Origin of the sequence: Winogradskyella bathintestinalis, assembly GCF_030407435.1 — a bacterium.
Lineage (GTDB): Bacteria > Bacteroidota > Bacteroidia > Flavobacteriales > Flavobacteriaceae > Winogradskyella > Winogradskyella bathintestinalis.
Genome location: NZ_JASDDK010000006.1, coordinates 57672 through 115342, shown reverse-complemented (window position 1 = coordinate 115342; position 57671 = coordinate 57672). Strand labels below are relative to the sequence as shown.

Sequence of the window (57671 nt, the reverse complement as noted above, 5' to 3'; positions counted from 1 at the left end):
TGCTTTTCCTACGGCGTTCATTGCTAAAGCAGAGAATACTACGGGTACCATACCACCAACAAAAAGCATAGCCAATACAGGTGCTTTAAAAATATTAATGCCATCGATACCGGTAAAGGTTACGTAAGCTGCAAATAAAGCTAATGAGGTTAACGCTGCAGAAGCAATTGCAAACCCCTTCCCAGTGGCAGCTGTGGTGTTACCAACAGAATCTAAAATGTCTGTACGTTCTCGTACAATAGGATCTTGTTCGCTCATTTCTGCAATACCACCTGCATTATCAGAGATTGGTCCAAAGGCATCAATCGCTAATTGCATCGCTGTTGTTGCCATCATAGCAGAAGCTGCTAATGCAACACCATAAAAACCAGCAAAGGCATAAGATGCCCAAATGGCACCAGCAAATAATAAAACGGATGGGAATGTAGATATCATTCCTGTTGCTAGACCTGCGATAATATTTGTGCCTGCACCAGTAGAGGATTGTTGTACAATTTTAAGAATAGGTGATTTACCTAATCCCGTATAATATTCAGTTACAGAAGAAATAACCGCTCCAACAAATAGACCAACTAAAGTAGCGTAGAACACGCGCATGGCAGAAATTTCAACTAATCCTTCGCCGAAGAAATTCATTTGCATAGTTTCTGGTAACATCCAAATGACTAACCCAAAACAAGAGGCCGCCACCAAAATAATTGAGGTCCAATTACCAATATTTAAAGCTCCCATGACTTGAGCTTCTTTAGCATCATTACTTTTTATTTTAACTAGCATTGTTCCGATGATAGAAATAATAATACCTGCACCAGCAATAGCCATTGGCAATAAGATAGGTCCAATACCTCCAAAGGCATCACCAATATTACCACCCATATCTTTAATTACATAGTTACCAAGCACCATGGCAGCTAAAACAGTGGCTACATAAGAACCAAAGAGATCTGCACCCATACCAGCTACATCACCTACATTATCACCAACGTTATCTGCTATAGTAGCAGGATTACGAGGATCGTCTTCTGGAATACCAGCTTCTACCTTACCAACTAAGTCAGCACCAACATCAGCAGCTTTGGTATAAATACCGCCACCAACTCTGGCAAATAATGCAATGGATTCAGCACCAAGAGAGAAACCCGCTAAAGTCTCCAATACTATGGTCATATCCATAGTGTTTGTCCAAACTCCATCCATAAATACATGAAAGAATACAATAAAAAATACCGTTAACCCTAGTACAGCTAAACCTGCGACACCGAGTCCCATTACAGTACCACCACCAAAAGAAATTTTAAGTGCATTTGGTAAACTTGTCCTAGCGGCCTGAGTTGTTCTAACATTAGTTTTGGTGGCGATTTTCATACCAATGTTACCAGCATAAGCAGAAAATACAGCTCCAAAAATAAATGCGATTACAATAAGCCAATGTGTTGTGGGTACTACGAAAGAAACCACTGCAAGCAGGATACTTACAATAACTACGAATATGGCGAGTAACTTATATTCAGCATTTAAAAAGGCTAGGGCGCCTTCGTAAATGTGATCTGAAATTTCTTTCATTTTGCCATCTCCAGCATCTTGTTTCATAACCCAAGATTTCTTTACAAGCATGTAAATTAATCCTAAAAGCGCCAAAACTATTGGCATGTAAATCATCATTGACTCCATATTATATTATTTATTTTAATTAGTTAATACCTGTTAAAAGTAGTGAAATGAATGTTAATAAAAAAGACCCTACTACAATCATTGTAATAGGGTCTTTTATCTAATATATTTTATAAACTATTTAAATCTTGAAATCACCATTAGATTTATGTGTACTGTTTTCGTATCGGTCGATACATTTATTGAGAATGTCGTAAGCTTCCTGAGCATCTCCCCATCCACCAACATCAACTTTCTTTTTTTCAAGGTCCTTATATACCTGAAAGAAATGTGTAATCTCTCTAATTCTATGCGGGTTCAGATCTTGAAGATCGTTGTAGCTGTTCCATATAGGATCACTTACTGGTACACATACTAGTTTTTCATCTGGACCTTTTTCATCGGCCATGTGAAATACTCCTATAGGCTTTACTTCCATCACACACATCGGAAATGTTGGTTCTGTACCCATAACTAATACATCCAAAGGGTCTCCATCTAAAGCTAGAGTTTCTGGAATAAAGCCGTAATCTCCAGGATACATCATAGATGAAAATAACATACGGTCGAAACGTATTTTATTTAATTCAAAATCATACTCATATTTATTGCGACTTCCTTTTGGGATTTCTATTAATACATCAAAGGTTAATTTTCCTGCTGCTGTCATATTCAATTGTTTGGGTGTTCTCTTATAATTTTTTAAGAACGCTTAATGGTTTTTTTGTTAAAAATTTGAGGGTTGCAAAAGTATTGAATCCTTTGATTTTGAGCAAGTAATTCTGTAAATGTTTATAGTGTACATTTAAACTTATTGCAGTATCATAGTAAAATACGGTTTTTGTCCTGGTTCTTTTTCTGATCTACTTTTAATTTTTAACAATCCTTCAAACGCATCGCTGACAGTTGAGGGATGGTTTTATCGACCATAGCAATAACTGCGGCTGCAGCTTGATCTGCGTGGAATTCTTTAGCCAAATTCAGACTTGTTAAAACCCTCACAAGATGACCAGGCAGGATTTCCTCAATAATCGCTGTCATTTATCAGAAGCTTTAGATTCGTCTAAACGTTCTTTGACGTTGGTTTCAGAATTTACCATTTTATCGCCGTAGTATTTTAGATAATACACTCCAATTTTAGTACTCGTTTGCACCAGTTTTGATCCGCGTTGAATTTTACCGATCCGAAAGTTTTTGAGTGTTTCATATTATGTTTGCCATAGCGAGTAACTATTCATTTAAACCTTTTAATGCTTTAACTATAATAATTGAAAAGACTTATTAGCTTACTTCACTTTCTCTATATATAAAAACTTTACTAGGTCTATACTAGGTCTATAATATAATGTAGATAATGCCTTTAATTGATTTTCAAAACCAGATATAACGTTATTCTTTAAAAATACAAAATGAAGTCCGGAATACGAGAATCTGAAAATGAAAAAAACCAAGCTACATGTTTAGTGTAAGTTGGCTTTTACTAACGGTCTTAATCTTAACAAAAAATTGAACTCATGCCATAAGCTTCGCCGATTATTGCCTTCTTTCCAAAGATATTTCATAAGATTTTATTTATGAAGCGCATGACGTTGCCGATTTGAAATTAAATATTCTAAAAGTTGAACGGTCTTGTCTCTTCCCCGTGTTTTCGAATCTACTTTCACAGTATAGCGTCATAAATTAAACGGTCCCAAATTTAAATACGATAATCGCATTTTCTCGAAATCGCTTTAATTCTTGCAGTTTGTTATTCAGGAGATACATTTAAGAGTAACTTCTTTTTAGCAGAAGTAGACGATTTTTTTACGGTTTTTGCTTAGATGTGCGACTCTTTTTTGCTGGCACATTAATGGTAATAATCTATACATGAAGTCGCGAATCTGGACTGACAATTAAGCGATGGAATCTTTTATAGCATTAAAACCTGAAGGTGAAGCATTTCTCCATTTGTAAATTTTTACCTTTTCTTTTAAGTCCTCACCAAAATCACTTATTTGATCTTGACGACACGCTAGCGATTTCCGTACATCTTTTATAGTTTCATAAACACTTTAGGCTCTTCTTCAGCCCTAGTTTTCCAAATCGAAAAACTTTTTTTTAATAATGAGTCTTGTTCTTTTTGGGGATTCATGTTTTGTGGCTTATAATGTTAGATCTGCTAATCATTTTTGAATAAATTTTGCAGCATCATTAAAGTCTGAAAAGTTTTTATCCTCTCCGCCTTATATATGCGATACTTCCCCTCTCCATGGTACTTTAGATTCCCCGTCTTCTTCAGAAATAATCTGGTTAAACCGAACCATAAAAGATGCGGATTGATCTGCTTTTTTTATAATATTAAAATTGACAGCGCTTACAAAGTACAATTCTTTAATGACGAATTCAATAAATGTTTAAGCGAAAGGTGATCAATATCAAAGACTTGCGTAAAAACTAAATGTCTAAAAAGTTGTTCAGATAAATTAAGCAAAAAAAATCGGGCTGTTAAAAATAAAACCCAAAACTACCAGTAACTCCAAAAGGTCTAGCATTTGGACGATCTAAGTAATTACCTCTAAAATTAAAATCGAGTCGTAACACCTTAAAAATATTGGCTATACCGAAGCTATATTCGTAATAAATGCGCGAATCTGGTGCAACCAATGGGATTTGTACAGGGTTGTTAGTAGTATTTAACGCAATATTTTCATCTGAAAGTTCTCCCCAAACACCGCGTATACCCGCAATAGCTCTTAGATTATACTTCTTTAGAAAAGGTATGCGGGAAAAAATACGGCCATTAAAGTTATGTTCAATATGTAGTGAACTGTAAGTATCTGTAACAAACTCGTAAAAATCTAATTGTGGAAACGTATTGTATATAGAAAAATAGGATTGGTTACCAGGAACAACGCTAAGTAAACCAAGCGGGACTTCTCCAAAAGTTTTTCCTAATTCTACAGAGGTTGTTAATCTACCGAAACCTCCAAGTTGCCAAGGTTGTATATAAGAAAACTGAACTTTAGTATAATCAAAATCACTATTGAATAAATTACGATAGCCCTGACTTACTTGTGCAAAAAGGGTAGCAAAATTATCATTTTTGTTTCTTCGCTCTACGCCGAAACCGGTCATTTGACGTTTTGGGTAATACGAAAGTGATAATCGGGATTCATATTGTTGAATTTCAGAAGAAATTCCTGTAGGAGAATTAGGATCGTTATAATCTAAACTGAATGTTGGTGATGCCGAGCTCAATTTACGTACACTTCCGTCCATGCGGATTTCAAAATTTCTTAAAGGCTCAACGGAAAATCCAAAACTGGTTAAATTAATATTAGATAATTTATCGTTTGTGCTTGTGCCAATAACAGCAGAAGACGCCAAACTACGGCCTAATACATCCGAGGAACTTGTTAGGCTCGCTCCAATCTGTTCTATATCTCTTCTATGGCCACCAAAAATTGTAAATCGAGACCGTTTATCCAATAACCATTTACCTGAAATTCCATGTTTAACTTTATCGTCTTTAAAACCGTAAGCTAAAAACCCTTCGAGTCTCCAAAGATCATTTTGGCCAAAATAGGTTCGGCCGCCGGTACGTATTCTAACGCCTTCAACCTCGTTGTATCCAAAGGTTGAAAAGATAGGACCATAATCGAATTTAATACTCGGAAACTCAATATATCCTGAAGCCAGGATGCTTCCTATATTGTATAACCGTTTAAATTTTTTAACTGTTTTCAGCGTGTCTAACATTTTATACACACCTTTTTCATCTTTATTTAGCGCTTCAAGACGATTGGTTTCCCAAAAATCATCTTCCCTGTTATAAACATCGGCGTCATAATGATAAACGTCTTTATCGTAAAAATCAGGATTCTTTGGTTGATCAAACTTGTAATTATCGTAAATCGTAGTTCGTTTTCCGTAAACTCCTCGAGACATTTCTTTTTTATTGAAAGCAAAATCTGAAAGAAAATAATCACGTTCAATAAGGAAGACGGAATCGTTAAGCACTTCAAATTCTTGTTCGATATAAATTTCCTTAACCCAGTTAATATTCGCACTTTTAGAAGCTTGAAGGTTAATTTCTTTGATGGCGTATGTAGAATCATTGACCCAAAAATCACCCTTAAAGGTTAATTCGTTTTTTCGTCTAGGATAATAGATAATGTTATAACACCACTTGTCACCAATATATGCGCTATCGGACAATACATAATTATAGGTTTGAATACCTGTTCTACTTAATGGACTTACAAAGCTTTTGTCAAAAAACTTTAAGTAATTATCATATACATTATATTCGGAATACAGATCGTCTATAAAATCTATAATGACTTGGTTATTGCTAAAACCAGAATTTTTATTACCTAATAAATCTTCGCGTTCTTTGTTGATGGTATTGTCACCAGAGATTTTCTTCACGGATTCATTCAAGAAAATTGGTAAATAAGTTTTGCCTGTAACGTTTGAGGTGTCTACTTCTTCAAATACAAACTCCATACCTTTAAATAATTTACTTTTAATTAAAGCACTATCTATGGTATTAAGGTCAAACTCTACTTTTTCGTATTGGTCGTATTCGTATTGTTTAAACTGGCTCAGCCCGTTATGGCGTTTACGTTCCCAAATCTTTTTTAGAATTCTTATGGCTGGGTTTTCTGAAGCTTTTTTAGATTGTTTTCCGGTAACAATCACCACTTCATCCAAAGAGGAAGCTTCTTCTTTAAGAATATATTTTAGATCGTAGTTTACGCGTTTAGTTAACGGTATTTCTAACATCTCAAATCCAACAAAAGAAATGATAAGGGTTTCCCAATTTTCGTCAGACTCTAAATAGAATTTTCCATCTTCATTGGTAATAGTACCTTGGGTTGAGCCTTTAAATAAAACATTAGCAAAGGGAATTGGGACATCATTCTCATCAAAGACGTGTCCGCTTACTTTGGTCTGAGCCATTGACGACCACAAACCTAGAATTAAAAAGGGGATAAATAATTTTAACTTCATAATAAAAAAATAAACTTCACCAACAACCGTGCTAAACTTTAGCGTAGAGGTTACTGATGAAGTCTATTAAACGCAGAAAACTGCAATTTATTTGTACATTACTTTTTTAACCGCTTTAATAACATCGTCACTGTTAGGCAACCATTCTGCTAATAAAACTGGTGAATAAGGCGCAGGAGTATCTGCTGTATTTATTTTAACTATTGGGGCATCTAAATAATCAAAGGCTTCAGACTGCACTAAATAAGTGATTTCTGTCGCGACATTCCCAAAAGGCCATGCTTCTTCTAATATTACTAAACGATTTGTTTTCTTAACAGAAGTTAGAATCGCTTCTCTATCCATAGGTCGAACGGTACGTAAATCTATAATTTCGCAAGAAATACCATCTTTTTCTAATTCGTCTGCAGCCTTGTAGGCCTCTTTTATGATTTTACCAAACGAAACAATTGTAACATCTGTACCTTCACGTTTAATTTCGGCAACCCCAATTGGTAGTACATATTCGCCATCTGGCACTTCTCCTTTGTCGCCATACATTTGCTCACTTTCCATAAAAATAACAGGATCGTCATCTCTAATGGCTGCTTTGAGTAACCCTTTGGCATCATAGGGATTAGAAGGTACAATTACCTTTAAGCCCGGAGTGTTAGCAAACCAGTTTTCAAAAGCTTGAGAATGCGTTGCACCTAATTGCCCCGCAGAAGCTGTTGGTCCTCTAAAAACAATAGGGCACTTAAACTGTCCGCCAGACATTTGTCTAATTTTTGCAGCATTATTTATAATCTGATCAATACCAACCAAAGAGAAGTTAAACGTCATATATTCTACAATGGGTCTGTTGCCCGTCATTGTAGATCCTATAGCGATACCCGCAAAACCAAGTTCTGCAATTGGAGTGTCTATAACTCGCTTTGCTCCAAACTCATCTAACATGCCTTTAGATGCTTTATATGCGCCATTATATTCTGCTACTTCCTCGCCCATAAGGTATACGCTTTCATCTCTACGCATCTCTTCGCTCATGGCTTCGCAAATCGCTTCTCTAAATTGAATTGTCTTCATTATCTATAATTTTTACGAGTAGCAAAAATAATAATTATTGATTATATAATGACATTAAATGCAAAGTGAAAAAAATAAAAAATTGTAACTCATAATTCTTATTGAACCACATAATGATTTTGAAATTAAAAAACTTCATTTTTATTGGGCTCATTGTGATAATTTCTAGTTACAGTTTTGCGCGGGTCTCCGTGCATAGTCCCATGTAAAATCATTCTATTAAAATTGAATTACCTGCAGATATACCTTGTGTAACACTTAAGTCCGATGGCACAGTTATACTTACACATCAAGATTAGAACATCACAAATATTTTTGCCGAATATATTATTTATGGTTTTTATCAAACGTTTCCAAATATTAATCCCGGAGGTGAATTAATTAAAGAATATACCGTTGTGCATGGCAACAGACCTTTTATTAATGAACTGTATGCGTACGAATTTCCGGAGACTTAATTTTGAAAATAAATTGTATTGGGTATTGGAAGTAATGAGGGTGGTAATTATGGAATATTCGGGTTAATCTAGATAATGGTGAAGCCGGGGAATTTGATGTTGGACGAGAAAATGCAATTTTCGCTACTTATTATTAACTTTTGAAGACGAGGCATTATCTCTCGAGAAACAAAGTTTTCAACGTATAAAAATTTAAAAAATTGAAGGTATGTCGTATTTAAATATTGCCACTTAAACAATGATTCGCTAATTGTAGAGGTGTATACGAGGTCTGGTAAACAACAAATACCTCCAACTAAATTTGATAAAGACATCATTAATATTTCAAATTTTCTACAGGGTTATACTTCATAAAACTTTCAGATTTAAATAATCGGCAAAAAATCTTTAAATTCCTGAAGAATTAATAGTGTAATAGATTAAAATTGAATTTTTCTAAAATTTGTTATGCACGCATAGTAAATTTCAAAATATTATTTTTATCTTCGTACTCAATAAAAAAGACGTTTAAAATAAATCATTTCTATATGAAAATATTAGTATGTATTAGTCATGTACCTGATACAACCTCAAAGATTAATTTTACCGATGGTGATACTAAATTCGACACTAATGGAGTACAATATGTTATCAATCCTAATGACGAATTTGGCCTTACCCGAGCTATGTGGTTTAAAGAAAAGCAAGGCGCAAGTGTAGATGTTGTTAATGTTGGAGGACCAGAAACGGAACCGACTTTAAGAAAGGCTCTAGCTATTGGTGCTGACACAGCAATAAGAGTTAACACTCCAGCAACCGATGGATATGCCGTGGCCAAACAATTAGCGAATGTAGCTAATGATGGAGGGTATGATTTGATCATAGCGGGAAGAGAATCTATTGATTATAATGGTGCTATGGTGCCAGGAATGTTGGCTAGTTTAATTGATGCTAATTTTGTTGCCAATTGTATTAGTTTAGAAGTTGATGGCACAAGCGCAAAAGCGGTTAGGGAAATTGATGGAGGAAAGGAAACTGTAAGTACGGCATTACCATTAGTCATTGGTGGGCAGAAAGGCTTGGTGGAAGAGAGTGACTTGCGTATTCCTAATATGAGAGGAATTATGATGGCGCGAAAAAAACCATTATCTGTGGTAGAACCTACGGATGCCAAAGCTGAAACTAAAGCTGTAAGTTTCGAAAAACCAGCTCCAAAAGGCGCGGTTAAATTGGTAGATGCTGATAATTTAGATGAGTTAGTAAACTTACTTCATAATGAGGCTAAAGTGATTTAATGCAGCTTTATTATTCCGAAGGTTAACACTGAGCGCAATCGAAGTGCTATTTCGGAATCTCATGATATTAAATAGGTAATAACAATAAGTTCTTGAATTAAGTTCAGGAAAAATCTCATAAATAAAATTTTATGTCAATTCTAGTATATACAGAATCCGAAAACGGAAAATTAAAAAAAGCGGCTTTAGAAGTCGTGTCTTACGCTAAGGCTGTTGCTGACCAAATGGGAACTTCAGTGACTGCCGTTGCTGTTAATGCAGATAATGCAGAATCGCTTGGTGCCTACGGGGCATCCAAAGTTCTATTGGTAAAGGATGACAGTTTAAAGGCATTCAATGCTAAGAAATATGCAGCCATTTTAGAGGCGGCAGCAAAAAATGAAGATGCAAAAGTAGTTGTGGTTAGTTCTAGCGCAAATAGCAAATATTTAGCGCCATTGTTAGCCGTTGGTTTAGAAGCTGGTTACGTGTCTAACGTAGTTGAGGCACCATCTAACGTGTCTCCATTTACGGTGAAACATTCGGCCTTTACCAATAAAGCATTTGCCAATACTGAAATTACAACGGATATTAAAATTGTTGGTTTATCTAACAATTCATTTGGGTTAGTAGAATCGGGTGGAAGTGCCACTGTTGAAGACTTTACTCCTTCTATTCCAGAATCTGGAGTTACTGTGGAGTCTGTTGATAAAGCAACGGATAAAGTGAGCATTGCCGATGCCGAAGTTGTTGTTTCTGGTGGAAGAGGCTTAAAGGGGCCTGAAAACTGGGGAATGATAGAAGAGCTAGCAGAAGTGTTAGGAGCAGCAACTGCTTGTTCGAAGCCAGTATCAGATTTAGGATGGAGACCACATAGTGAACACGTGGGGCAAACTGGGAAACCTGTAGCTTCCAACTTATATATTGCCATTGGTATTTCTGGAGCGATTCAGCATTTAGCAGGTATTAATTCTTCAAAAGTAAAAGTGGTAATTAATACAGATCCAGAAGCGCCATTCTTTAAGGCTGCTGATTATGGAGTAGTCGGTGATGCATTTGAAGTGGTTCCGAAATTAATTGAAAAATTAAAAGCTTTTAAAGCTGCAAACGCATAATTTTATTACCTTGTAGTTTTCAATTCAATTTGGTAATAAAATAGCGTTTTATATTAAGAACTGTTTAAATTTAGAAGATTTCTCAATACTTACATTTTATCGAAAGTATAGTGGAAATTAACCAAATCTGTAAAATGGAGTTGGTAAAGTCCAAATTTAAACAGTTCTTTGTGTTTTGCCTTAGCCCTAATTCTAAGTAAGAATTATGACTTTTCTAAAGGAAAGGTAAATAAGGATACTTCAACCAAAAAGTGTTGAGGAGTATAGTTTTAAAATATGAGTTTAGTTCGTTTAAATATCAAAGGCATTTCATACAGTCAAACCCAAAATGGTGCCTATGCTTTAATACTTAATGAGGTTGATGGTGACCGTAAATTACCTATAGTTATTGGTGCTTTTGAAGCGCAATCCATAGCTATTGCTTTAGAAAAGGAAATCCGTCCTCCGCGTCCGTTAACCCACGATTTATTTAAAAACTTTGCTGACAGATTTGATATTGTAGTAAAACAAGTTATCATTCATAAATTGGTTGATGGCGTATTTTATTCAAGTTTAATTTGCGAACGCGATAAAATTGAAGAAATTATTGATGCCAGAACTAGCGATGCCATTGCACTGGCTTTACGTTTTCAAGCACCGATTTTTACCTATAAAAATATTTTAGACAAAGCTGGTATTTATCTTAAGGTCAATCCGAAAAAGGAAGATGATGAAGAACAAGATAGTATTCTTGTTGATGATCTTATTGTTGAAGAAATTGAAGCAGCATCAGTAGAACAAGAAGGTTATAAAAATAAATCTCTAGAAGAACTCAATTCACTTCTCGAAGAAGCCGTTAATAATGAAGATTATGAAAAGGCAGCTCAGTTAAGAGACGAAATTTCCAAACGCTAACTAACACATCTTTTTATGAATCAGTTTTTCAAGGCTTTTCTGGCTATTTTTATTAGCCTTTCATCAATAACAGCGCAAGAACTTGAAAAAATATGGGAGTCAACAACTTCTGAAAATAACTATTCTACTTTAGAATTTAAAAAAGGAGAATTCAACTTTTCCTCGAGCACAGTAGATGATTTAAAAGGAGATTATATGTACCAAAATAATTTGTTGCTACTGTATCACAATGATTCATTAAACTCTATTAAGCGATATAAAATTACAGAACTTACAGATTCTACTTTGGTTTTCTCTGGAAATGAGATGCGTTTCAATTTAGTGTCAAAAAAAGATAAAACGATAGTTACACCCGTGGCCACTAAAGGAGAAATTATTCCAAATCAAGGATTTTCTTTTAACAGTTTGTGGCGAGGCATATTAGGAATGGTAACCTTAATTTTTATTGCCTTTTTATTTAGTAGTAATAGAAGAGCTATTAATTGGAAAACTGTTGGTATTGGGTTACTCTTTCAATTAATAATTGCAATTGGAGTTTTAAAAATAGATTTTGTAAAAACTGTTTTCGAATTTATAGGGCAAGGTTTTATTGCTATACTTGGATTTACGCAAGCAGGAAGTGAATTTTTATTAGGTGGCATGTTAGATGTAAACTCCTTCGGTTACATTTTTGCTTTTCAAGTATTACCAACAATTATATTCTTTTCGGCTTTAACTTCAGTTTTATTTTATTTAGGCTTAATTCAAAAAGTTGTAAAAGGGTTGGGCTGGTTATTATCGAAAGTTCTAGGTATTTCTGGTGCAGAAAGCTTAAGTGTTGCGGGTAATATTTTCCTAGGTCAAACAGAAGCTCCTTTATTGATAAAAGCCTATTTGGAGAAAATGAATAAGTCTGAAATTCTCCTAGTAATGATCGGTGGAATGGCTACTGTAGCCGGTGCAGTTTTGGCTGCCTATATTGGATTTTTAGGAGGAGAAGACGAAGCGTTACAATTGTTTTATGCTAAACACTTATTAGCAGCATCAGTAATGGCAGCACCAGGAGCTATTGTAATTTCTAAAATTTTATTTCCACAAACAGAAGATGTTAATACAGATGTTGCCGTTTCAAAAGAAAAAATAGGTTCTAATATTTTGGAAGCTATTGCAAATGGAACAACAGAAGGTTTAAAACTAGCTGTAAACGTTGGTGCTATGCTTTTGGTATTCGTGGCGTTTATTGCGATGATTAATGGAATTTTAGGTGGTCTTGCGGGATTTGATGGGATTATTATTGAAAGCTTGAATATACATTGGCAATTTACCTCATTAAATGAAATCATAGCAGAAAACACGGCATACGATAGTTTGTCTTTAGAGTTTCTTTTAGGGTATTTATTTGCACCATTGATGTGGTTGATTGGTGTAGCATCTGAAGATATGGCTTTAATGGGACAGCTTTTAGGAATTAAATTAGCTGCAAGTGAATTTATCGGTTATATACAATTAGCAGATTTAAAAAATGTAGCAAACGCCACACACCTTACTTATGAGAAGTCGATTATAATGGCAACGTATATGTTATGTGGTTTTGCGAACTTCGCATCTATTGGAATCCAAATTGGAGGCATTGGTTCTTTAGCACCAGGCCAACGTACACAATTATCTAAATTTGGAATGAAAGCTTTAATTGGAGGCACTATTGCTTCTTTAATTTCTGCTACGATTGCAGGAATGATTATTGGGTAGTAAAATTCTTTAAAAAGCAGAGTCTTATAAATTATAGTTAATAACTAATCATAGATACTCAAGCATCAAAATATAATATTTGATGCTTTTTTTTTATTTTCGCTTTAAGTCATGTTGAATTTATTTTCAGCATTCAATTACATCAATATTTTAGTTTAATTTAAAGAGATTCCCACTTCCGTGGGACATGTTATGAAACAATACCACGACTTAGTAAAACACGTCTTAGCTGAAGGCAACGACAAAGGCGATAGAACCGGCACTGGCACAAAAAGTGTTTTTGGATATCAAATGCGCTTCGATTTGAGTGAAGGATTTCCAATGGTAACGACCAAAAAACTGCATCTGAAATCTATTATTTACGAATTACTTTGGTTTATAAAAGGCGATACTAATACCAAATATTTAACGGAAAATGGTGTAAGAATTTGGAATGAATGGGCTGATGAAAATGGGGATTTAGGTCCTGTTTATGGTCATCAATGGCGCAATTGGGCGAGTGAAGACATAGACCAAATTAAGGAAATCATTACCACTTTAAAAAATAATCCGAATAGTCGTAGAATGTTAGTCTCGGCATGGAATCCATCGGTTTTGCCAGATACCTCTAAGTCTTTTTCTGAAAATGTAGCCAATGGAAAGGCCGCTTTACCACCGTGCCATGCTTTTTTTCAATTTTACGTGGCTGACGGAAAATTGTCTTGCCAGCTTTATCAGAGAAGTGCAGATATCTTTTTAGGAGTTCCTTTTAATATAGGTTCTTATGCCTTGTTTACTATGATGATGGCTCAGGTTTGTGGATACGAAGCAGGTGATTTTATTCACACTTTTGGTGATGCTCACATTTACAATAATCATATAGATCAATTAGAATTGCAATTATCTAGAGAAATTAGACCGTTGCCTAAGATGATTTTAAATCCAGAAGTAAAAGATATTTTCGATTTTAAGTTTGAAGACTTTACGTTGGTCGATTACAATCCACATCCACATATTAAAGGTAAAGTTGCCGTATAAGTTTATTATATTAAAACTATCATCTTCACTGTAACTTTTCCTTGCGACATTTTTTTTATAAATTAAGAAACTGAATAGGCGACGTATCCTGCATATTGGGGCTGTGGTAAAGATTTAAGTTTTGAGGAAACTAAAAATGCCCTACAGACAAAATCAAGGATTATATTATTGTCAATTTTAATTATAAATTAACGGTTAAAGTTTTCCCAACGGATTTAACCACAAAATTTCTAGTGGAATTACGATTGGTAAAAAGGCAGAACAGAACAAATTAATATTAAGGCCCATCATAAATCTATTGCTATAGGGGTAATTCAACTTATAAAACAGAGCCAAAATTTAAATTGCCGGGAACAAAAGACGGACTACTTGTTATTATTGTTTTTAAAGCTTTAATGACCGTTCGGTTGTTGTAAATACACTAGATTTAAGATGATATGTTGTTGCTATATTATTCATAGAATTTTGGCTTCCGATTTATATTTATAAACAATCAATTGTCTCATAGCAGAAACCGAGGATTTAAAATAAGTGGTACTAAAGTATTAAAAGTCGTAGCGAGACATTTCATTATTAGAATATATTAAGATATCTTTCAGGCCTGAGCATATTTATACTTGGGCTAATTTTACTTTTAATCACCTTAACTTTACTTTTAATTATGAAAAAAAATCTTCTGTGCATATTTACTTTATTAATACTGGGCTTGACAAGTTCAGCTCAAAACCTTCAAAAAGCAATTGAAGATTTTAAATCTATCACAAAAGCTACTGTTACGATAAATGTAAATTCAGGAATTCCTGAGTTTATTAAATTTCCTTTAAATGAACCATTGGAAGTAGAAGGTTATACGGTTTTAGATAAATCCATGTCTTTTTTAGACCGTTTTAAGAATGTTTTCGATATCAAGATTTTGGAGAATACGTTTCATCTCGACACTATTAAAACGGATCAATATGATTTTAAACATGTGGTACTTCAGCAAACACATCAAGGTGTACCAATTTTCGATGGTCAATTAAAATTTCATTTTAATAGCGATGGAAAAATAACGGCGATCAATGGTAATTATATTCCTTATATTAAATTAAAGGCTATTCCAAATTTAAGTCAAGAACAAGCTGCCAATATAGCTATCGACACTATTAATAATCAGGATATTAATTACTCAAGTGACCAATTGATTATAAAAGAAAGTGCACTTTATGTCTTCCAAAAAGGATTAGTACAAGGCTATCGTGGTTCAAATTACTTAGTCTATAGGATTGAAGTAACGAATGAGAATGACGTTCGAGAATTTATTTTTGTAGATGCCAATAATGGTCAAATAATAGAACAATTTACGGGGATTGCTCATGCAATAGATCGTGCTGTTTATGAAGGTAACGGTTCTAATATCGTATGGCAAGAAGGTGATGCTTTTCCAGGATTGTTAACGATATGGCAACAAAACGAAGTTCTTGCCTCAGGACATACGTATAATTTTTTTAAAAACGCTTTTGACTTTGTATCTTTTGATGGTGCTGACGCTACAATGCTTATTTTAAATAATGTTGACGATGCAGACTTTTGTCCGAATGCAAGTTGGAATGGTGTTAATATTAATTTTTGTGATGGAACTGCCACAGACGATGTTATAGGGCACGAATGGTCTCATGCCTATACAGAATATACAAGCGGATTAATATATTCATACCAATCTGGTGCTATAAATGAAGCCTATTCTGATATTTGGGGTGAAACTATTGACTTAATAAATAATTACGAAGACGAAGGTGAGGATTTCTCTATAAGAACTAATTGCAATAGTTCTGACCGCTGGTTAATAGGCGAGGATGCGTCTTCTTTTGGTGGTGCTATTAGAGATATGTGGGATCCGACATGTATGGGAGATCCGGGAAAAGTAATGGATATCGAATATTGGTGTGATGCTGCGGATTCAGGCGGAGTACATGTTAACTCTGGCGTTCCCAATCGTGCTTACACCTTATTGGTTGATGGGGGCAATTATAACGGATATACTATAAACGGCATTGGTTTTACAAAAGCGGCTCATATATTTTGGCGAGCTCAAAGTCAGTACTTAACTATTTCAAGTGATTTCTCAACACTTGCCGATGCGCTTGTGGCTGCAGGTAACGATTTAATAGGTTTTAATTTAGAAGGTTTATCCACTTCTGAAATAGCTGCAGGACCATCTAACGAAATTATAACGTTACAGGATTTAAACCAATTGGTTAATACAATATTAGCGGTAGAGTTAAGAACAGATCCTGGTTGTCCAAATACTTCAATAATATTAGAAGCTTTAGAAAATGAGTTGTGTGATGCCGCAATTAATAATCCTATTTTCTTTGAGGATTGGGAATCGGGATTAGGAAATTGGACTACCGAACAAGTACCAGTAAATTCTGCCACTTGGACATCGAGAGATTGGGTTGTTGGTAACGGAACCAACGCTAACAGGTTCGGAAATATTGCTTATGGGGAGGCAACTGCTATTGGAGATTGTAATACGATTTTAGAAAATGGAATTATCCGTTTAATTAGTCCGGTTATTACAATACCGAATGTCTCAACCTCTGCTTTCGAAATGGCATTTAACCATGTAATTTCTTTGGAAAATGAATGGGATGGTGCAAATATTAAATATAGCCTTGATGGGGGCGAATGGACTATTCTGCCTCTAGCTGCATTTACAGAAAACCCTTATAATGATGCGGAATTGCGAGAGAGTGATAACCCTTTAGCTGGTGAGCCTGCTTTTACCGGATCGGACGTTGGAACTTATTTAGCATGGGGAACTAGTGTTTTAGATTTATCCACTATTGGTGTTGTTGCTAATTCTACAATACAGTTTAGATTTGAAGTTGGAACCGATGGTTGTAATGGTATTATAGGTTGGGCCTTAGATGAAGTAATGATCTATAATTGTACGACCTTATCTATAAACGAATTTGCCTTACAGAATGCCATACATGTATATCCTAATCCATCAAAAGGAGAATTTACCATTCAGAAAATGAAATCATTGGATATACTTGAGGCTACTATCTACGATATTAACGGAAGACAGATTAAGAAGATGAACTTACAAGATATGTCAGATTCTATGACAATCGATTTATCTCACATGTCTTCTGGAATGTACTTTATGTCTGTTGCCTCGAAAGAATCAAAATTTGTTATAAAACTCTTTAAGGAATAAACCATATTCTACATGCAGATAAATATAAAAAGCGTCCCGATTTTAATCGAGACGCTTTTTTATTAAGTCTTATGTTATAAATTATTCTTATAATTTGATAACACTGTTTTCGGCACCTGCGAAATCGTTCCAAGCATAAGCATCCGCATGTTCATCATTGATGTAAGAAGTACCATCAACGAGATATTTAAATTCGTAAGAGTTATCTTTTTCTAAATCAACGGTACCTTTAAAAATTCCATTTTTCAATTTTTTCAATTTTGTAGCTTTTTGTGTATTCCACTCATTAAAGCTTCCTAATACCACTACATTTTTTGCCTCATCTGCAGGTACAGAAAATGTGACCTTACAGACTGGCTTACTTTTTAAATACTGCTTTTTAATTGCCATAATAGATAAATTAATTATAGTACAAAACTATAAAATAATGATGCAGGTATTCGCTATTAAATGTCTAAAAATTAAAGAATTATCATTTTCATAATATAGGCTTTGCTTTTTTTTAAACTACGTAATATATAATCCTAAAATTTAATGAATTAGCAATATCTATAATTAAAACCTTAAGTCTTGATTTTCAACTACATCGTTATCGAAATCATTAATTATTAAAACTCTAAAAATTACTGCATTCATAAAGTGAAAAACAAGTATCTTTATCTTATTAAATTACAAATATGTTCGGTAAGAAAAAACAAGTTTCCACTATAGATAAGGACCAATTAGAGTTAATTGAAAATGCCCAAAAACGTATTAAGCAGAAAAAACGTTTGTATTTTCATTTTGTTATTTTTTTAATTGGTGCAGTATTTTTAATTATTGCAAATACGGTTTTAGGCATTGGTGAAAATTTTAAAATTGCTAATATTGATTGGTTTGTTTATGCAATAGTGGCTTGGTTGTTTCTATTTATTTATCATTTTGTATCTGTTTTTATAACCCATAAGTTTATGGGTAAAGATTGGGAGAAACAACAACTTGAAAAATTAGTGAATCAACAACAAGAGCGTATTAATAGTTTAAAAAATAATTTCACAAAAGAGGAAACCAAAATCGCACAATCACAAGCATATAATGAATCTAAAAATGCGCCTAAAAATTTAGAGAAAAAAAAACTTTCTGAATTAACAATTATTGTGGCTGCAGGAGAAAATAATGCGATCGGAAAAGATAATGACCTAATTTGGCATTTAAGTGACGATTTAAAACATTTTAAAACGCTCACCAATGGTCACCATATAATTATGGGCCGCAAAACTTTTGAGAGTTTTCCAAAGCCTTTACCAAACAGAACTCATATCGTTATAACCAGGCAACACGATTATAAGGTTCCCGAAGGTGTTATTGTGGTTAATTCTTTAGATGATGCTCTCGATGCAGCAAGATTTGACAACCAACCATATATTATTGGTGGTGGGGAAATTTATAAACAAGCGATGTCCATTGTAGATAAACTTGAGATTACACGTGTGCACTCTACATTCGAAAATGCAGATACGTTTTTTCCGGAAATTGACCCTACGAAGTGGTCAGAAATCAATAGAACCACACACGATGCCGATGAAAAGCATGCCTATGCGTTCTCTTTTATAACGTATAAGAGGAAATAAAAGCTAATAGTACGGATCCAAGACTAGGTATAATTGAGACATTTGTATAAAACAAAACACGCTAACGTTGAAGCTAGCGTGTTTTAATGTTATTTTTTAGAAGTTCAATTAAATTTCAAAAGCAGCTTTTACTTTATCAACATAATCCAGCTTTTCCCAAGTAAACAATTCTACATCCAATGAAACTGTCTCTCCATTTGGTTGTTGAAATGATTTCTTAACGGTTTCGGGTTGTCTACCCATGTGCCCGTAAACTGAAGTTTCGCTATACATAGGTTGGCGTAATTTTAAACGCTTTTCGATAGCCGCCGGACGCATATCAAATAATGTCTTAACAGTTTTAGCAATTTCGCCATCCGTTAAATTAAAATGGCAAGTACCATAAGTATCAACGAATATACCCATTGGTTCTACAACTCCGATGGCGTAAGAGACTTGTACTAAAATTTCGTCACATAAACCAGCAGCGACTAAATTCTTGGCAATGTGTCTTGTTGCATATGCAGCACTACGATCTACTTTACTCGGATCCTTACCAGAAAAAGCTCCACCACCATGTGCTCCTTTACCGCCGTATGTATCAACAATAATTTTACGGCCCGTTAATCCTGCATCACCGTGTGGTCCACCAATAACAAATTTCCCTGTAGGGTTGATATGGTATGTAATATCATCATTAAATAATTGCTGAATATGTTCGGGCAATTGAGATACTACTCTCGGAATTAAAATCTCAATAATATCTTTGCGGATCTTTGCCAACATTTTATCATCTGTATCAAACTCATCATGTTGGGTAGAAACTACGATAGAATCAATGCGTTGAGGCACGTTGTTGTCGCTATACTCTATGGTAACTTGTCCTTTAGAGTCTGGTCTTAAATACGTAATGGCTTTGTTTTCGTGACGTAACGTAGCCAGTTCCTTTAAGATTCTATGCGATAAATCTAAAGCTAGCGGCATATAGTTGTCAGTTTCATTGGTAGCATAACCGAACATCATTCCTTGGTCGCCAGCACCTTGCTCTTCTTTAGAGGCTCTATCTACACCTCTGTTGATATCTTCAGACTGTTCGTGAATGGCAGATAGTACACCACAAGAGTTGCCATCAAACATATAAGCCCCTTTAGTGTAACCTATCTTATTAATAGTATCTCTTGCAATTTTTTGAACATCGAGGTAAGTATTTGATTTCACTTCGCCTGCCAGAACAACCTGTCCGGTGGTTACTAAAGTTTCACAAGCTACTTTAGATTCTGGATCAAAAGCTAAAAAATTATCGATAAGCGCATCGCTGATTTGATCCGCTACTTTGTCTGGATGTCCTTCAGAAACACTCTCTGAAGTAAATAAATATGGCATAATTCCTATGTTTTAGGTTATAGTTATTATGAAAAATTTGAGATTGCTAGGTCGCTAGAGAAGTCCGTTTAACTTACTGCTTTAGCATTTTTTTTTATCCTAATTATGTTTTAGGATCTGCTCTTTTATATTAAGAACAGCTGCTAAACGAATTTAGCATTAGAGGTTGCAATCAGATCAAATTTTTCCTCTTAAATCTGTGCAAAAATACGCATTAATATTAAAACTGAGTACCTAAAGGTTCAAAGAAAATTTATAATTTTTAATTTGAAGTTGTTTAAGTTCTTACAAATGAAAAAATTAGTAGATTTACGATATGCTTTCAAAGAAAACAAAATATGGAATAAAAGCGCTGGTGTATTTGGCCAAACAAGATGTGAGGATGCCAGTTCAGATTTCTTCAATTTCAAAATCTGAAAATATTTCACAAAAATTTCTTGAAAGTATATTATTGACCTTAAGAAAAAATGGCTTGTTAAGTTCAAAAAAGGGTAAAGGTGGTGGTTATTATTTGTTAAAAGACCCAAAAGAGATTCCAATGACCACAGTTATGCGATTATTAGAAGGACCAATTGCAATGGTGCCTTGTGTAAGTCTCAATTTTTATGAAAAGTGTGATGATTGTCCGGATGAGACGACTTGCGCTGTACACAAATTAATGATTGAAGTTCGTGACAATACGTTAGAAATATTTAGAAACACGACATTAGCTGATTTAGCACACACGAATTTAAAGCTATAGTATATAAGTTTTCAACTACTAGTTGAACTTAGATTACAATTCAACGCATAATATAGCTATTATCTATTTAATCAAATAAAGATTCAATAGAGGTAACTATCAAATTTTCAAGTTTTCAAGATTATTTTTCCGAAATTTTTATGTTGTTCATTTAAAATAAAGTTCTAGGTTTGCATTACTCTAGTAAGTTGATAGGATAAAAAGGTTAATTGTAAAAAGAATTACAGACAACCAAAAATCATGAGTATTGAAAATCAATATTTTAAAAGTGCGTATACCTCAATAAGTATGGGGACAAGTATCAGTAAACCTATAAGATGTAAGGATCCATGGCCATTGACGACATCTCTATTTCTTATATGATCATCTGTGCTTAACACTAGTGGTACTATTAGAAGCAAAGATTAAAATATGACACTTAAGATTTTTAAGCAGATATTTTTATATAACATTAAAAGAATAAAATGATTAATATAGATACAGCATATTGGAATAAAAAATTACGAGATAAAAGTCCGACTGAAATTGTTAAATGGGCATTAAAATTATCTGATAATAGGATAGTTACAACTAGTTTTGGTGTGTATTCTTCGGTTTTGTTGAGCACCATGTCTAAGTTAGAAAAAGATATTAAAGTCGTTTGGTGCGATACCTTGTACAATCAACCAAGTACATATGAGCATGCATCTATTATAATTAAAAAGTATAATCTCAATATTTTTAAATATCAAAGTCTATATAGCAAAGAAGAAATTGAAGCGTCTATCGGCTTACCAAGTTTAGAAGATGATAACCATGCTGTTTTTTCTGAAGCTGTAAAATTAGAACCTTTTAGGCGTGCTTTGCAAGAACAAGATCCAGATATTTGGTTTACTAATATCCGGGTAAGACAAACCGAATTTAGAGATAAAAAAGATATTTTAAGTTATAGTAAAGATGGCATTCTTAAAGTAAGTCCATTTTATTATTGGAGCGATGCCGATTTAGATCAATATATTGAAGATAATCAATTAGCCAAAAATCACTATTATTTCGATCCTATAAAAGCACTCCTTAATAGAGAGTGTGGAATACACTTAGAATAATTATTAAAGTAAGGTTCCTTTGCTAAGCTAAACAATATGGAGTCGATGTAGAAAGGTTGATGTAGGATATACAAAGTCTTAGAACAGAATTAGAAATTCCAATAGTAGAAAAGAACATCCTTGATTTTGCAATTAATAACTTTTCAATATTAGACAGGTTTATGAAGAGAAATTTAAAAGTCTGTGCTTAACGAAAGGTATGTGCGATCAGCGACAAGAGGGTGTGCAAATGATAAATATTAAATTACTCTACGGTAAAGAGACTTTGCTCTAGATTGCAGTATTTTTCTAGCTAATGTGATCGCAGATGTCACTTTGTTTCATGGACGGAACTAATTTAGAGATGCATTAAATTCTGTAGAACGTGTCCAAGAATTAAAATTGCTCAATAAAATTAACTTAATTACACCAGCAAAAATCAGGCAAGAGCACGGTGAATATAAAATTCAAGCGGTTGTTATTACTATAAATGGAGAAACCGAAACTTTAGAAACAGATGCTTTTATTACTTTATTTGGATGATCCCCGATATTGGGACTAATTATATACTATTATTGGTTTTTAAACTCCGTTTTAATAGTTAAAGATTTTGTGTTTTAATACATAACGATAACCGTTTCTTACGGATAAATTAACAATGGAACATCGATTTAATCAGATATTTGTACTTTAATTTTAAGTCTAATAAATATGAAATTAATAAAAAAGCATAAATCAGATTTTAGGTTTTTTGTGCAGATTATCTTGTTGACGGTAGTATCATTAATTATCTCGCACTTTATGTAAGGAATTAGATAGAACGTCTTGTAATTTTAAATTTAATCATGTTCATTCAGTGTATTCTTTTTTAATAAAACAGCAATTCTTATTTTTGAGGGTTGATACTTACATCGAAGAAAAATAAGTTCAATATTATAACGTAAGAATTGACTTAATTTATTAAAACAAAAAAGTCCTATGGACAAGATATTGCAAATTCCTTTAAGATTTAAAGAGCAAGTAGAAGATTTGGCTAAAGAATTATTTTATTTTGTTTTGGATTCTCCAATAAATCAAGAGAAGAAATTAAATGGAATAAAGGCCTCCTTTTTTAAAATCTCTGAAGGCTTAGAGTGTGGACTTTGTAACACGCGCTGGGAAAAATTTAAAAACGAGGTTCAAGCGTTACAACCAGAATTGTTTCTAGATGCCAATGCAGCTTATAATACCGATCCGGCGGCCAAGAGTGTCAAAGAAGTTTATTTGGCATATCCTGGGTTTTATGCAATTACGATGTATCGTATCAGCCATATTTTGTGGCAACTCGAAATTCCTATTTTACCAAGAATGATTAGTGAATACGCACATAGTAAATCTGGGACGGATATCCATCCCGGAGCCGTAATAGGAAAATCGTTTTTTATAGATCATGCAACGGGTGTCGTTGTTGGTGAGACGGCTGTTATTGGAGATAATGTTACACTATACCAAGGGGTAACTTTGGGAGGAATTAAAGTTGCGAAACAATTAGAGCATGTAAAAAGACATCCTACAATTTTAGATAATGTTACCATATATGCCAACGCCACTATACTTGGTGGTGATGTTGTAATTGGTGAGAATAGTACAATAGGTGCAAATGTTTGGATAACACAATCCATACCTAAAAATTCTATAGTCACTCATAAGTCAGATATAAAAATCTCAAGTAAATAACTAATAATGAGCATTTTAAAACAAATAGGGAATACACCTCTGGTAGAAAGTGTAAGTTTAGTTTCAAAGCCAAACGTAAGATTGTTTTTCAAATTAGAGGGAAACAATCCAGGTGGAAGCGTTAAAGACCGACCAGCTTACAATATGATATCTGAAGCTCTAAAGCGGGGTGATTTAAAGAAAGGAGACCGTTTGGTTGAAGCTACCAGTGGTAATACTGGTATAGCATTGGCTTACGTTTCCCAATTATTTGGTTTGAAAATCGCATTGGTAATGCCTGAAAATTCTACTGAAGAACGGATAAAAACTATGCGTGCTTATGGTGCAGAATTAATTTTAACGCCAGCCGATCGTGGTATTGAAGGATCTAGAGATGTGGCTTTCAATATGCGCGATACTGAGGGATATTTTTTATTAAATCAGTTTGAAAATGATGATAACTGGCGCGCACATAACAAAACTACAGCTCCCGAAATCTGGAAAGATACAGAACATAAAATTACACATTTTGTTTCTGCTATGGGTACCACAGGAACTATAATGGGAACATCTACATTTCTCAAAGAACAGAACAAGAATATTCAAATAATTGGAGCGCAGCCCGAAGACGGGTCGCGAATTCCTGGTATAAGAAAATGGTCGCCAGAATATGTTCCAAGTATTTTTAATAGAGACAAAGTAGATAAAATTATAGAAATTAATGAAACAGAAGCAAAAGCAATGACACAACGCTTAGCAAAAGAAGAAGGTATTTTTGCAGGAATGAGTAGTGGTGGATCTGTTGCTGCAGCTTTAAAGTTAATTGATAACTTAGATCATGGTGTGGTCGTTGCCATTATTTGTGATCGCGGTGATCGTTATTTATCATCCAGTTTGTTTGACGTTTCTTAATTTTGAAGCTGAGGTAGCTCATAAATAACTCATAAAAAAGGGTAATTTCAAAGGACTGCGTACTAAATAAACATAATCCTTATAAAATTGAGAATCATTGTAATGCTATAACATCTCTAAGTATCAGCGAATTGTTTTTGCATTTTGACGTTTAGCGCTTACTGTATATTTCTATGATGTTATGGTTTACAAATGTCCATTAATAACTAAACTTATTATTATATTTTTGCCGGCAATAATATATACATGAAGTACTGGCTTACGAGTTTAATTGTCGCAGTTGGATTTTTCTCTTTTTCACAAGAAAAAAAACCGACCAACACCTATTTTGACCTTAATTATTTTGGTGGAAATATAGCGCTTCATAATAATGATATTCTTCATCTTATAACTGGTCACCCCGACGGGTTTATTTTTAGTTATAATAAGAAAACTTTTGGAAATAACCCATGGGAACAACGTTACAATTATCCAGATTACGGGGCGTCTTTTATATATCAAGATTTAAAAAACGATAAATTGGGTCATAACTTTGGGGTATATGCACATTATAATTTTTACTTTTTTAAACGTAATGTAATGTTGAGATTGGCACAGGGTTTAGCCTATACGACCAATCCTTATGATAAGATAGAAAACCCAAAAAATGTTGCTTTTGGTTCCGATATTTTAAGTTCAACGTACCTCATGCTCAACTATAAAAAAGAACGTTTATTTAAACGTTTTGGGGTGCAAGCGGGTTTATCTTTAATCCACTACTCAAATGCCAATGTTACTGCACCAAATACCAGTGTTAATACCATTGCGTTTAATATGGGCTTGTCCTATAATCTCGATGCTGAAGACCAAGTGTATAAAGACAATAATGACACTCAAAAATACACTGAAAACATTAAGTTCAATTTGGTCTTTAGATCTGGTATTAACCAAAGCGATGTTATTGGGAGTGGTCAATTTCCTTTTTATATTTTTTCAGGATATGCAGATAAAAGATTAAGTGACATAAGTTCTATTCAGTTGGGTACAGATGTATTTTTCTCTAATTTTCTTAAGGAACTTATATATTACCAATCGGTTTCTTTTCCTGAGCTCGATGTAAGTGGTGATGAAGATTATAAACGAGTCGGTGTTTTTGCCGGTCACGAGCTATTTATTAATAAAATGTCTGTCATTACACAATTCGGATACTATATTTATTATCCTTATGATTTTGAAGGACGGACATATCTTAGAATAGGTCTTAAACGCTATTTCGGAAAAAAATTATTTGGGACAATAACGCTAAAGTCGCATGGTGCTAAGGCAGAGGCGGTAGAATTTGGAGTAGGTATTAGATTATGAAAAAAGTGTTGTACATATTTTGTCTCATCATTTTCGCTTGTAATAGCGAAGATGTATACGATTGTTTTCAAACATCAGGTGAGATTATTTACCAAGAGATTTCAGTAACGAGTTTCGAGAAAATTTTTGTCAATAGGGATATAGAATTGATTATTAAGGATGCGCCAGATTATAAAGTCACTATAGAGACAGGTGAAAATTTAATAAATGATGTTGAAGTCGAAGTCATAGACAATGAGTTGGTGTTAACTGATAATAATTCTTGTAATTATGTTAGGGAATATGGCATCACTAAAATCTATGTTGAAGCGCCAAATATAAATGTTATAAGAACTTCTTCTCAATACAGCGTGTCATCCGATGGTATTTTGTATTATCCAGCTTTAAATTTGTATTCTGAAGATTTTAATGCTGAAAACGAGTTTACCGTGGGTGATTTTAGACTTCATATAGCATCCGAGAATTTAGAAGTAGTCTCAAATAATTTATCTTTCTTTTACATCGATGGTAATGTGGAAAACCTGTTCGTCGGATTTTATTCAGGGGCAGGTCGTTTTGAAGGTGAAAACTTAAGAGCAGAGCATGTTCAGGTTTACCATCGCGGAAGTAATGACATGGTCGTAAATCCGCAACAATCCCTTACGGGCGAACTCAGAGGTACCGGAAATTTAATTTCCGTAAATCAACCAGCTGTTGTGGATGTTGAACGTATATATAGTGGGGAATTACTATTTGAGTAATAGCCTAAAGTAAGTTTTACCTTCTCAAAGATTAGGTGGAGCTCGTCATTTCTCTAAACAAGCTCTCTAAACTTGTGTTTTTCTGATGCAATTGTAAAATTTTCAACCCATTATCATGCGCAAAATCAAAAACGTGCGAACGCATATCCTCCGAGGTCGAAAATGTAATTTCATATATAAAATCGTGCGTATTTTTAACTGAAGTGACCTTTGGTAATTTCAAAAGAAAAGCGTCTTCAACTCTATAATCAAATTCAACAATCACAATCTGTTCTTGTCCGGCTCTTAAATCTTTTAAATATTTATCCGCTACAATTTTTCCTTTATTAATAATAATTACACGATCGCACATGGCTTCAACTTCTTGCATTATGTGTGTAGAAAGAAATACTGTTTTTTCTTTACCAATGTTTTTAATTAAATTTCTGATATCAACTAATTGATTGGGATCTAAACCTGTTGTAGGTTCATCTAAAATCAATACCTCAGGATTATGCAATAGGGCATTTGCCAAACCAACACGTTGTCTGTAGCCTTTAGAAAGTTGACTGATTTTTTTGTGAGCTTCTGGAGACAACCCTGTTAATTTAATAACTTCATCAATACGAGATTTGGACGTGCCGTAAACATTGGCATTAAAATTCAAATACTCTTTAACGTATAAATCGGTGTACAGTGGGTTGTGTTCAGGTAAATATCCAACACTACTTTGAACCTTCTTTTTGTCGGAATTCACATCAAAACCATTAACCTTTGCAGTACCTTCTGAAGCTTCTATATATGTTGTTAGGATTTTCATCATAGTCGATTTACCAGCTCCATTAGGTCCTAAAAAACCAACAATTTCAGCATTCTTTACCTTAAAAGATATATCATCGAGTGCTTTCTGGTCTTTATATAGTTTTGTGATGTGTTGAACTTCAATAGACATATAGATAAAAATTTATTCAAAAATAGTTAATTCCGAATATTGAACTGTTTTTTTTGTTAATTCTTTAAAACTTCAGAATAAACTATAAAAAAACAATTCAACAATTTTGATTTGTAAAAATAATAATTACATTAGCCTAATATTTACAAACATGAATATTTCTAAAACATATTATAACTGGTTTTATTTCTTTTTTAGCTAAAGGAACGAGACAGTGTATGTTTTATTATAAATAAAATTTTAAAGTCTCGATTTAATCGAGACTTTTTTTATTCCCATTTTTTAAAGTGGTAAGAACGTTGAATTCTTAACAGGATTTAAAAAAAAATATTGAATTTGAAAAAACCAATAGCAATACAAGGCATTAAAGGCTCATTTCACCACGAAGTGGCTCAACGCTACTTCAAAACACAGACGGATGTTGTAGAATGCATGACGTTTGATAGTACTGTAGATAGTTTGTTAAATGGTGATACCGACTTTATTGTAATGGCTTTAGAAAATTCTATAGCAGGTTCTATTATTCCTAATTATGCGCTTATTGATAGGCATAATTTATTAATAGTTGGAGAACATTATTTAGATATTCAACATAATTTAATGGCGCTGGCCAATCAATCTATTACGGATATCAAAGAGGTACATTCTCATCCTATGGCTTTGTTACAATGCAAAGCGTTTTTCAAGAATTACCCACATATTAAATTGGTTGAAGCCAAAGATACTGCCGATGTTGCCAAGCAAATTTCTGATAAAAACATTAAAGGTATTGCTGCTATTGCTAGTGAAAATGCAGCAGAATTATATGATCTAGAGATATTGGCAGAAAGTATTCAAACGATAAAACATAACGAAACACGCTTTGTTATTGTACAACGCGAGAATGAACAACAAAATCTTAATACAAATAATAAAGCCTCACTAAAATTTGAATTGCAGCATAAGCGTGGAAGTTTAGCAGCCCTATTAAATGTGCTGAGCGATTGTAAGCTTAACTTAACCAAAATACAATCCTTACCCAAAATTGAAACACCATGGAAATATGCCTTTTTTGTAGATGTTACGTTTGAAAGTTATAAAGATTTTGAAAAAGCAAAATCAATTTTAAACTTAATGGCGGAAAATTTTAAGGTATTGGGAGAATATAAAAATGCGAGACAATGATTGAAGTTGCCAAACGATTACAAGAGGTTGAAGAATACTACTTTTCTAAAAAATTGAGAGAAGTGGCGCTATTAAAAGCTCAAGGTAAGCCGATAATTAATTTAGGAATTGGAAGTCCAGATTTAGAGCCACCCATTAAAGCTTCAATGAAACTTCAAGATTGCTTGTTAGACGAAAAAGCGCACCAATATCAAAGTTATCAAGGGTTGCCAGAATTTAGAGAGGAAATTTCAAATTTCTATAAAAGACATTATAATGTAGATCTAAGTTCTCAAACAGAAGTGCTACCGTTAATGGGAAGCAAAGAAGGGATTATGCATATTTCTATGGCTTTTTTAAATAAGGGTGATAAAGTCTTAGTACCAAATCCGGGATATCCAACATACGCCTCTGTAGCAAAATTGTTAGAAGCTAAACCGCTGTATTATGACCTAAAGGAAAGTCGTAATTGGCTACCAGATTTTAGGGCTTTAGAACGTATGAATTTAGAACGTGTAAAAATTATGTGGATTAATTATCCGCATATGCCAACAGGAAGAAATGCCGACAATAAGTTTTATGATAAAGTGATTGCTTTTGGAAAACGACACGATATATTAATTGTTAATGACAATCCGTACAGTTTTGTATTAAATAAAAAGCCAATTAGTATTTTAAGATATAAAAATGCCAAAGAAGTTTGCCTAGAGTTAAACTCTTTAAGTAAGACTTTTAATATGGCTGGTTGGCGTGTTGGGACGTTAGTGGGTAATTACGATTTTGTTAGTGCGGTTTTACGAGTAAAGAGCAATATGGATTCCGGAATGTTTTACGGTATACAAAAAGGAGCCATTGAAGCCTTAAAATGTTCAGACATTTGGTTTCAAAGTTTAAATAGTGTGTACCAAAAACGCCAAAAACTAATTTGGGAATTGGCAAAAAAACTAAAGTGTACCTATTACAGAAATGCCACCGGATTATTTGTTTGGGCAAAATTACCAACGCAATATAAATCAGAAGAATTTACCGATATGGTACTAAAAGAATACTCTATTTTTATAACACCCGGAACTGTATTTGGTAGTAATGGAGAAGGATATGTGCGATTTTCATTATGTGCAGATGTTGAAGTTATAAAAGAAGCTATAGCTCGAATTTAAAAAAATTATAAGCATAGTCTCGTGGAGTGAGTAAACGAATTATAATGCATAAATTAAGAAGCAAAAAATAAAGTGAATAACATATTTATTATAGGAGTTGGGTTAATTGGTGGAAGTTTCGCATTAGATATTAAGGAACTATATCCAGAATGCACCATTCATGGTATAGATAAAAACGACACGCACTTAGATGAGGCTATAAGTTTAAAACTTATCGATCAAAAATCTAATTTTGAGGATTTAAAGAAAGCGGATTTGGTTATTCTGGCAATTCCTGTGGATGCCACCTTAAGTGTTTTGCCTCGGGTTTTAGATCATATTTCAGATGAGACAATAGTGTTTGATGCCGGTTCAACCAAAGAAAACATTTGTGTTGCGGTGAAAAATCATCCAAAGCGTCGTAACTATCTGGCAGCACATCCAATTGCTGGTACGGAGTATTCTGGTCCTAAAGCCGCACTTCGTAATTTGTATAGAAATAAAACGAATATAATATGTGAAGTTGAAGAAACTGCATTTAAACTTCAGGAAAAAGCGCTAAAGTTGTTTTCGGATTTAGGTATGCGTATTCGCTATATGAATCCTAAAGCACACGATAAGCATATTGCTTATGTATCTCATTTATCTCATATCAGTGCTTTTATGTTGGGGAAAACGGTTATTAATAAAGAAAAAAATGAACGCGATATTTTTGATATGGCGGGCAGTGGATTCGAAAGTACAGTACGTTTAGCAAAAAGTTCACCGGCCATGTGGGCGCCTATTTTTCAACAGAATAAAACAAATGTTATTGAAACGTTAGATGAGTATATTTCTAATTTAAAACATTTTAAGACATTAATGGAAAAGGAGGATTTTGACGCAGTTTATAACGAAATGAAAGACACCAATCATATAAAAGATATATTAAACGGAATACAATAATAAGTATTCCGCAGGGTTACTAAAACCTTGTATATAAATTAAAAACAGATTAGAATATTTGCAAAATGGAAAACAAGAAAGAATTAAGAAATTGGTTAGACGCCTACAATTTAGATCATCCACTAGTTATTGCCGGACCTTGTAGCGCCGAAACAGAAGATCAAGTGTTAAAAATAGCACATCAGTTAAAGGATAGTGATGCCACAGTTTTTAGAGCAGGTATTTGGAAACCTAGAACGCGACCAGGAAATTTTGAAGGAGTAGGAGCACTTGGTTTAAAATGGTTACAAAAAGCAAAGCAAGAAACTGGTATGAAAATTACCACGGAGGTTGCCAATGCCAATCATGTGGAATTAGCCTTAAAACATGATGTTGATATTCTGTGGATTGGTGCCAGAACTACAGTGAGCCCATTTATAGTTCAAGAAATTGCCGATGCCTTAAAAGGGACGGACAAACCGGTGCTGATTAAAAACCCGGTGAATCCAGATTTATCTTTATGGTTAGGAGCTGTTGAACGTTTTTATACCAATGATATTAAAAATTTAGGGGTTATACATAGAGGATTTTCAACTTACGAAAAAACACGTTATAGAAATAATCCAGAATGGCAATTGGCGGTCGACTTGCAAAACCGTTTTCCGGATTTACCATTACTTCTAGATCCTTCTCACATTGCAGGTCGTCGTGATATTATTTTTGATCTTTGTCAGACTGCATTAGACTTAAACTACGATGGTCTAATGGTTGAAACACATCACGATCCTGAAAACGCATGGAGCGATGCCGCTCAACAAATAACACCTACGGAATTAATAAAATATACCGAAGATTTAAAAATCAGAAAAGAGGTAGGTGATGATGTAGCCTTTAAAAACAAGATTAATACATTGAGGACTCAGATAGACGTGGTTGACCATCAATTAATTGAGATGATGGGAAAACGTATGAATATTGCAGACGATATAGGTAAATTAAAGAAGGAACACAATGTAGCCGTTTTGCAGTCTAAGCGATGGAATGAGATTTTAGGTAAAATGATACTTCAAGGAGATGAGAAAAATTTAAGTGAAGAATTTATTCTTAGAGTGTTTAAAGCTATTCACCAAGAATCTATTAATCATCAAGAGAAAATTATCAATAATTAAGAATTTAACGGTTTAAAAAAAAAGGTTCGCAATTAGCGAACCTTTTTTAATATAATTATTGTACCCGTTTAAATGTATATCGCGTTACAAATATACCTTGGCCATCGCCTTTACCACTGTCGCTTTCTACCGCGCTATTTATAAACATAAGTTCCCAACCTTCTTGTGCCATGGCGGTAAGTTTAGAACTTACAACGGCATCATTAGCCACAATATTTTGAAAACGGATACCACCAATATTATAAAAGTTTAATAATTTAGTTTCCTCAAAATCTTTAACACGGATATCACCACGCTTAGATTTGTTTCTTCCATTATCCTCTTCAGTTTGTCCAGATGTAAAATCTTTGTAATTTCGATCGATATTAGATTGTATTAAACGTGATCGTCCTAGCCCACTAGAAACAATAGATTCTATGCTGGTAATAACCTTGTATTCCACTTGTGGTACGGAGTTTTCCTCTTGAACGAATGAGAAGGAAATAAAGCCTGTAATAATTAATCCAATCAGTAAAGTAGTTTTTTTCATAAATAAAGTTTTAAGTTTAAAGCACTAAATTATGTATTTTTTATATTTTAAAACCGTTTCTTTGTTATAATAGATAATCATGACAGGAACCGTATATAAATCCACAGGGAGTTGGTACACCGTAAAAACACTGAACGGGAAATTCTACGAATGCAGAATTAAAGGCCGTTTTCGATTAGATGGTATTAAAAGTACCAACCCAATTGCTGTTGGTGATAGTGTAGAGTTTCAACTAGAAACTAAAAACAATACCGAAACCGGAGTCATTAACCGCATTGAAGAGCGCAAAAACTATATTGTTCGTAAATCGGTAAACCTTTCTAAACAAACGCATATCATTGCCTCTAATATTGATGTAGTATTTTTATTAATAACCATTGATAATCCGCCGACATTTGCCACGTTTATTGATCGGTTTTTGGTAACTGCTGAAGCGTATTCTATCACATCAGTTTTATTGTTTAATAAAATTGATACTTATGATGAAAATACATTGTTAGAAGTGAAGTATTTGGCAAGTATATATCGAAATATTGGATATGAATGTCTGGAGATTTCTGCAGCTACTGGTAAGAATATTGATAAAGTAAAAACACTTATGGAAGGCAAAGTAAGTATGTTTGCTGGTCACTCTGGTGTAGGGAAATCTACTCTTGTGAATGCTATAGAGCCTTCATTAGACCTGAAAACAAAAGCAATTTCTACACAACATAGTCAAGGACAACACACTACTACTTTTGCTGAAATGTTTGACCTAAGTTTTGATGCGAAAATTATTGATACACCAGGAATTAAAGGATTTGGTGTCGTAGATATGGAACGCGAAGAAGTAGGCGATTATTTTCCTGAATTTTTTGCATTAAAGCAAGATTGCAAGTTTAACAACTGTATCCATTTAAATGAGCCAAAATGTGCGGTTAAAGATGCTTTAGAAGCTGATGAGGTGTCTTATTCAAGATATAAAAGTTATGTACAGATTTTAGAAGGTGAAGATGAGCATTACCGTACCGATAATTGGGAGGAAGTCTAAACTTTGGAGATTAATTAGCTGCTGAATGATTCTTTAATTAGTGGCACAGCAATCTTCAAGAAGATTGTAGATTATTTAATAAATAGGGTTAATGAAGTTACCATGAAAGTAGTCATACAAAGAGTTACCGAAGCTTCTGTTGTTATTAATGAGATAGAAGTAGCCTCTATACAAAAAGGACTGCTTGTTTTTCTCGGAATTGTAGATGAAGACCGTCAAGAAGACATCGATTGGCTTTGCAATAAAATAACTAATCTTCGCATTTTTTCTGATGAGAATGGTGTAATGAATAATTCATTAAAAACTTTTGATGGTGATGTTATTCTAGTGAGCCAATTTACGCTTCATGCCAGTACTAAAAAAGGTAACCGCCCAAGTTATATAAAAGCAGCCAAGCCTGACATTGCAATTCCATTGTATGATAGTTTTATTAAAACACTTCAAGACGCTTTGGATAAAACTATTCAGACAGGTAAGTTTGGAGCCGATATGAAGGTGCATTTAATAAATGATGGTCCAGTAACTATAATTATCGATTCCAAAAATAAAGCATAATAACTTTAGTTTTCTCATAGAGTCAAGGTTTCAGCATTACACCTGATTAATGATAAAGACTTGTAGACTACAATTTTAGTAGCGATCAATTCGCTGTAATAATGGAAGTAGGGGAGCATTGTTCTTAACATTCACTGTGAATTATTCAGCAAAAGTTCCACTGCTATCGACATTTTAAAATTCTCTTCTATTGTAAATTCGATGTTGTCGAGTCAATTAACATTTCACTTACTTTGATTCCTTATCTCATTTTATTAAAATTAGTTCTTTAATTGAAGTCAATAGATTCTAAACCAAATATTATATTTCACTAAACCGTTTATCGAAAATAGTCTAATTACTAGCATTATATGATCGCAAACGTTTGAATAAAAGAATTTACTTATTATATTGTAAAACCTAACCAAACTAACCGCGTCTATGCCTCAATTAAAATTTACGCTACTCCATATATTTATTTTAACTACCATTTTTAGTTTTTCGCAAACAGAAGCCGTATACAATTCTTTATTAGTTCCTGTAGAATTAAAAGCGAATACCAACGCTGTTGTAAGGCACGCGAGCAAACTAATAACCATTAATGATTATGACGACATGGTTATTAAAACCAAGCGAATTGTTACCGTTTATGGTAAGGGAGGACTTAGGCATGCCAAGTCTTACGCACACTACAATGAAGACATAAAAATTAAGCATATTGAAGTTAAAATTTTTGATGCCATTGGCGAAGAAATTAAAAAGATCAGAAAATCCGATTTTACAGATGAAAGTGCCGTTAGTGGTGGTACATTATATTCCGATGATAGAGTAATGTATTATGATTATATCCCATTAAAATATCCGTTTACTATTGAATTTGAATCTGAAGTGCATCATAAAAACACGTCGTATTTACCACATTGGATGCCCATAGATGGTTATTATATCTCAGTACAATTTTCAGAATTGAAGATAGAAAACAATTTGGGTGAGCAACTACATTTTAAAGAGCAGCATTTTGAAAATTCCAATATTAAAAAGATATCAGAAAATTATTATAAAGCCGAAAATTTACCACCAATTGAATACGAAGCTTATAGTCCAAAGTTTTTCTTAATAGCGCCAAGACTGAGTATGGCTTTAGATAAATTTAAGATTAATGGCGTGGAAGGGAGAAATGGGGATTGGAAAAGTCAAGGACTTTGGATGCACGAAAATATGTTAAAGGACAAATTAGAATTATCCGAAAAGACAAAAACTTTAGCGCAAAATCTTGTAAAAGGTGTTGATAATCCTATTGAAAAGGCAAAAATAATTTATAATTATGTGCAAAAAAATACACGGTATATAAGCGTACAAGAAGGTATTGGAGGTATGCAACCTATTGATGCATTAACTGTAGATGAGGTGAAATATGGAGATTGTAAAGGATTGTCAAACTATACTAAAGCATTGTTAGAAAATGTAGGTGTAGAATCTTATTACACCAGATTATTTGGTTCTAGAGAGCTTAGAGATGTAGACAAAGATTTTGTGTCTTTTCAAGGACAGACCAATCATGTCATTCTTGCGATACCCAATGAAGAGGATTATATATTTCTAGAATGTACAAGTCAAACCAATCCTTTTGGGTTTACGGCTGGTTTCACTGACGATAGAGATGTGTTATTAATTAAACCAGATGGTGGCGAAATAGTGCATACAACGGTTTATAAAGCCGATGATAGTGTTCAAAAAACTACGGCGAATATCGCTATGGATGCTTCAGGAGGTTTTACCGCTGAGGTTACCATTGTTTCTACTGGTTATCAATATAATAGTCATGAAGGTATTGAGAGCCAAACCGAAAGAGATCAACAATTACATTATAAAGAATATTGGGATTACATTAATAACTTAAGTGTAAATAACATCGCTATTTCTAATAATAAAGAGGATATAATTTACAGTGAAAATGTAACGTTAACGGCAGAAAATTTTGCATCAAAAAGTGGAACTCGACTTATTTTTCAGCCAAATATGTTTAATAAAGTCACTTATATTCCGCCGAGATATTCAGATCGAAAATTAGAGTTTAAAATCGACCGTTCATTCAAAGATACAGACGAATTTGTTATTCAACTGCCCGAAGGTCTTAAGGTGGAAGCAATGACAGAATCTAAGAATATTGAAACGAAGTTTGGGAGTTATAGTTTTAAAATTGAAGCCTTAGATGGTAATAAATTGAAATACTCTAGAACCTATATTCTCAATAAAGGAATTTATGAAAAAGAGGATTATAAAGCTTTCAGAAACTTTAGAAAGCAAATTGTAAAACACGATAAAAGTAAAATCGTTTTAACGACAGCTTAATTCTTATACGTCAAATTATAACCAAACCAAACTTAATATCAATAAATTATGAAGCAAGTGTTACTTATTTTCACCATTGTGTTTTTTACTAATTTTTGTAAGTCGCAAAATTTTAAATTTGGAAAAATATCTAAAGAAGAATTACAAGAAAAATATCATGCTAAAGATTCTGCTGCTTCCGCTGCCATCTTGTATAGAAACGAAAAAATTAGTTTCTTTTATACAGAAAGTCAGGGTTTTATTCAAGAACGAGAAATTCATGAGCGTGTTAAGATATACAATAAAGACGGTTTTGATTGGGCAACTAAAAAAGTGTACTTATATAAAGGTAGGGGCCAAAAAGAAAATCTCACAGGTTTAAAAGCTTATACTTATAATCTTAGTAATGGTAAGATTGAAAAAGATAAACTTAAAAGTGATGGGAAATTTCAAGAGGATTATACTGAATATACTGATATTAGTTCCTTTACATTGCCAAACGTTAAAGAAGGTACTATTATAGAATATAAATACAAAGTGAGTTCTACCAGATATAGTATTGACGATATCATTTTTCAGTTTAGTATTCCAATTAACAAATTAGAAGTTAAAATTGCAACACCAGAATATTTTGTATACAATAAACAGTTTAATTTTCAAGCAGTTTATTTACCAAAAGTAGTTGAAAACTCGGAAAATACAACCGTTCCATTTGCTTATAAAATTAATGTTTTAACTGTAAACGAAGTGGATATTCCAGCATTGAGAACCGAGGCCTATTCTGGAAACATCAATAATTATAGAAGCAAAATGGCGATGGAACTTACGGCGTATTTAAATAATTTAAAAATCATAGAAAAATCATTCTCATCGTCTTGGGAGGAAGTTTCAAAAACTATTAATAACAGTGAGAATTTTGGAAAACAATTACGAGCGTTTAATATTTATAAAGAAGATTTAGAAACTGCTTTAGTTGGGGTTGATAATGATTTTGAAAAAGCGTTTATAATTGAAAATTTGGTAAAAACTAGGGTAAAATGGAATGGAAAGCATGGGAAATTTGCTCAAAAAGGAGTGCGTTCTGCTTACAAAGAAGGCGAAGGCAACGTTGCCGACATCAATTTAATGGTGGTATCTATGCTGCGATCTCAAGGAGTGAATGCAAATCCGGTGGTATTAAGTACTAGAAACAATGGCATTCCGTTATTTCCTTCAATCGATGGATTTAACTACGTTATTTGCAGTGTGCAAAATGGTGATGAAACTTTATTAATTGACGCTACCGAAACGTACAGTACTAATAATGTATTACCTAAACGTGTATTAAATTGGCAAGGAAGATTAATTAAAGACCAAAATATCTCTCGATGGATAAATCTGCAACCAAATACAGTGTCTTCAGAGTCTTCAATGCTTAACATTTCTATTAACGAAGATTTCTCCGTTACGGGGAAAGTGGCATCACACCTAACCGATTATATGGCTTATTTCTATAGGGACGAATTTGCTAATATGACGGAAGAAGACCGTGTTAAAACCTTGGAAAAAGATAAAGGCGATATAGAAATAAGTGAATTAAATGTAGAAAGTATAAAAGATGCAACACAACCTATAAAAGTTAATTATGTTTATGAATTAACCGACGGAATTGATGAAGTTGGAGATAAAATTTATTTTTCACCACTTTTATTTCTAGCTATAAAAGAAAACCCTTTCAAATTAGAAGAAAGGCAGTATCCTATAGATTTTGTTATTCTACAGTCCGATAAATACTATATAAATATTAAACTACCAGAAGCTTATGTGGTTGAATCTTTACCAGAATCTGAAGCTGTAGAGTTTGCGGATGCTAACGCAAAGTTTACATATCTTGTACGTCAGAATGGCAAATATTTGCAAATAAATACACAAATAGATATTTTAAATCCTTTAATATTACCATCAGATTATATTAATTTTAAAGCATTTTACAGTAAAATTGTAGAAAAACATACAGAACAAATAGTTTTAACCAAAGCCTAAATATGAATATAAAAAACGCACAAAAAGAAGTTGATAATTGGATTAATGCCCATGGTGTCCGTTATTTTAATGAACTGACCAATATGGCACAATTAACAGAAGAGGTTGGTGAGGTAGCACGTATTATAGCTAGACGTTATGGAGAACAAAGTGAAAAAGAAAGTGACAAGAATAAAGATTTAGGCGAAGAACTCTCAGATGTAATGTTTGTGGTATTGTGTTTAGCTAATCAAACAGGTATCGACTTACAAGAAGCTTTTGATAAAAAAATGGATAAAAAAACCAAACGAGATCATAACAGGCATCACAATAACGAGAAATTAAAGTAGTTTTGTAATTCAACACCTAATTTTTCAGTACAACCAATGGATATTCACATCGCCAAATCTAAAATAGCATCACGCAAATTTACAATTCCTATTACCGGTTCAAAAAGTGAATCTAATCGCTTATTGTTGTTGAAAGCCTTATATCCTCAAATTAATATTGAAAACATCTCTAATTCAGACGATTCTGTATTGATGCAGAGAGCCATAGCATCAACTGATGCGGTTATAGATATCCATCATGCAGGTACAGCTATGCGTTTTTTAACGGCGTATTTTGCAATTCAAGAGCGTAGGGAAGTAACTATAACTGGGTCTTCACGTATGAAAGAACGGCCAATTAAAATTTTGGTCGATGCACTAAAACATTTGGGTGCAGATATCAACTATCTAGAAAATGATGGCTTTCCACCATTAAAAATAGTTGGAAAAAAACTCACTAAAAAAGAAGTGAGTTTAGCGGCAAATGTGAGCAGTCAGTACATTTCGGCATTAATTCTAATAGCTTCGAAATTAGAAAACGGTTTAGAAATTACCTTAAATGGCAAAATTACATCCGTCCCTTATATTAAAATGACATTGAGTTTGTTAGATTCTTTAGGTGTAGAAACAATTTTTATTGACAATGTAATCACTATAAAACCACAAGTCGCGAACCTAAAACCGCAAACCCTAACAGTGGAGTCAGACTGGTCTTCTGCCTCTTATTTTTATAGTCTTGTTGCATTAAGTGAAGTTGGCACGGAGATCACAATAACGGCTTACAAAAAAGAAAGCTTACAAGGTGATTCGGTTTTGGCCACTATTTATAAAAACTTCGGTGTGGAAACCCATTTTAATAATCATCAAATTACCCTTAAAAAACGGACTGCTGTAAGTCAGCAATCAAAAATCGAGTTAGACTTAAAAAACGCTCCAGATATTGCACAAACTATAGCTGTAACCGCATTTGGTTTAGGTTTAGAATGTTATATGGTTGGTTTACATACCTTAAAGATTAAAGAAACAGATCGCTTATTGGCACTTAAAACCGAATTAGAAAAATTAGGCGGTGAAGTAATTATCACTGATGCCACGCTGCATTTAAAATCGTCTAAAAAAATTAATAGAGATATTGCTATAGCCACTTATAACGATCACAGAATGGCAATGGCATTTGCACCATTGGGTTTAAAAACTTCTATAATAATAGAAAATGCTGATGTAGTAAGTAAATCTTATCCTCAATTTTGGGACGATTTAGAAACTATTGGAATTAATTTTTCAATAAATTAAAGCAAAGGCTTATTTGACAGTATTTATTATAGTAATGATTTATAAGATTAATTACTAACAACGATTTGAGCTGAACTCGTTTCAGTACGCGATTTGAGCCTTTTTAATAAAATAAACACCTATTTACTTGACAACGCCTATTTTGAGATTGTATATTTGCAACTTCTAAAAATACACTATACGTGTATCATACGCTTGCTCTAATTTTTATCTCGTTTAAGATGAATTAATAACATAGGGCATGTGACCATAATAACAATAAATATAAACACATGAAATTATCACATTTTAGTTTTGACCTTCCCGACGAATTACTTGCCGAGCATCCTGCAGAACACAGGGATGAATCGCGATTAATGGTGCTAAATAGAGCAAAACAAACTATTGAACACAAGCAATTCAAAGATATTATCGATTATTTTGATGAAGGTGATGTGATGATTATGAATGATACCAAAGTTTTCCCTGCGCGTTTATATGGTAATAAAGAAAAAACGGGAGCGCGTATCGAAGTATTTTTGTTACGAGAATTAAACCAAGATCAACGACTTTGGGATGTTTTGGTAGATCCGGCACGAAAAATCAGAATAGGTAATAAATTATATTTTGGTGACGATGAAACGCTTGTAGCGGAAGTAATAGATAACACTACCTCGCGCGGAAGAACATTACGTTTTCTATACGATGGTTCTTACTCGGATTTCAGAACAAAATTAACGCAACTCGGTGAGACTCCGTTACCAAAGTATATTAATAGAGAAGTTGAGCCAGAAGATGAAGAGCGTTATCAAACTATATATGCAAAAAACGAAGGAGCTGTAGCGGCACCAACCGCTGGGTTACACTTTTCTAAACATTTACTAAAACGACTAGAAATTAAAGGGGTTAAAACAGCAGAAGTAACATTACATGTTGGTTTAGGTACTTTTAATCCGGTTGAGGTAGAAGATTTATCTAAGCACAAAATGGATAGTGAGGAAATCATTATTACTAAAGGAGCAGCCGATGTGGTGAATAACGCCATAGAAAATAAAAAACGTGTTTGTGCTGTAGGAACGACCTCAATGCGTACTATAGAAAGTTCTGTATCTTCAAATGGCAGATTAAACGAATATGACGGTTGGACGAATAAATTTATATTTCCTCCTTATGATTTTAGTATTGCTAATTGTATGATTACCAATTTTCATACTCCAAAATCAACTTTGTTAATGATGACATCGGCATTTGCTGGGCATGATTTTATGAAAAAAGCCTACGAAGAAGCTGTAAAAGAAAAGTACAAGTTTTATTCTTATGGTGATGCGATGCTTATCATCTAATTAAGACCTTTAGATATAATTAAAAGCCTCCTTGTTGAGGCTTTTTTTTGTTTTAAGAAAAAACCAAATTCATTTAAGTACTTTTGCATAAGATGGAAACAAAAAAGAAAGATATTCGAGCGCTAACCAAAGACCAACTGAGAGAATTCTTTGTAAAACAAGGAGATAAAGCTTTTAGAGGAAATCAGGTTTATGAATGGTTATGGCAAAAATCAGCATATAGTTTTGAGGATATGACCAACATCTCTTTAGAAACACGGCAAATGCTTGAAGATAATTTTGTCATTAATCATATAAAAGTAGATCAGATGCAACGCAGCGCTGATGGTACTATTAAAAATGCTGTGAGACTTCATGATAATTTAATTGTAGAGTCCGTGCTCATTCCAACCGCAACGAGAACTACAGCATGTGTATCGTCGCAAGTAGGATGCAGTCTCGATTGTAGGTTTTGTGCAACATCACGATTAAAACGCATGCGTAATCTCAATCCCGATGAAATTTACGATCAAGTGGTGGCCATAGATAACGAAAGTAGATTATACCACAACAGACCTTTAAGTAATATTGTGTTTATGGGAATGGGAGAACCCTTAATGAATTATAATAATGTACTTAAGGCTATTGATAAAATCACCTCACCTGAAGGTTTAGGTATGTCGCCAAAACGAATTGTGGTGTCCACATCAGGTGTTCCAAAAATGATTAAAAAAATGGCTGACGACAACGTAAAGTTTAAGTTAGCCGTATCATTACATTCTGCCATAGATGACATCCGTACCTCAATTATGCCGTTTAATGCAACATTTCCTTTAACGGATTTAAGAGAAGCCTTACAATATTGGTACGCAGCAACAAAAAACAGAATTACGTATGAGTATGTAATTTGGGACGGCATTAACGACCAACGAAAAGATGCCGAAGCCTTAGTGGAGTTTTGCAAATTTGCACCAAGTAAAGTGAACCTAATAGAATATAATCCTATCGATGATGGTGAGTTTCAACAAGCTAATTCAAAAGTTATAGATATGTATGTCTCTATTCTCGAAGCCAATAATATTACAGTCACCGTAAGACGAAGTAGAGGCAAGGATATTGATGCTGCCTGTGGGCAGTTGGCTAATAAAAGTTAGAATATATTTTAGATTTAGACATAAAAAAAAGCGGCAATTGCCGCTTTTTCCATACTAAATAAAGTAATTAGTTCTTAACAAATTTAATAGTCTTAATTTGACCATTCATATTTACTTTCGCTAAATATACTCCAGTACTAAGCTTCGAAACATCAATATTTTCCGTACTATTTGATAGTTTACTACTTAATATTTTCTTACCTGTAATCGAATATAGTTCTACGTTAGTAAAAGTTGATGTTGCAGATTCTAAGTTTAGAACTTCACTGTCCTTATTATAGAAATGACTAAATGTAGCTTGTTCAAATCCGTCTACGCTTAAAGTTGTATTTAAACTAGAATTAAAAAGGAGAAGAAATCCACCACCCTGAGGTCCAAATGAACGATATGCAATATAGTAATCACCTGTTGTTGAAGGTGTGAAAGTATTTGATTCTTGATAAGCCAATGCTTCTAATGTGGCAAATTCACCTTGAGTTGTGAAATTCTCATTAGAGAATAATGTTGCAACTACGTTGGCTGTAGACGATGGGCCATCCATTATGAAGGCTTCTAAGCTTGCAATTTCGTTTCCTTGTAAAACATTGTAAGCAGATGAAAATTCGTACTCTGTACCACCAGTTAATTCTAAGGCAGGGCTAAAAAACCAATCATCTTTATTTGTAAAATCTGCCGTACCACTTGCATTAGTTGCGAAAGTTTCTACTGTACCATCTGCATCTAAATCTAAATCTTGTTGTGTAATCCAAGAAAGTGTGTTGCCATCAACGTCTTCTGTTGTATAACAAGTTGTAAAAGCACCGTCATTATCAAAAGTTTCATCATACGGTATTCCATAAGATGCACAATCAGTATTAGATGTGAAGGTTACAGGACCGATCCAATCAGAAGTACCGTCTGCAGTACCACAATTGGTTCTGATATAAAATGCGTATGTAGTACTAGCAGTTAAACCAGAAAAATTATATGTTGTTTCTGTTAATCCATTTACCATTGTACCAGATCCTAGTAAGAAATTTTCAGCTCCCCATTCAATATCCCATGTTGGAGTTCCAGTGTTAGAATCAGACCAGCTAATTTCAAAAGAAGAAGTGGTAGCAGCTTCAGCTATAAATTCAGTAGGTGGAACACAAGAGGGTACTTCTGTAAAATCTACATTATCAAGACCCCAAGCATCTCCATCATTATTTTCCATAACAAATGCTACATAAACAGAACTTCCTATGTAAGCAGATAAATCTACCTCCCAAGCTAGAAATGCTCCCCCATTTGTGTCAAGTTCATCAATTGTTAATACCGTAGTAAAAGGTGCAATATTTGTTTGACTTGCATCAGTAGAAACTCTAACAGTAACTTCTGAGCCATAATCTGGTTCGTTAAAATCTGTCATGTCAAAAGTTAGCAGGTTTGTTGTTGCTGTAATAGCAACTTGAGGCGTTACTAACCAATCTTGTGCAAGTTGTCCTTCACCAAGAATTTCGGACCATCTTACAACCATGTAATCTTCTTCATCGTTAACTGCCCATTGGTTTACGGGATCTAATCCGTTTGCTCCTGTGAATTCAGCCCATCCTGCAGGGATTGCGGCTCCACCATCAAAGCTTTCAGGAAATTGAGCATAACTCATAAAGCTTATGCATAAGGTTAAAATAAATAAAGTAATTTTTTTCATGTGTTTTTAGTTTTAAAAATTAATTGCCTAAAGTTACAAATATTTTTGAGTAAAAATGTTAAAACTGCATTATTCATCTTTTCGCAAAAAACAATCATCATTATTTGTAGTTTTGCAAAATAAGTCATCTCTTATCTGCTAAATGAAAATAACAGAACAAATAAAACAACCTATAGCCTACGAAATGGAACTCTTTGAGCAAAAGTTTCAACTCTCTATGGCTAGTAAAGTCGCATTGCTAAATCGAATTACCCATTACATTGTTAATCGAAAAGGCAAACAGATGCGACCAATGTTTGTGTTCTTGGTGGCCAAAATGATGAATAATGGTGAAGTAAGTGAACGCACCTACAGAGGTGCTTCGGTTATTGAGTTGATTCATACAGCGACATTGGTACATGATGATGTGGTGGATGATAGTAACCGAAGACGAGGATTCTTTTCAATTAATGCCCTTTGGAAAAATAAAATAGCGGTTCTTATTGGAGACTTTTTATTATCCAAGGGACTTTTATTATCTATTGACAATAATGATTTCGATTTACTAAAAATTATCTCTGTTGCGGTTCGTGAAATGAGCGAAGGAGAATTGCTTCAAATAGAAAAAGCCAGACAATTAGATATCACAGAAGCGGTCTATTATGAAATTATCCGACAAAAAACAGCTACTTTAATTGCTGCTTGTTGTAGTTTAGGAGCAGCATCTGTAAAACCAAATTCGTCAGAAGTAGAAACCATGCGCAAGTTTGGTGAGTTAATAGGCATGGCATTTCAGATTAAAGATGATTTGTTCGATTACGGTCAAGAAGCCATTGGGAAACCAACAGGTATAGATATTAAGGAGCAAAAAATGACTTTACCTTTAATATATGTCTTAAATAACTGTACGAAAAAAGAAAAATCCTGGCTGATTAATTCGGTGAAGAATCATAATAAAGATAAAAAACGTGTAAAAGAAGTCATTGCTTTTGTGAAAGCGCGTGGTGGTCTGGATTATGCGGTTTCAAAAATGAAAGCATTTCAAGAAGAGGCCTTAACTTTATTGGCTACATATCCAGAATCACCTTATAGAGCATCTCTAAAGCTCATGGTCGATTATGTTATTGATCGAAAAAAATAATTTTAATAAACTGATTGATAATTGTTTAAAATTTATTTGAATTAATTTTCACTTCTCAAGCAACCCTTGGCTACAAAATTGCGTCTTTATAAATAGAAGGCCTTTTTTAGGGTTAGCTGAATTTAAAACAAACCATGAAAGTTATTCAACTTCATAAAAATGAAACACAACTTATAGAGCGCGCTGCGAAACAAAATCGTGAAGCGCAACATGTATTGTACGAGTTACATGCCCCAAAAATGTTAAGCGTTTGTAGATATTATATAAAGGATGTGTACCAGGCTGAAGAAGTCATGTTAAATGGCTTTTTTAAAGTGTTTAAATATCTAAAATCGTTTAAAAATGAAGGTAGTTTTGAAGGTTGGATAAGACGAATAATGGTTAGGGAGGCCATTTCTTACTTAAGGCAACAAAAGAAGGTTGAATTTGCCGTAGAAGATGATTATTTAGAGTATGATACTTCTAACAATATAAACTCTAATATAGAAGTAGCAGATATACAACAGCTCATCGATAGTTTACCAGAAGGGTACCGCATGGTGTTTGTTATGTATGCCATTGAAGGCTACAAACATCAAGAGATTGCCGAATTATTAAAAATATCTGAAGGTACCTCTAAATCGCAATTGTTTAAAGCACGAAAATTGCTTCAAACAAAAATTAAAGAAAACGAATTAAGCAACAACGGTTATGGCTCCAATTAAATTTGAAGAAAACATAAAAGATAAGCTCGAAAAGCGAACCTTGTCACCAGCATCAGATAGTTGGTCTAAACTTGCAGAACGTTTAGATAATGACGAAAAAAAATCGAAAAAACCATTGTATTGGTGGTTGAGCATTGCAGCAGGGTTATTACTAATGCTTGCGGTTACGGTACAGTTTTATAATACTAATACTTCTGAAGAATTACAGCCGCAAATTGTAGAGCAGGAAGTAATAAAAGAACAAATAAATACAGAAACCAAGCAGTCAAATGAGAAAACATCAATTGAATTAATAGTTAACCAAGAGCGTAGAGTAGAAGAGAAAGAAAAAACTTCAGCGGATAAAAATCCTAAAATTATTCACGATAAATTAAAAACAACAACAAATTCTGAAGAGAATATCCAATTAGCAGAAATTGACGAAGTGCAACATAATGACATTCCTGATGGTCTCAATAAAAAGGTTACGAATGACATACAATTAGAAATTGATAAAAGTGCTATTAAAAACGCAGTAACTGAAGCTATGAAAACCTTAAAACCTGAAAATAGTACCGTTACAGATCAGGAAATAGATTCTTTATTAAAAATAGCTAGCAAGGAAATATTTCAAGAAAGTATAAAGAAGGAGGCCTCAACAATGGTAGATGCAACCCAATTATTAGAGAGTGTAGAAGATGAAATGGGACAATCGTTTAGGACCAAAGTTTTCGAAGCTCTAAAGGAAAGTTACGAAACCGTGAAAACAGCGGTGGCGGATCGGAATAACTAAGTTCCTGCGAAAGCAGGAATCTCCTTCAGCGAGCTTTTATTTGTATCTATTTAAAATCAAATCAAATCAAAATTCATCAATAAATATCATTAATCAAAAAACGAACAATTATGACAACAATTACAAAACTATTAGTGTGCTTACTGCTATCATTGACATATGCCATGGCACAAGGGCAAGACACGAAAATTGATAGTACACAAAATTCAACAAACGAATTAAAAATTCAAGCATTTCAAAATCTCAAGGCAAAAATTGAAATTGAAGAAAGAGAGTATCTAAAATTAGAAATAGCAGCTATTAATCAACGTTTAGATGACGGCCAAATATCAGCTGCGGAAGCTGAGCGTTTAAAAAAAGAATCGGCAAAACGTAGAGCTTTAAATATTGAAAATCGTTTAGCAATAATTGATAATAAAATAGCACTTTTAAAACGTAATGATTCTGGTTATAACACTGAGGACGCTGGGGACGATGGGTTTATTTTTAGAATAGGTAGTGGTGAAGAGGACAGTGACAGTTTTATTTACTTTGGAGAAAAAGCAAAAAATAAACCTGTAAAGTATGATAGGCGTACGTCCACAGATATTGTTTTTGCTTTCGGATTTAATAATACCTTTATCGATGGACAAGATTTAGAAGATTCTCCATATAAATTAGGTGGCTCTGGATTTATAGAATTAGGATATGCTTGGAAAACAAGAATCTTCGATAACACCAATTTTTGGCGATTAAAATACGGTTTCTCTTTTCAATGGAATAAATTGAAACTTAAAAACAACAACTATCTCGTAAATACCGATGGTGATATTACATTACAAGAATATCCGATTGATGCGGATAAAATAAAGTTTAGAACAACGAATCTTGTGATACCAATGCACATAGAATTCGGACCGTCTAAAAAAGTTGAGAACGAAAATTATTTTCGATATTCAACACACAAAAAATGGAAAGTAGGGTTGGGGGGTTATGCTGGTTTGAACATTGGTAACATGCAAAAAATTAAATTTAAAGAAGATGGAGAGCGTGAAAAAGAAAAGCAACGCGACCAATTTGAGGTTAGTGAATTTATCTATGGATTAAGTGGTTATGTGGCTTTGGGAGATGTGGCGCTCTATGTGAAATATGATCTCAATCCGTTATTTAAAAATCAAGTTATAGACCAAAATAACATATCCGTCGGATTGCGATTTGATATGGATTAGCATCAATCATTATTTGAATTTAAAAGCCTAAATCTAAGAACAGATTTAGGCTTTTAAATTAACATTAATAAAATTAAGTTATAAAATCACTTAATAATTTAGGACCTTTTCTATTTTAGCTTTTACTTTTTCTGTTGACGGAATCATGGTTTGCTCTAAAGTAGAATTTAAAGGAATTGCTGGCATATTCTCACTACCAATGGTCGTTACTGGTGCATCTAAATACTTGAAACATTCTTCCTGAATTTTTCCAGACAATGCTCTCGCAAAACTATTGTTCGAAGGCTCTTCAGTGACCACTAAACACTTTCCAGTTTTCTTAACCGATTTTATAATCGTGTCTTCATCTAAAGGAAATAATGTACGTAAATCGATGACTTCAATTTGGTCTTGCATACCTAATTCTTCAGAAGCATTCATTGCCCAATGCACGCCCATTCCATAAGTAACAATGGTTAGAGTTTCTACGTTTTCTTGTTTCCAAATTTCTTGTAAAACCCATGCTTTTCCAAAAGGCAATACATAATTTTCACTTGGCTCAACAGAGGTTGCGCCTTGTGTTCCTGGCACTTTAGACCAATACAAACCTTTGTGTTCTAAAATCACTACAGGATTTGGATCGTAGTAAGCAGCTTTCATCAAGCCTTTTAAATCGGCTCCATTACTTGGATACGCTATTTTTATACCACGAATATTTGTGATTACAGATTCTACAGATGATGAATGATAAGGTCCTCCACTACCATAAGCTCCAATTGGGACTCTAAGAATCATAGAAACAGGCCATTTTCCGTTAGATAAATAACAACTTCTACTCACTTCTGTAAATAATTGATTTAATCCTGGCCAAATGTAATCGGCAAACTGAACCTCAACAATGGGCTTTAAACCCACTGCACTCATACCAACTGTAGAACCAATAATAAAGGCTTCTTGAATTGGTGTATTAAACACACGATCATCTCCAAATTTTTGTGCTAATGTTGCTGCCTCTCTAAAAACACCACCAAGTCTTCCTCCAACATCTTGGCCATAAAGCAAGCATTCTTTATGTTTTTTCATTAATTCTTCTACTGCGAAAAGTGCACAATCTACCATGACAACTTTATCTGCGCCTTCTGGTGAACGTGTTCCTTTTTCCTCTGTTATTGGTGTTGGTACAAAATCGTTAGTAAATAAATCTTCAGGCTTTGGGTCTTCGGCTTGTAATGCTTTTTCAAAGTCTGATTGCACTTTCGCTTTCGCGGAATTTTCTATCTCTTCGACTTCTTTATCTGAAAAACCAGCATCTAATAACTGTTGTTTAATTACTGGATAAGGATCGCGAGAACGCGCTTCGTCTAAATCGTCGCGATACCATTCCATTCTTACACCAGATGTGTGGTGATTAAGTAACGGCACTTTTGCATGTACTAAAAATGGTCTGCGTTCTGTACGAATGGTTTTTATTACATTCTCTAATGCTTCGTAGCTTTCTGTAAAATTGGCACCATCTATTGAAATGGCTTCTAATCCTTTGAAACCTTGCGCGTATTCAAAAGCATTTTGAGCTCTCGTTTCTGCTGCATTTGCACTAATATCCCAACCGTTATCTTGTACTAAATATAAGATTGGCATTTGCTTTAATGCTGCCATTTGAAAAGCTTCGGCTATTTCTCCTTCGGTTACTGAAGCATCTCCTAAACTACAAACGGTGATTGGTTTTAAGGCCATATCTACTGTGTTAGAATTAACAGGATCCGATTCTAAACTATAATCAGCTAAACCTTGTAATTCTTTATACTGCATTCCCATAGAAACTCCTGTTGCTGGAATGGTTTGCATGCCTGTTGCAGAGGATTGATGCGGAATTTTTGGCTTATCGTCATCCTTTAAACTTGGATGTGAATAGTACGTTCTTCCGCCAGAAAAAGGATCGTCTTTTTTTGCTAATAATTGCAACATTAAATCGTAAGGCTCTAAACCAAATGATAATAACATGGCATCGTCTCTATAGTAAGGAAATGCATAATCTTGCGGTAATAACTGCATACCTAAAGCTATTTGGATAGCTTCGTGACCACGAGATGTGGCATGCACATATTTAGAGACTTGTTTAAAATTAGCTTCGTATAATTCTGCCATTGCTTTTGCTGTGCAGAGTTTTGAAAATCCTTTTTTTAGTGTTTCTTTTTTCATTTTTAATGACCTCTAAATATTCTAATTAATCTTCTATTGCACCCCTAAAGTCCCCTTAAGGGGACAATCCCCTGAATAATCTTAGAACTATTGTTCCATTGAGGGAGCTTTACGGGTGTTTTTGCGTTAGGGTTTGAGCGGTTTGTTTGAGCTCTCCCGACTTTTTCGTCGGGAAGCGAGTAGTGAAAGCGCGACCCTTGTGGTAACGCCCAAATTATTTTAAGCTAATTGCTTTTCTACTTTAAGCATCCAACCAAACTTGTCTTCTACACGTCCTGTTTTTATATCGTTTAACGTATTGTTTACTTCTAAACCAACTGGACTTTCGTTAGATACGTGAATAATCTCTTCGCCTACGCCAATGTCTTGAATGTAAGCAATACCAACGGCTGTACCTGTGCCAAAAGCTTCTTCTAAACTGTTATTTTTTGCTGCTTCTTGAATTTCGTCTATAGTGATTGCGCGTTCTGTAACGTCGTAACCTTTATCGCGCAACACATCGATTACACTCATACGCGTGATGCCATCTAAAATAGAACCGTCGCGTTTTGGTGTGATGAATTTTCCGTCGATTTTAAAAAAAATATTCATGGTTCCAACTTCTTGAATGTATTTGTGTTCGATTGCATCTAGCCATAATACTTGATCGAAACCTTTAGCTTTTGCCAATTCTGTTGGACGAATGGCTGCCGCATAATTTCCGGCTGCTTTTGCTTCTCCTGTTCCTCCATTTACGGCACGTATGTAATGCTTTTCGGCCCACAATTTAATACGCTTACTAAAAAATGGTCCTGCTGGCGATGCCATGATTATAAATTTATAATGTGTTGCTGCACGCATACCAATAAAGGCTTCGTCTGCATACATAAATGGTCTTAAATAAAGCGCGCTACCATCGGTTGGCGGAATCCAGTTTCGCTCTAAATCGACTAATTGTTTTAATCCTTCTACGAACAAATCTTCTGGAAAATGTGGCATTCCCATACGGTCTGCACTGGTGTTTAATCGTGCTGCATTTCTATCTGCTCTAAACAACATTGGGTTTCCATCAGCATCTACTGTTGCCTTCATACCTTCGAAGATCGCTTGCCCATAGTGTAATGCCATTGCTGCTGGATGCGTAGGAATCATTCCCATTGGTTCAATTCTTGGATTTTCCCAAACGCCGTTGTTATAATCACAAATAAACATGTGATCTGTGAATGTGGTGCCTAAAGGAATATTATTAAAGTCTATGCTTTTAACTTTAGATTCGGTTACTTTATTTATAGAAATGTTATGCTTCATGTTTTTTTGATATTTCTGTGAAAGCAGAAATTTATTTTATATTTATAATGGATTGTGCTTTATACAAAATGATAAAGCAATTTATATTTTTCTGTTAACGTCAAATTGCTCGAAATAATCGGCTACGCGACGCACAAAACTTCCTCCCAGAAATCCATCGACAACTCTATGATCGAAGGACAATGATAAATACATCATGCTACGAATAGCGATTTCATCTCCATTTTCGGTTTCGATAACTTCTGGTCGTTTCTTTATAATCCCTAATGCTAAAATAGCAACTTCTGGTTGGTTGATAATTGGTGTTCCCATAACACTACCAAAAGTTCCAACATTTGATATTGTGAACGTACTGCCTTTTATATCGTCGCCGGCTAATTTATTTTCTCTTGCTTTACCTGCTAATTCATTGACATCGTTAGCAATAGTTATTAAATCTTTAGTATCTGCATTTTTTACTACAGGAACAATTAAATTTCCACTTGGTAATGCAGTTGCCATACCAATATTTATATCTTCTTTTACGATGATGTTATTACCATCTACCGAAGCGTTAATGTTTGGAAAATCTTTTACTGCTTTTGCTACGGCTTCTACAAATAATGGTGTAAAGGTTAAGCGTTCTCCATACTTTTCTTGAAAAGCGATTTTATTTGCATTTCTCCAATTTACCATATTGGTTAAATCGGCTTCAACATAAGCCGTAACATGTGGTGATGTATGTTTTGAATACACCATATGATCTGCAATCATTTGGCGCATGCGATCCATTTCAATGACTTTTCCTTTGCCTTTGTCGAATTGTAATTGTGGAATACGATAGGCTATTGGATCTTTTTCGGCAACTGGTTGAGCGAATTTATATGGTCTGCCTTCCTCTATATATTGAAAGACATCACTTTTACGTAATCTACCTTCGTGACCTGTTGCAGGAATACGTGCTAATTCTTCAAAACTTATATGATGCTCTTTTGCTACTTTTATAATTAATGGCGAAAAAAAGCTGTTAGTGTTTGTTGTTGAAAATGAAGTTGAAGCCGAAGCTTGCTGAGCTGGTTTTGGTCTTTTTGGCGCCTTTTCCTTCTTTTCAGATTTCTCAACGGCGCTTGACGAAGCTTTTGTTTCATGAGAAGATTTCACTTGTTCTGAAACTTCTAGAACAGCTATTACTTCTCCAACTGGTACAACATCTTTGGCTTGAAATAATGTTTTTACTAATGTTCCAGCTGCTGGTGCAGGCACCTCGTTATCAACTTTATCTGTAGCTACTTCAAGAATAATATCGCCTTCAACAAAACTATCTCCTTCAGAAATTAACCAATTAATTATGGTTCCTTCTTTTATACTTTCGCCCATTTTAGGCATTTTTAATTCAAAATTCTTCAAGTTAAATGTCTTTTGATTCAAGAAATAAAGATAATTAATGATTAATTTCCCAGTTGTTAAAATCTTAATATATACATATAATCAGTATATTTTCCTTTAGAAAATAATTAATTAAGGATTTTTACCTATTAATTAATATATTTGATGGATTAAAAAAACTTTTTTTCTTATGTCATACACACTCGATAAAATTGACGTTCAACTTCTTTCAATTCTTCAGAAAAATAGTAATCGAACAACAAAAAGTATTGCTAACGAGCTCGGTATGACTACCTCGCCCATTTTTGAACGTATTAAAAAACTAGAAAGAGAAGGCTATATTGAAAATTACGTGGCCGTTTTAAATAACAAAAAAATGGGTTTAAAACTAACCGTGTTTATTGGTATTACTTTGCAAGGTCATACTCGAAGTTATTTGGAAAAGTTTGTAAAAGAAATTAATAATTTCCCTGAAGTTGTTGAATGTCATAGGGTGAGTGGTAATTTTGATTACCTCTTAAAATTAGTAGTTGAAGATATTGAAGCCTATGAAACGTTCATTATTTCAAAGTTAACGTTGCTTCCTTATTTAGGAAACGTTCAGAGTTTAATTGCCTTATCGACAAGTAAGGAAACTAATGAGATTGATTTGAGTAGGGTTTTGTAATTCTGTAAATAATCTGATAGGTTTTTAAAACCTATCAGATCTAATATTTATTGTTTTTTAAAAGTCTCTCGAAGTGTTTTATAAACATCATCTTGAACTTTCATGGTTTCTGGTACTTCACGCAATGGTTCTACTTCGGTTAATGATTGATGACAATCGGTTGGCAATTGTTGATACAATTGGGTGCCTTTTGTTTTCCAAGCGATCATCTCATCACTGACTTGCTTTATCACTTTTGCAGGATTACCAACAACTAAACTACGTTTTGGGATTATGGTTTCTGCTTTTACAAACGCCATAGCACCAACGATACTTTCATCTCCAATTTCGGCATCATCCATTATTACCGTGTTCATTCCGATTAAGCAATTACGTCCTAAATTTGCCCCATGAATAATGGCTCCATGTCCAACATGAGCACTTTCTCTTAAGGTAATAGATTTCCCTGGGAACATATGGACTGTACAGTTTTCTTGTACGTTGACACCATCTTCTAAAATAATTTGTCCCCAATCTCCACGAATGGCTGCTCCTGGACCAATGTAACAATTTTTACCAATGATGACGTTTCCTGTTACTGCTGCCAATGGATGCACAAAACTTGACTCATGAACGACTGGTGTGAAACCTTTAAATGTATAAATCATATATAATATTTACTGTCATTTCGAGGACGAAGAGCGGGACACAGTGTTGATGATGTATCTGTGTTATGCTCGGAATGACAGGCTATTTAAACCCTTTTAATTTCTCTTTTGTAAATTCTGACAGCACAAGCTTTCCACTCGTTGCAGCGCGCTCAGCTAATAAATTATCCCAATGATCTGTACCATGCCAGAAAACTTTTTTCATTTCTAGCATAGCTTCAGTATTATATGTGCATAAATGCTCTGCTGTATTTTTTACTGCCTCATCCAATTCTTCTGTGCTTTCAAAAACATGCGTGAATAAGCCTTTTTGCTTAGCCCATTCTGGTTTATAAAATGTATTAGCGTCGATTGCAATTTGTGACATTGCACTTAATCCCATTTTACGCTCTATTGCTGGACCGACAACAAATGGTCCTATTCCAATATTTAGCTCACTGAGTTTTATGGAAGCAAATTTAGTAGCCATACAATAATCGGTTGCAGCAGCTAAACCAACACCACCACCAACGGTTTTACCTTGTATGCGACCAATAATAAATTTTGGACACTTACGCATGGCATTAATCACATTTGCAAATCCAGAAAAGAAAATTTTTCCTGTTGCCGCATCATTGATGTTTATCAGTTCTGTAAAACTCGCTCCAGCACAGAAGGTTCTGTCTCCTCCACTTTTAAGTACAATAACTTTTATTGCATCGTTTGTTTCTGCATCAGTTATAGTTTGTGCTAATTGTGCTAAAACATCTCCAGGAAGAGAGTTATGTGCAGGATGAAAGAATTCTATGTATCCTACTTCGTTTTCTATGGTTTGTTTAACGTATGGTTTTGTCATGTTTACTTGCCGCGAAAGCGGTAATCTTTTGATGTTATACTTTTATTTCTCTATACAAATCCTTCCATTTTGGATTTGAACTCTCTATTAATTCAACCTTCCAAGCTCTATTCCATTTCTTCATTTGCTTTTCTATTAATTTAGCTTCTGCTTCCGTATTATATTCTTCAAAATAAACGAACTTATCTAAATTATATCTAGCCGAAAACGTTGTTGAATGCGCTTTATTTTTATGTTGATTTATTCTTTTCTTTAATCTTTTTGTTTCTCCAATATATAAAACACCATTTGGTTTATTACTTATTATATAAACGTAGTGTTTCAAATTCTCTATTTTAATTTTTAAGACACCCGATTTCTCGGGTGCTTCGAGCAATTCAATCTTTTATAAAAGATTGAATTGCTCGAAGTGATGATTCAAATGCTTACGTTCTAAAAGATACGCCTCATATTTATTTAATTCTCCGAAAACCAAATTTTTCAATTTTGCCTCGGGATTCTGCTTATAAAATTCTATATATCTTTCGCGTTGGACTTTAAATTTTTCAATTGCTGTATCTAAATCAGCATGGATTAAATCATCTAATGTATCTTTTTCTAACTGCGGAAACTGACTGTTTTTTGGAAACTTATCGTAATTATATAAACTATGATGCACTTTCTCTAAAATTTTTTCTGGTGTATTGACATCAAAATCTTGAATGTCTCCGGAAGCAATTTTATAAGTATATTCTAAATGCTCAATCATATGTTGTGGTGTCATGATTCCCCATTTAGGCTTGGCATCTGCTTTTAAATTAGAAAGACATGTATCTATGTTCTCCGAAGTTATTTCAACAAAAGTTTCTTGCTTTTTCTCTACCATAGTTAAGATAGTTGCAACTGCTACTAACGGACTATCTTTTTCTGTTTTCTGACTTTCTGGACGGTTTTCAAAATTAGCATCAAAAACCTCAACATGCCATTTTACAATTCCGCTTGGATGTTCTGCCGAAGCGACATCTCTATCTACTTTTTCTTTACAAGTTAAACGCACATAAATCGTATCGTTATGATATAAGGGTCTTAAAAACCTAATACTATCCAATCCGTAATTTGCAGCAACCGGTCCTTTATTCGGATATACAAATAAGCCTGCTGCAGCCGAAATAATGAAATAACCGTGTGCTGTTCTTTTTTCGAAAATACTACCATCTAAAGATGTAATATCGGTATGTGCATAAAAATGATCCCAAGTGAGATTTGCAAAATTTTGTATATCTGTATCTGTTAGTGTACGCCTATGAGTTTTAAGCGACATCCCAGGTTCTATATCTTCCCAATGGTATTGAAACGGATGCTGTTCAGCTTCCTTGTATTTTGCATTTTGTTGATAAATACCTGTGATTTCCGTTAATGTGGTTGGTGAGCCTTGAATGGCTGTACGCTGTAAATAGTGTTTTATACCACGCATGCCTCCCATTTCTTCTCCACCTCCAGCACGTCCTGGACCACCATGAACCAAGCTTGGTAATGGCGAACCGTGACCTGTACTGTCCTTTGCCATATCACGATTAATAACCATTATACGTCCGTGATGCGATGCTGCATTAATCACATAATCCTTGGCTATATTATCGTTGTTTGTAGCAATGGAAGATACCAATGAACCTTTCCCCATTTGCGCCAAAGTAATGGCTTCGTCTAAATTTTTATAAGGCATAATGGTACTTACCGGACCAAAAGCTTCACGTTCGTGAACAATCGTATTTTCAAATGGGTTATCTGCTCTAAATAAAATTGGACTTATAAAGGCGCCTTTTTCTGAATCGGCTCCAATGGTTTCTATTTTATCTAGATTGCCATAAACCATCTGTGCTTCTTTCGCTAAATCTTTTACGGAATCTCTAACCGCTTGGACCTGCTGACGACTCACTAATGAGCCCATTCTTACTTCTTTGAGTCTCGGGTCACCAATTGTTACTTTATCTAAGGCTTTTCCTAATGAAATTTGAACATCTTCAACTAAATTTTCTGGAACGATGACACGTCTAATCGCGGTACATTTTTGCCCGCATTTCACCGTCATTTCTTTTCTAACTTCTTTGATAAATAAGTCGAATTCTGGGGTTCCAGGAACCGCATCTTCTCCTAAAATGGATGCGTTTAACGAATCGGCTTCCATAGTGAATGGCACCGATTCTTGGATTAATCTTGGATGTGCTTTTAATAAGCGTCCTGTTTGTGCCGAACCTGTAAAGGTGACAACATCTTGAGATTCTACGGTATCTAAAATAGTCTTTACAGTTCCGTTTATAATTTGAAGTGCTCCTTCAGGTAAAATGCCTGATGCAATGATTTCTCTTGCTACGGCTTCTGCTAAATATGATGATGATGGTGCAGGTAAAACAACTGCAGGAACTCCAGCCATCCAATTGACAGCACATTTTTCTAACATGCCCCAAACTGGGAAATTGAAGGCATTGATATGAACCGCAACGCCTTTCTTAGGCACCATAATATGATGCGCCATAAAACGTCCGCCACGAGATAAATCGATTGGGTCACCTTCTACGTGAT

At 34.1% G+C, this 57671-nt stretch carries 48 protein-coding genes (2 of these 48 cut by a window edge); 31 read left to right on the top strand and 17 right to left on the bottom strand.

All coding sequences use genetic code 11. The features are described 5' to 3' along the window. From QMA06_RS14320 to QMA06_RS14300, 5 genes are all read right to left on the bottom strand, one after another. Positions 1-1671 carry the 5' portion of a sodium-translocating pyrophosphatase gene (locus QMA06_RS14320; protein WP_290207579.1) on the bottom strand. 750 nt of this gene lie to the left of the window's left edge, so the window shows 1671 of its 2421 coding nt (coding positions 1-1671); its start codon is at positions 1669-1671; its stop codon lies beyond the left edge, outside the window. 121 nt (positions 1672-1792) lie between these two features. After that, positions 1793-2320, bottom strand: coding sequence for an inorganic diphosphatase (locus QMA06_RS14315; protein ID WP_290207578.1), 528 nt, complete (start codon positions 2318-2320; stop codon positions 1793-1795). A 206-nt stretch (positions 2321-2526) separates the two neighbouring features. Then, positions 2527-2691 (bottom strand): hypothetical protein, encoded by a 165-nt coding sequence (locus QMA06_RS14310; RefSeq protein ID WP_290207576.1) that lies wholly within the window; start codon positions 2689-2691, stop codon positions 2527-2529. Between the two features lie 1443 nt (positions 2692-4134). Continuing rightward, positions 4135-6645, bottom strand: coding sequence for a DUF5686 and carboxypeptidase-like regulatory domain-containing protein (locus QMA06_RS14305; protein ID WP_290207575.1), 2511 nt, complete (start codon positions 6643-6645; stop codon positions 4135-4137). An 87-nt stretch (positions 6646-6732) separates the two neighbouring features. Next, the gene (locus QMA06_RS14300; protein ID WP_290207574.1) at positions 6733-7710 is read right to left on the bottom strand and encodes a pyruvate dehydrogenase complex E1 component subunit beta; all 978 of its coding nucleotides are present in this window, start codon (positions 7708-7710) and stop codon (positions 6733-6735) included. Between the two features lie 985 nt (positions 7711-8695). On the opposite strand from QMA06_RS14300, the gene QMA06_RS14295 reads away from it, so the two are divergent. The 6 genes from QMA06_RS14295 (at position 8696) to QMA06_RS14270 (ending at position 17383) form a co-directional block, all read left to right on the top strand. Next, positions 8696-9442, top strand: a complete 747-nt coding sequence (locus QMA06_RS14295) for an electron transfer flavoprotein subunit beta/FixA family protein (protein ID WP_290207573.1) — start codon at positions 8696-8698, stop codon at positions 9440-9442. A 131-nt stretch (positions 9443-9573) separates the two neighbouring features. Then, entirely contained in the window at positions 9574-10536 is a 963-nt protein-coding gene (locus QMA06_RS14290; protein ID WP_290207572.1) for an electron transfer flavoprotein subunit alpha/FixB family protein, read from the top strand. Between the two features lie 276 nt (positions 10537-10812). Further along, the gene (locus tag QMA06_RS14285) at positions 10813-11430 is read left to right on the top strand and encodes a bifunctional nuclease family protein (RefSeq protein WP_290207571.1); all 618 of its coding nucleotides are present in this window, start codon (positions 10813-10815) and stop codon (positions 11428-11430) included. Positions 11431-11445: 15 nt separating this feature from the next. After that, complete coding sequence (locus QMA06_RS14280; RefSeq protein ID WP_290207569.1) at positions 11446-13158, top strand: nucleoside transporter C-terminal domain-containing protein; 1713 nt, start codon at positions 11446-11448, stop codon at positions 13156-13158. Positions 13159-13350: 192 nt separating this feature from the next. Continuing rightward, positions 13351-14175: a thymidylate synthase gene (locus QMA06_RS14275; protein WP_290207567.1), complete on the top strand. Its 825-nt coding sequence runs from the start codon at positions 13351-13353 to the stop codon at positions 14173-14175. 661 nt (positions 14176-14836) lie between these two features. After that, a complete protein-coding gene (locus QMA06_RS14270; RefSeq protein ID WP_290207566.1) occupies positions 14837-17383 on the top strand; it encodes a M4 family metallopeptidase in 2547 nt (848 codons plus the stop codon). An 87-nt stretch (positions 17384-17470) separates the two neighbouring features. Here QMA06_RS14270 and QMA06_RS14265 read toward each other — a convergent pair whose 3' ends face one another. Further along, positions 17471-17773 (bottom strand): isoamylase early set domain-containing protein, encoded by a 303-nt coding sequence (locus QMA06_RS14265; RefSeq protein ID WP_290207565.1) that lies wholly within the window; start codon positions 17771-17773, stop codon positions 17471-17473. Positions 17774-18060: 287 nt separating this feature from the next. On the opposite strand from QMA06_RS14265, the gene QMA06_RS14260 reads away from it, so the two are divergent. Beyond that, a complete protein-coding gene (locus QMA06_RS14260; protein WP_290207564.1) occupies positions 18061-18993 on the top strand; it encodes a dihydrofolate reductase in 933 nt (310 codons plus the stop codon). A 108-nt stretch (positions 18994-19101) separates the two neighbouring features. On the opposite strand, the gene metK is transcribed toward QMA06_RS14260, so the two are convergent. Further along, positions 19102-20355 carry a methionine adenosyltransferase gene (gene metK, locus QMA06_RS14255; protein ID WP_290207563.1) on the bottom strand — a complete coding sequence of 418 codons (1254 nt, stop codon included), beginning with the start codon at positions 20353-20355 and terminating at the stop codon, positions 19102-19104. Between the two features lie 316 nt (positions 20356-20671). Here metK and QMA06_RS14250 point away from each other — a divergent pair, with 316 nt between their 5' ends. The 7 genes from QMA06_RS14250 (at position 20672) to QMA06_RS14220 (ending at position 26849) form a co-directional block, all read left to right on the top strand. Continuing rightward, entirely contained in the window at positions 20672-21097 is a 426-nt protein-coding gene (locus QMA06_RS14250; protein ID WP_290207562.1) for an RrF2 family transcriptional regulator, read from the top strand. 464 nt (positions 21098-21561) lie between these two features. Continuing rightward, positions 21562-22182 carry a phosphoadenosine phosphosulfate reductase domain-containing protein gene (locus QMA06_RS14245; protein WP_290207561.1) on the top strand — a complete coding sequence of 207 codons (621 nt, stop codon included), beginning with the start codon at positions 21562-21564 and terminating at the stop codon, positions 22180-22182. Between the two features lie 381 nt (positions 22183-22563). Then, positions 22564-22704, top strand: a complete 141-nt coding sequence (locus QMA06_RS14240; RefSeq protein ID WP_290207560.1) for a hypothetical protein — start codon at positions 22564-22566, stop codon at positions 22702-22704. Between the two features lie 435 nt (positions 22705-23139). Then, complete coding sequence (epsC, locus tag QMA06_RS14235; protein ID WP_290207559.1) at positions 23140-23877, top strand: serine O-acetyltransferase EpsC; 738 nt, start codon at positions 23140-23142, stop codon at positions 23875-23877. Positions 23878-23883: 6 nt separating this feature from the next. Further along, the gene (gene cysM / locus QMA06_RS14230; protein ID WP_290207558.1) at positions 23884-24768 is read left to right on the top strand and encodes a cysteine synthase CysM; all 885 of its coding nucleotides are present in this window, start codon (positions 23884-23886) and stop codon (positions 24766-24768) included. A 246-nt stretch (positions 24769-25014) separates the two neighbouring features. After that, complete coding sequence (locus tag QMA06_RS14225; RefSeq protein ID WP_290207557.1) at positions 25015-26109, top strand: acyloxyacyl hydrolase; 1095 nt, start codon at positions 25015-25017, stop codon at positions 26107-26109. Next, on the top strand, positions 26106-26849 hold the full coding sequence (locus tag QMA06_RS14220) for a head GIN domain-containing protein (RefSeq protein WP_290207556.1): 744 nt from the start codon (positions 26106-26108) through the stop codon (positions 26847-26849). Before QMA06_RS14225 ends, QMA06_RS14220 begins: the two co-directional genes overlap by 4 nt. 31 nt (positions 26850-26880) lie before the next feature. On the opposite strand, the gene gldA is transcribed toward QMA06_RS14220, so the two are convergent. Continuing rightward, a complete protein-coding gene (gene gldA, locus QMA06_RS14215; protein WP_290207555.1) occupies positions 26881-27780 on the bottom strand; it encodes a gliding motility-associated ABC transporter ATP-binding subunit GldA in 900 nt (299 codons plus the stop codon). 336 nt (positions 27781-28116) lie between these two features. Here gldA and QMA06_RS14210 point away from each other — a divergent pair, with 336 nt between their 5' ends. The 4 genes from QMA06_RS14210 (at position 28117) to QMA06_RS14195 (ending at position 32155) form a co-directional block, all read left to right on the top strand. Further along, positions 28117-28944 (top strand): prephenate dehydratase, encoded by an 828-nt coding sequence (locus tag QMA06_RS14210; protein ID WP_290207554.1) that lies wholly within the window; start codon positions 28117-28119, stop codon positions 28942-28944. After that, positions 28941-30083: an aminotransferase class I/II-fold pyridoxal phosphate-dependent enzyme gene (locus QMA06_RS14205; protein WP_290207552.1), complete on the top strand. Its 1143-nt coding sequence runs from the start codon at positions 28941-28943 to the stop codon at positions 30081-30083. Before QMA06_RS14210 ends, QMA06_RS14205 begins: the two co-directional genes overlap by 4 nt. A gap of 72 nt (positions 30084-30155) precedes the next feature. Continuing rightward, positions 30156-31007, top strand: a complete 852-nt coding sequence (locus QMA06_RS14200) for a prephenate dehydrogenase (RefSeq protein ID WP_290207551.1) — start codon at positions 30156-30158, stop codon at positions 31005-31007. Positions 31008-31072: 65 nt separating this feature from the next. Then, positions 31073-32155, top strand: a complete 1083-nt coding sequence (locus QMA06_RS14195) for a bifunctional 3-deoxy-7-phosphoheptulonate synthase/chorismate mutase type II (protein ID WP_290207550.1) — start codon at positions 31073-31075, stop codon at positions 32153-32155. Between the two features lie 55 nt (positions 32156-32210). Here QMA06_RS14195 and QMA06_RS14190 read toward each other — a convergent pair whose 3' ends face one another. Continuing rightward, positions 32211-32684, bottom strand: coding sequence for a hypothetical protein (locus QMA06_RS14190; RefSeq protein WP_290207549.1), 474 nt, complete (start codon positions 32682-32684; stop codon positions 32211-32213). A 79-nt stretch (positions 32685-32763) separates the two neighbouring features. Between QMA06_RS14190 and rsgA the strand changes: the two genes are divergently transcribed. From rsgA to rlmN, 8 genes are all read left to right on the top strand, one after another. Continuing rightward, positions 32764-33714 carry a ribosome small subunit-dependent GTPase A gene (rsgA, locus tag QMA06_RS14185; protein ID WP_290207548.1) on the top strand — a complete coding sequence of 317 codons (951 nt, stop codon included), beginning with the start codon at positions 32764-32766 and terminating at the stop codon, positions 33712-33714. A gap of 102 nt (positions 33715-33816) precedes the next feature. Next, positions 33817-34269: a D-aminoacyl-tRNA deacylase gene (gene dtd / locus QMA06_RS14180; protein ID WP_290207547.1), complete on the top strand. Its 453-nt coding sequence runs from the start codon at positions 33817-33819 to the stop codon at positions 34267-34269. Between the two features lie 420 nt (positions 34270-34689). Next, positions 34690-36600, top strand: coding sequence for a DUF3857 domain-containing protein (locus QMA06_RS14175; protein WP_290207546.1), 1911 nt, complete (start codon positions 34690-34692; stop codon positions 36598-36600). 48 nt (positions 36601-36648) lie between these two features. Beyond that, positions 36649-38601, top strand: a complete 1953-nt coding sequence (locus QMA06_RS14170) for a transglutaminase domain-containing protein (protein ID WP_290207545.1) — start codon at positions 36649-36651, stop codon at positions 38599-38601. Between the two features lie 2 nt (positions 38602-38603). Continuing rightward, positions 38604-38930 carry a nucleotide pyrophosphohydrolase gene (locus QMA06_RS14165; protein WP_290207543.1) on the top strand — a complete coding sequence of 109 codons (327 nt, stop codon included), beginning with the start codon at positions 38604-38606 and terminating at the stop codon, positions 38928-38930. A gap of 36 nt (positions 38931-38966) precedes the next feature. Next, positions 38967-40202, top strand: coding sequence for a 3-phosphoshikimate 1-carboxyvinyltransferase (locus QMA06_RS14160; protein ID WP_290207542.1), 1236 nt, complete (start codon positions 38967-38969; stop codon positions 40200-40202). A gap of 272 nt (positions 40203-40474) precedes the next feature. Further along, positions 40475-41524, top strand: coding sequence for a tRNA preQ1(34) S-adenosylmethionine ribosyltransferase-isomerase QueA (gene queA, locus QMA06_RS14155; RefSeq protein ID WP_290207541.1), 1050 nt, complete (start codon positions 40475-40477; stop codon positions 41522-41524). A 92-nt stretch (positions 41525-41616) separates the two neighbouring features. Beyond that, complete coding sequence (rlmN, locus tag QMA06_RS14150) at positions 41617-42657, top strand: 23S rRNA (adenine(2503)-C(2))-methyltransferase RlmN (protein WP_290207540.1); 1041 nt, start codon at positions 41617-41619, stop codon at positions 42655-42657. A 67-nt stretch (positions 42658-42724) separates the two neighbouring features. Here rlmN and QMA06_RS14145 read toward each other — a convergent pair whose 3' ends face one another. Further along, positions 42725-44329, bottom strand: a complete 1605-nt coding sequence (locus QMA06_RS14145; RefSeq protein ID WP_290207539.1) for a T9SS-dependent choice-of-anchor J family protein — start codon at positions 44327-44329, stop codon at positions 42725-42727. A gap of 142 nt (positions 44330-44471) precedes the next feature. On the opposite strand from QMA06_RS14145, the gene QMA06_RS14140 reads away from it, so the two are divergent. From QMA06_RS14140 to QMA06_RS14125, 4 genes are all read left to right on the top strand, one after another. Further along, the gene (locus tag QMA06_RS14140) at positions 44472-45449 is read left to right on the top strand and encodes a polyprenyl synthetase family protein (RefSeq protein WP_290207538.1); all 978 of its coding nucleotides are present in this window, start codon (positions 44472-44474) and stop codon (positions 45447-45449) included. Positions 45450-45583: 134 nt separating this feature from the next. Next, positions 45584-46153 carry an RNA polymerase sigma factor gene (locus QMA06_RS14135; protein WP_290207537.1) on the top strand — a complete coding sequence of 190 codons (570 nt, stop codon included), beginning with the start codon at positions 45584-45586 and terminating at the stop codon, positions 46151-46153. Continuing rightward, positions 46140-46925 carry a hypothetical protein gene (locus tag QMA06_RS14130; protein WP_290207536.1) on the top strand — a complete coding sequence of 262 codons (786 nt, stop codon included), beginning with the start codon at positions 46140-46142 and terminating at the stop codon, positions 46923-46925. The genes QMA06_RS14135 and QMA06_RS14130 overlap by 14 nt, the downstream gene beginning before the upstream one ends. Positions 46926-47035: 110 nt before the next feature. Then, complete coding sequence (locus QMA06_RS14125) at positions 47036-48133, top strand: hypothetical protein (RefSeq protein ID WP_290207535.1); 1098 nt, start codon at positions 47036-47038, stop codon at positions 48131-48133. A gap of 90 nt (positions 48134-48223) precedes the next feature. On the opposite strand, the gene QMA06_RS14120 is transcribed toward QMA06_RS14125, so the two are convergent. From QMA06_RS14120 to QMA06_RS14110, 3 genes are all read right to left on the bottom strand, one after another. Next, positions 48224-50311, bottom strand: coding sequence for an alpha-ketoacid dehydrogenase subunit alpha/beta (locus QMA06_RS14120; protein WP_290207534.1), 2088 nt, complete (start codon positions 50309-50311; stop codon positions 48224-48226). Positions 50312-50530: 219 nt separating this feature from the next. Beyond that, positions 50531-51598 carry a branched-chain amino acid aminotransferase gene (locus QMA06_RS14115; protein ID WP_290207533.1) on the bottom strand — a complete coding sequence of 356 codons (1068 nt, stop codon included), beginning with the start codon at positions 51596-51598 and terminating at the stop codon, positions 50531-50533. Positions 51599-51679: 81 nt separating this feature from the next. Then, entirely contained in the window at positions 51680-52954 is a 1275-nt protein-coding gene (locus QMA06_RS14110; RefSeq protein WP_407704314.1) for a dihydrolipoamide acetyltransferase family protein, read from the bottom strand. A 199-nt stretch (positions 52955-53153) separates the two neighbouring features. Between QMA06_RS14110 and QMA06_RS14105 the strand changes: the two genes are divergently transcribed. Beyond that, positions 53154-53630, top strand: a complete 477-nt coding sequence (locus QMA06_RS14105; protein WP_290207532.1) for an Lrp/AsnC family transcriptional regulator — start codon at positions 53154-53156, stop codon at positions 53628-53630. 47 nt (positions 53631-53677) lie between these two features. On the opposite strand, the gene QMA06_RS14100 is transcribed toward QMA06_RS14105, so the two are convergent. From QMA06_RS14100 to paaZ, 4 genes are all read right to left on the bottom strand, one after another. After that, positions 53678-54277: an acyltransferase gene (locus QMA06_RS14100; RefSeq protein ID WP_290207531.1), complete on the bottom strand. Its 600-nt coding sequence runs from the start codon at positions 54275-54277 to the stop codon at positions 53678-53680. Between the two features lie 82 nt (positions 54278-54359). Continuing rightward, positions 54360-55112, bottom strand: coding sequence for an enoyl-CoA hydratase/isomerase family protein (locus QMA06_RS14095; protein ID WP_290207530.1), 753 nt, complete (start codon positions 55110-55112; stop codon positions 54360-54362). A 34-nt stretch (positions 55113-55146) separates the two neighbouring features. Beyond that, positions 55147-55437, bottom strand: coding sequence for a GIY-YIG nuclease family protein (locus QMA06_RS14090; protein WP_290207529.1), 291 nt, complete (start codon positions 55435-55437; stop codon positions 55147-55149). 60 nt (positions 55438-55497) lie between these two features. Then, positions 55498-57671 carry the 3' portion of a phenylacetic acid degradation bifunctional protein PaaZ gene (gene paaZ, locus QMA06_RS14085; RefSeq protein ID WP_290207528.1) on the bottom strand. 364 nt of this gene lie beyond the right edge of the window, so 2174 of the gene's 2538 nt are visible here — the last part of the coding sequence; its start codon lies beyond the right edge, outside the window; the stop codon is at positions 55498-55500.

Coding starts and splice junctions, on each gene's coding strand:
- QMA06_RS14315 (WP_290207578.1), bottom strand. CDS start 2,320: ATGACAGCAGCAGGAAAATTAACCTTTGATGTATTAATAGAAATCCCA.
- QMA06_RS14310 (WP_290207576.1), bottom strand. CDS start 2,691: ATGACAGCGATTATTGAGGAAATCCTGCCTGGTCATCTTGTGAGGGTT.
- QMA06_RS14305 (WP_290207575.1), bottom strand. CDS start 6,645: ATGAAGTTAAAATTATTTATCCCCTTTTTAATTCTAGGTTTGTGGTCG.
- QMA06_RS14300 (WP_290207574.1), bottom strand. CDS start 7,710: ATGAAGACAATTCAATTTAGAGAAGCGATTTGCGAAGCCATGAGCGAA.
- QMA06_RS14295 (WP_290207573.1), top strand. CDS start 8,696: ATGAAAATATTAGTATGTATTAGTCATGTACCTGATACAACCTCAAAG.
- QMA06_RS14290 (WP_290207572.1), top strand. CDS start 9,574: ATGTCAATTCTAGTATATACAGAATCCGAAAACGGAAAATTAAAAAAA.
- QMA06_RS14285 (WP_290207571.1), top strand. CDS start 10,813: ATGAGTTTAGTTCGTTTAAATATCAAAGGCATTTCATACAGTCAAACC.
- QMA06_RS14280 (WP_290207569.1), top strand. CDS start 11,446: ATGAATCAGTTTTTCAAGGCTTTTCTGGCTATTTTTATTAGCCTTTCA.
- QMA06_RS14275 (WP_290207567.1), top strand. CDS start 13,351: ATGAAACAATACCACGACTTAGTAAAACACGTCTTAGCTGAAGGCAAC.
- QMA06_RS14270 (WP_290207566.1), top strand. CDS start 14,837: ATGAAAAAAAATCTTCTGTGCATATTTACTTTATTAATACTGGGCTTG.
- QMA06_RS14265 (WP_290207565.1), bottom strand. CDS start 17,773: ATGGCAATTAAAAAGCAGTATTTAAAAAGTAAGCCAGTCTGTAAGGTC.
- QMA06_RS14260 (WP_290207564.1), top strand. CDS start 18,061: ATGTTCGGTAAGAAAAAACAAGTTTCCACTATAGATAAGGACCAATTA.
- metK (WP_290207563.1), bottom strand. CDS start 20,355: ATGCCATATTTATTTACTTCAGAGAGTGTTTCTGAAGGACATCCAGAC.
- QMA06_RS14250 (WP_290207562.1), top strand. CDS start 20,672: ATGCTTTCAAAGAAAACAAAATATGGAATAAAAGCGCTGGTGTATTTG.
- QMA06_RS14245 (WP_290207561.1), top strand. CDS start 21,562: ATGATTAATATAGATACAGCATATTGGAATAAAAAATTACGAGATAAA.
- epsC (WP_290207559.1), top strand. CDS start 23,140: ATGGACAAGATATTGCAAATTCCTTTAAGATTTAAAGAGCAAGTAGAA.
- cysM (WP_290207558.1), top strand. CDS start 23,884: ATGAGCATTTTAAAACAAATAGGGAATACACCTCTGGTAGAAAGTGTA.
- QMA06_RS14225 (WP_290207557.1), top strand. CDS start 25,015: ATGAAGTACTGGCTTACGAGTTTAATTGTCGCAGTTGGATTTTTCTCT.
- QMA06_RS14220 (WP_290207556.1), top strand. CDS start 26,106: ATGAAAAAAGTGTTGTACATATTTTGTCTCATCATTTTCGCTTGTAAT.
- gldA (WP_290207555.1), bottom strand. CDS start 27,780: ATGTCTATTGAAGTTCAACACATCACAAAACTATATAAAGACCAGAAA.
- QMA06_RS14205 (WP_290207552.1), top strand. CDS start 28,941: ATGATTGAAGTTGCCAAACGATTACAAGAGGTTGAAGAATACTACTTT.
- QMA06_RS14195 (WP_290207550.1), top strand. CDS start 31,073: ATGGAAAACAAGAAAGAATTAAGAAATTGGTTAGACGCCTACAATTTA.
- QMA06_RS14190 (WP_290207549.1), bottom strand. CDS start 32,684: ATGAAAAAAACTACTTTACTGATTGGATTAATTATTACAGGCTTTATT.
- rsgA (WP_290207548.1), top strand. CDS start 32,764: ATGACAGGAACCGTATATAAATCCACAGGGAGTTGGTACACCGTAAAA.
- dtd (WP_290207547.1), top strand. CDS start 33,817: ATGAAAGTAGTCATACAAAGAGTTACCGAAGCTTCTGTTGTTATTAAT.
- QMA06_RS14175 (WP_290207546.1), top strand. CDS start 34,690: ATGCCTCAATTAAAATTTACGCTACTCCATATATTTATTTTAACTACC.
- QMA06_RS14170 (WP_290207545.1), top strand. CDS start 36,649: ATGAAGCAAGTGTTACTTATTTTCACCATTGTGTTTTTTACTAATTTT.
- QMA06_RS14165 (WP_290207543.1), top strand. CDS start 38,604: ATGAATATAAAAAACGCACAAAAAGAAGTTGATAATTGGATTAATGCC.
- QMA06_RS14160 (WP_290207542.1), top strand. CDS start 38,967: ATGGATATTCACATCGCCAAATCTAAAATAGCATCACGCAAATTTACA.
- queA (WP_290207541.1), top strand. CDS start 40,475: ATGAAATTATCACATTTTAGTTTTGACCTTCCCGACGAATTACTTGCC.
- rlmN (WP_290207540.1), top strand. CDS start 41,617: ATGGAAACAAAAAAGAAAGATATTCGAGCGCTAACCAAAGACCAACTG.
- QMA06_RS14145 (WP_290207539.1), bottom strand. CDS start 44,329: ATGAAAAAAATTACTTTATTTATTTTAACCTTATGCATAAGCTTTATG.
- QMA06_RS14140 (WP_290207538.1), top strand. CDS start 44,472: ATGAAAATAACAGAACAAATAAAACAACCTATAGCCTACGAAATGGAA.
- QMA06_RS14135 (WP_290207537.1), top strand. CDS start 45,584: ATGAAAGTTATTCAACTTCATAAAAATGAAACACAACTTATAGAGCGC.
- QMA06_RS14130 (WP_290207536.1), top strand. CDS start 46,140: ATGGCTCCAATTAAATTTGAAGAAAACATAAAAGATAAGCTCGAAAAG.
- QMA06_RS14125 (WP_290207535.1), top strand. CDS start 47,036: ATGACAACAATTACAAAACTATTAGTGTGCTTACTGCTATCATTGACA.
- QMA06_RS14120 (WP_290207534.1), bottom strand. CDS start 50,311: ATGAAAAAAGAAACACTAAAAAAAGGATTTTCAAAACTCTGCACAGCA.
- QMA06_RS14115 (WP_290207533.1), bottom strand. CDS start 51,598: ATGAAGCATAACATTTCTATAAATAAAGTAACCGAATCTAAAGTTAAA.
- QMA06_RS14110 (WP_407704314.1), bottom strand. CDS start 52,954: ATGGGCGAAAGTATAAAAGAAGGAACCATAATTAATTGGTTAATTTCT.
- QMA06_RS14105 (WP_290207532.1), top strand. CDS start 53,154: ATGTCATACACACTCGATAAAATTGACGTTCAACTTCTTTCAATTCTT.
- QMA06_RS14100 (WP_290207531.1), bottom strand. CDS start 54,277: ATGATTTATACATTTAAAGGTTTCACACCAGTCGTTCATGAGTCAAGT.
- QMA06_RS14095 (WP_290207530.1), bottom strand. CDS start 55,112: ATGACAAAACCATACGTTAAACAAACCATAGAAAACGAAGTAGGATAC.